The following is a 55,733-nucleotide window of genomic DNA, read 5'->3' as shown; positions in this document are numbered from 1 at the left end:
ATCATGATATCGGGGCTGCGCGCCGCCGGGCTTCCCGCGGCCTATGCCTCGGGCTATCTGCGCACGCTGCCGCCGCCGGGCGAGGAGCGGCTGGTCGGCGCGGACGCCACCCATGCCTGGGTCCTGTTGTGGTGCGGCCCGGACCATGGCTGGGTCGGGATCGATCCGACCAACGGCATCTGGATGGCCGAGGATCACGTCGTCGTCGCCATCGGACGCGATTATGGCGATGTCGCGCCGATCGACGGGGTGATGCTGGGATCGGGCGCGCAGCAGATGGAGGTTTCGGTCGATGTCGCGCCGCTCGACACCGGCGGATGACGCGGCCCTTGCGCACCGGCGCAGCGAAGACGATGTAGCAGCCAAAGACTTATTCGAACGTTCAGGACAATAATGGCCGATCCATATGCAACTTTGGGCGTCGCGCGCGGGGCGAGCGAGGCCGATATCAAAAAAGCGTATCGCAAGCTCGCCAAGGAGCTGCACCCCGACCGCAATCGCGATAATCCGAAGGCGGCGGAGCGGTTCAGCCAGGTGACTCAGGCCTATGACCTGCTCACCGACAAGGATAAGCGCGCGCGTTTCGACCGGGGCGAAATCGATGCCGACGGCAATCCCACCTCGCCCTTCGGCTTCGGCGGCGGTGCGGGCGGTCCCGGCGGCGGCGGGTTCCGCTCGGGCGGATCGCAGTTCGATTTCGGCGGTGGCGGCGACAGCGGCGATCTGGGCGATATTTTCGAAGGCCTGTTCGGCTTCGGCGGAGGACGCGGGCAAAGCAGCGGCGGCGGCTTTCGTAGCGGATACGGCAATTCGGGCTTCGGCAAGCGGCAACAGCCCAAGGGCGCAAACACTGCCTATCGCCTTTCCGTTCCGTTCGAGGATGCAGCGGCGCTCCGTCCGCAGCGGATCACGCTTTCCGACGGTAAGACGATCGACCTGAAACTCCCCGCCGGGGTCGAGGACGGCACCCAGATGCGCCTGACCGGCAAAGGACAGCCGGGGCCGGGCGGCAATGGCGATGGCATCGTCACGATCGAGATTCAGCCGCATAAATTCTACACCCGCGACGGCGACAATATCCGGCTCGACCTGCCGGTGACGCTGAAAGAGGCGGTGCTGGGCGGCAAGGTGCGGGTGCCGACGGTCGACGGCGCGGTGATGCTGACGATCCCCGCCGGGTCGAGCTCGGGCAAGATACTTCGCCTGAAAGAGCGCGGCTTTCACAAAAAGGGCGGCGGGCGCGGCGATCAGCTCGTCACGCTGATGCTGGAAATTCCGGCGAACGATGCGGGGCTGAAGCAGTTCGTTGAAAACTGGACGGGCGATATTCGCAACCCGCGGACGGGCCTCGGCGTTTAACGCGCTTGTGGCGGAAGACGGCTCTCCCGAATCTCCCGAGGCCCGGCGCAAGGGGCTGGGCGGAAAAATCCATCGGCGGCTCGACGATCTGGGGATCAGCGACCGCGCGATCGAGGTGACGAAGCGGGTTGCGATCGGCGTGTGGAACGACGGGTTCATGCATGCCGGCAACCTTGCCTATCTGTCGCTGCTGACGCTGTTTCCGTTCTTTATCGTCGCGGCGGCGGTCGCGCGGCTGGTCGGTCGGACGGGCGACGGGCTTAATGCGCTGAACGCATTTCTGCGCACCGTACCGCCCGATGTGTCGAGCGTATTGTATCAGCCGATCAGCGATGTGCTCGCCGCGCGCTCGGGCTCACTGCTCTGGCTGGGCGCGCTGGTCGGGCTGTGGACCACGGCGAGCTTCATCGAAACCGTCCGATCGATCCTCCACCGCGCGTACGGCACGGTGTCGAGCCGCCCTTTCTGGGAGAACCGGCTGGGTTCGGTGGGCCTGATCATCGCATCGGTGGTGCTGGTGATGCTGTCGTTCAGTTTTCAGGTGGTGCTGACGGGCGTCGAGCAATTTATCCTGCGCGTGCTGCCCTTCGCCACCGGCTGGGCGCAGGCCGTGTCGCTGACCCGCGTCGTGCCGGCAATCGCGCTGTTCGGCGCGCTCTATATCCTCTTCTACACGCTGACCCCCAGCCGCTATCGCAGCGGCGACTGCCCGAAATGGCCCGGTCCTGCCTTTGTCACGTTCTGGTGGCTCGCCGTCACGGCTTTGCTTCCCGTCATTATCGGTCAGCTGGGCGGCTACGATCTGACCTATGGCAGCCTTGCCGGGGTGATGATCGTGTTGATTTTCTTCTATATCGTCGGGCTTGGCGTAGTGATCGGCGCCGAATTGAACGCGGCACTGGCGGAAGTGCCCCTTGACGAGCTAGACGACCTTTCAAGGCCCGAGCGGCCGGAAGAATAAGGAGCAAGTCGGACGTGACGGGATTGATGCAGGGCAAGCGCGGGCTGATTATGGGCCTGGCCAACGACAAGTCGCTGGCCTGGGGCATCGCGAAGCAGCTTGCTGAACAGGGGGCGGAGCTGGCCTTCACCTATCAGGGCGAAGCGCTGGCCAAGCGCGTGCGCCCGCTCGCCGAACAGCTGGGCAGCGACACATTGATCGAATGCGACGTGTCCGACATGGACCGGCTCGACGCTGCGTTTGCGCAGCTTGCCGACAAATGGCCTACGATCGATTTCGTCGTGCACGCCATCGGCTTTTCGGACAAGAATCAGCTGCGCGGGCGCTATTACGATACTAGCCTCGACAATTTCCTGATGACGATGAACATCTCGGTCTACAGCTTTACCGCAGTGGCGAGGCGCGCACAGGCGATGATGCCCAATGGCGGAGCGCTGCTGACGCTGACCTATTACGGGTCGGAAAAGGTCGTTCCGCATTACAATGTCATGGGCGTCGCAAAGTCGGCGCTCGACACGTCGGTCCAGTATCTCGCGGTCGATCTGGGGCGCGACAATATCCGGGTGAACGCGATCTCGGCCGGGCCGATCAAGACGCTGGCCGCCAGCGGTATCGGCGATTTCCGCTACATTCTGAAATGGAATGAGCTCAACAGCCCGCTGAAGCGCAACGTCACCATCGACGATGTCGGCGGCGCCGGCCTGTATCTTCTGTCCGACCTGTCGAGCGGCGTTACCGGCGAAATCCATCATGTCGATGCGGGCTATAATGTCATCGGCATGAAGGCCGAGGACGCGCCCGATATCGCGCTGAGCTGACACCATGGCGGCGACGCTCGATCATGTGCAGGTCGCCATTCCGGCGGGCGGGGAGGATGCTGCGCGGCGCTTTTACGGCGGCGTGATCGGCCTTTCTGAAATCCCCAAACCTGCCGAGCAGGCGGGGCGCGGCGGTTGCTGGTTCGCGATCGGCGCGCTGCAACTGCACATCGGCGTCGATCCCGATTTCCGGCCCGCGACAAAAGCGCATGTGGCGATCGCCGTGGACGATCTGACCGCGTTGCGCAGCGCGGTCGAGGCGGCGGGCCATCCGGTCCGCGCCGATATCCCGCTCGGCAGCCGGGAGCGGTTCTTTACCGAGGACGAGCACGGCAACCGGGTGGAGATCGTCGCGGCATGAGCAGCGTCATCCACCCCGCGCGGCCCGTCGATGCCGCCGATATCGACCATGTCCTCGGCCGCTGCTTCGCCCGCCCGGCAGAAGCGAATCTGGTCAAGCAGCTTGCGATCGACGGCGAGCTGGTCCTTGTCCTGATCGCGCGCGATGAAGCGACCAGTGACGTGCAGGGACTGGTCGCGGTCAGCCGGATGACGCTTTCCATCGGCGGCGACCCCGCCCCCGCCGTCGCGCTGGCGCCGGTGGCGGTGCTCCCCGAACATCGCGGCAGCGGCACGGCCGAGGCGCTGATCCGCGCCGCCATCGACCGGATGCGCGAAGCGGGCGCGCTGCTGATGTTCGTGCTCGGCGAACCGGGATTTTACAATCGCTTCGGCTTTTCGGCGCAAGCCGCCGAAGGGTTCGATTCGCCCTATGCCGGTCCCTTCCTGCTGGCGCTGGACCTGCAGGGCGGGCTTCCCTGCGGCCCGCGCGGCGAGGCCCGCCACGCCGACGCCTTCGCCGCGTTGGCGGAGGGGTGACGACGACAAGGGAACAGTGATGCCGGTGGTGTTTTGGGAGGCCGGATTTCGGTTTCACTTCTATTCGGGCGAAGGCGATCCGCTGGAGCCAGCCCATATCCATGTCGCGCGGCCCGGCGGCGATGCCAAGCTTTGGCTGTATCCCGATGTGCGGATCGCCTATAATCGACGCCTCACCCCGCGTGAATTGCGGGTGGTACAAGCAATCGTGACACGACGCCGACAGGAAATCAAAGATGCATGGGACGCCTTTTTCACCGGAAGCAACTGACGTCACGTTCGACGAAGACTCGATGTGGGTGAAGCTTGAGGACGGGCGCACGATCGGCGTGCCGCTGGCATGGTTTCCGCGCCTGCTGAACGGCAGCGAGGCGGAGCGGAAGGACTTCTTCCTCTCGCCCAGCGGCATCCATTGGGAGGCGCTCGACGAGGACATCGCGATCGCCACGCTGCTTGCCGACCGGATGGAAACCGCTTCGCCAGCGAAGGCCGCATGAGCTACAACACATTCGGTCGCGTTTTCCGCTTCACCACCTGGGGCGAAAGCCACGGGCCTGCGCTGGGCGCGGTCGTCGACGGGTGCCCGCCGGGGCTGGTGCTGTCCGAAAGCGATATTCAGCCCTTTCTCGACAAGCGTCGTCCGGGCACGTCGCGTTTCACGACGCAGCGGCGCGAACCCGATGCGGTGCGCATCCTGTCGGGGGTGTTCGAAGGGCGCACCACCGGCACGCCGATTTCGCTGATGATCGAAAATACCGACCAGCGATCGAAAGATTATTCCGAGGTCGCCAAAGCCTATCGCCCCGGCCATGCCGATTATGCCTATGACGCCAAATACGGCTTTCGCGACTATCGCGGCGGCGGGCGCAGCAGCGCGCGCGAAACCGCAGCGCGCGTCGCGGCGGGCGCGGTGGCGCGGGCGGTCATTCCGGAAGTGACGATCACCGCATGGGTCGAATCGATCGGCGGCGACCGAATCGATCCGGCAAAGTTCGATGCGAACGAAATCGGCAACAACCCCTTTTTCTGCCCCGACCGGGAAGCGGCCAGGCGCTGGGAAAAGCTCGTTGATGCCGCTCGCAAGGCAGGCTCGTCGCTAGGCGCAGTGGTGACATGCGAAGCGACCGGCGTTCCGGCAGGATGGGGAGCGCCGCTCTACGCCAAGCTCGACAGCGAACTCGCGGCGGCCTGCATGAGCATCAACGCAGTCAAGGGCGTCGAGATCGGCGACGGCTTCGGCGCGGCTGCGCTTTCGGGTGAGGCGAATGCCGATCCGATGCGCCCCGGCACCGATGGCCCCGAATTTCTCGCCAACCATGCGGGCGGCATTGCGGGCGGCATCTCGACCGGCCAGCCGGTGCGCCTGCGCGTCGCGTTCAAACCGACCAGCTCGATCCTGATCCCCGTCGAAACGGTGACGCGCGAGGGCGAGGCAAGCGAAATCGCCACCAAAGGTCGCCACGATCCCTGTGTCGGCATTCGCGGCGTGCCCGTGGTCGAAGCAATGGTCGCGCTGGTTCTCGCCGACCAGAAACTGCTCCACCGCGCCCAATGCGGGTAAGCGGGTGAAAGTGGCCGGGCCAATGGCCGCGCTGATTCCGATCGCGCTGATCGCTGCCCCGTCGCAGGCAGCGCATCGCGCGCCGCAAAGCTTGCAGGCCTATGCCGCAACCCTGCTCGATGGAGGCAAGGCAATGCTCGCCGAAGCCGATCTTAACGGCGACGGCGTTCCTGAAGGGCTGATTTATGCACAGGGGCGAAGCTATTGCGGGTCGGGCGGCTGCAACCTGTTCGTCGTCGCTAGAATGCCGAAGGGCGGCTATCGCGTTGTCACCCGCATCACCGTTGCCCGGCTGCCGATCCGTGTGCTGGATAGCCGGACCAATGGCTGGCGCGATCTGGAGGTGACCGTAGCGGGCGGCGGTACGATTCCAGCCTATCGCGCGCGACTGCGCTTTAACGGCAGCAGCTACCCGACAAATCCCAGCATGGTGCCGCCGGGTACGGGTGAGCCAGCGCGGGGCGAAGTGCTGATCGCGTCATAGTGGGCGCGGGCTAGTCAGCATTCGCGGTGTTTGTCGGCTGAAGGGTTCGCCATCGCGCGAAATGCGGCTTACCCACCCATGCCGCTGGTCCTGAGCTTGTCGAAGGACCGTTCTTCTTACAGCGCAGGCAAGAAGGGCGGCGCTTCGACTTCGCTCAGCGTAAACGGCAGGGGAGCATGAAACTCAGTCCGCGAACGGATCGCGGACCAGAATCGTGTCTTCGCGTTCCGGGCTGGTCGACACCAGCGCGACCGGGCACTGGATCAGCTCTTCGACGCGGCGGATATATTTGATCGCCTGTGCCGGAAGGTCGGCCCAGCTGCGCGCGCCGGCGGTCGATTCGCTCCAGCCTTCGATTTCCTCGTACACCGGCTCGACGCCTGCCTGATCGGCGGCATGCGCGGGGAAATAGTCGTAATCCTGACCGTTCAGCCGGTATCCGGTGCAGATCTTCACCGCGTCGAACCCGTCGAGCACGTCGAGCTTGGTCAGCGCGATCCCGGTCACGCCCGATACCGCCACCGATTGACGCACCAGCACCGAATCGAACCAGCCGCAGCGGCGCTTGCGCCCGGTCACCGTGCCGAATTCATGCCCGCGCTCACCCAGCCGCTGCCCCGTATCGTCATTGAGTTCGGTGGGGAAGGGGCCGGAGCCGACGCGCGTCGTGTACGCTTTGGCAATGCCCAGCACGAAGCCGACCGCGCTCGGCCCCAGCCCCGATCCGCCCGCCGCGGTGCCCGCGATCGTGTTGGAGGAGGTGACGAACGGATAGGTGCCGTGATCGATATCGAGCAGCACGCCCTGCGCGCCCTCGAACAAAATGCGCCGCCCGCGCGAGCGCGCTTCGTTAAGGTTGCGCCATACCGGCTGCGCGAAGGGCAGCACGAAGCCCGCAATCTCACGCAGTTCGGCGATCAGCGCATCGCGATCGATCGGCGATTCGCCGAAACCGGCGCGCAGCGCGTCGTGATGCGCGGTCAGCCGGTCGAGCTGCGGTCCCAGATCGTCGAGATGGGCAAGGTCGCACACCCGGATCGCGCGGCGCCCGACCTTATCCTCATACGCGGGGCCGATGCCGCGCCGCGTCGTCCCGATCTTGCCCTGACCGCTGGCATCTTCGCGCAAGCCGTCGAGATCGCGGTGAAAGGGAAGGATCAGCGCGCAATTTTCGGCGATCATCAGCGTGTCGGGGGTGACATCGACCCCCTGTTCGCGCAGGCGTCCGATCTCCGCCTTCAGCGCCCAGGGATCGAGCACCACGCCATTGCCGATCACCGAGGGCGTGCCGCGCACAATGCCGGAGGGGAGCAGCGAAAGCTTATAGGTGGTGTCGCCGACGACCAGCGTATGGCCCGCATTATGCCCGCCCTGAAAGCGCACCACCATATCAGCGCGCTCGGCGAGCCAGTCGACGATCTTGCCCTTGCCTTCATCGCCCCATTGGGCACCGATCACCGCAACATTCGCCAATGCTCTCGTCCTTCCTGTGGAACCTGCGCGGGCGGGACTAGTCGCCCGGCGCGTCCACGTCCATGCCCTTGTGCATCACAGGGCCGTCGATCGCATCGCGTACCGCGCGCGCCAGCTCGCCGATCCCGAACGGTTTGGGCAGCACCAGCGTGGAGGGGGCAAGGCTGCTCGCCTGATCCATCGCATCGCGGGTATAACCGCTGGTGAAGAGCAGCCGCAATCCCGGCAATTGCTGCCGCACCCGTTCGGCGAGCGCGCGGCCGGTCATCCCCGGCATGATGACATCGGTGAAGAGCAGGTCCGGCACCGCGCCCGATGCAATGATCGACAGCGCTTCCTCGCCATTACGAGCCTCCAGCACCGAATAGCCGAGATCGCGCAGCGCTTCGGCCGAAAAGGCGCGCACCCGCGTTTCATCCTCGACCAGCAATATGGTTTCGCTGCCCCCCGCCGCGGCGCTGCGATTGCCGGTCCGCGCACTATCTTCGCGCGGCAGGTTGCGCTGATCGCGCGGCAATAGCAGGCGGACCTCGGTGCCGGTACCCGGCGTGCTTTCGATGCGGACATCGCCGCCCGACTGCCGCGCAAAGCCGAAAATCTGACTGAGGCCGAGCCCGGTGCCCTTGCCCACTTCCTTGGTCGTGAAAAACGGGTCGAATGCGCGCGCCGCCACGTCCGGCGCCATGCCGATGCCGGTATCGCTGACGCAAATCTCGATATAATCGCCCGGCGAAAGCGCGCTGCCTTCGCACTCAGCCGCGTCGACCGTACGGTTGACCGTGGCGATCCGCAACACTCCCCCATCGGGCATCGCATCGCGGGCATTGACCGCCAGATTGATGATGCTGTTTTCGAGCTGGCTGGGATCGGCGATCGCTGACCAGCTGGCTGCGCTGATGTCGGTTTTGACCCGGATCGCTTCGCCCAGCGTACGATTGAGCAGTTCGGACATGCCGGCGACCATCTCGCCCACATCGACCGATTGCGGCGACAGCGGCGAGCGGCGCGAAAAGGCGAGCAGCCGCTGGGTCAGCGACGCCGCGCGCGAAGCCCCGTCGCGCGCCGCGACGATATAGCGCGAAACATCCGCTTCGCCGCGTTCGATGCGCCGCTCCATCAGGTCGAGTGCGCCCAGCACGACTGCGAGCATATTGTTGAAATCGTGCGCGATACCGCCGGTCAGCTGGCCCACCGCCTCCATCTTCTGGGCATGACGCAGCTTCGCCTCCGCCTCCATCAGCTGGCGGGTACGCTGATCGACTTCGGCTTCCAGCTCTTCGCGCGAGCGGGCGAGCACTTCGCGCGCCTCGACCAGCGCCTGTATCTCGGTACAGGTGCCGAACCAGCGGGTGATGGCGCCGCTTTCGTCACGCACCGGCTGCGCACGCCCCAATGCCCAGCGATAGGTGCCGCTATGGTGCCGCATCCGATATTCGATATGATAGGGTTCGCCCGTGGCGAGCGAATGCTGCCATGTCCTGCCCGCGCGTTCGACATCTTCGGGATGCAGCACGTTCGCCCAGCTCGATCCGTCGGTCGATCCGGAGGGGACGCCCGTAAACTGGTACCAGCGGTCGTTATAGAAATCGACATGGCCGTCGGGCCGGGACGACCACACCATATCGTCGATCGAATTGGTGATCGCCCGGAACTGTGCCTCGCTTTCGCGCAGCGCAGACAGCGCCTCTACTCGTTCGACCGCGTCCCAGCTGGTTTCCGCCACCGCTTCGACCAGCGCGACATCCTCCTGCCGCCATTGGCGGGGCGTGGCCTGACTGACGAACAGGCTGGCGATCCATGCGCCGCCGCGCATCACCGGTACGCCGATCCCGGCGGGCGACAGGCCCGCGCGTCCGTCGCCGGGCCGGCTCTCGCGTTCGAGATCCTGCACCAGCAGCGTTTCGCCATTGCGAAATCGCTCCAGCCCGAACCGACTGACGGTCTCGGGCGCGACCCGGCCGGTGAGGGGGGGCAGGCGGCCATTATTCCATCCGGCGGAGAAATCGAGTTCATCCCCGGGGCCCACACGAACGAACCCCGCCCGATCGGCACCCAGCCGTTCGGCAAGGGCATGGGCGGCGAAATCCATGACCGCAGCGACCGTATCCAGATCGCGCAGATTTTCGGACAGCGCATGAACGAAGCGCTGCGCCTCGTTCACCTCGCGCAGTGCCTCCACCGCCTCGATCTTTTCGGTGACGTCATTGGCCTCGATAAAAATATCGGTGACCATGCCGTTTTTGTCGGTAAGCGGCTGATAGATGAAATCGATGACGCGCCGCTCGGGCGGCTGATCCGGACCGCGATCGAATTCGATCGGCACCGAATCGCCGCGATACGGCTCTCCGCTGCGAAACACGGTGTCGAGCAGCGCCACAAATCCCTGACGCACCGCCTCCGGAACGACATCGTGCACCGGGCGGCCGATGACATCCTGCCTGCCGATCAGATCGCAATAGGAACGATTGGCGATTTCGAACACATAATCGGGGCCGTGGAGCAGCGCGATTGCGCCCGGCGCCTGATCAACAATCTCCCGGAACCGGTCGATCTGCGCGATCCGCATCCGCGCCGCCATGACCGAGCGCGTGGTTTCGTTTCCCTGATTGAGGATGCCGACGACCTTGCCCGTTTCGTCGCGGATCGGGGTAAAGCTGTAATTCCAATAGGTTTCGCGCGGGATTCCGCCGCGCTCCATCATCAGCTGCTGGTCATAGGTCGCAAATCCCTGCGCCGTGTCCACGACCTCGGCGAGCTGCGGACCGACCACGTCCCAGATATCGGCCCACACCTCGGCACCCTTGCGCCCCAGCGCCCAGGGATGGCGGTCGGCGGGGATCGGCGCCCATGCATCGTTGTAGAGCAGAATCTGGTCCGCCCCCCAATAGATGGCACAGGGAAAGCGCGATCCGAGGCAGATATTCACCGCAAAACGAAGCGGCTGCGACCAGCTCTCGATCGGCCCCAGCGGGTGGGCGCTCCAGTCGGCGTTGCGGATACGCTCCGCCATTTCGCCGGGATGATCGAGAAAGCGGAGGCCGGAATGCATAAGGGCACGCGATGCGGAGGGAGGGGAGCAGTGTCAACACGCAACCGCTTGCCGCGTTCCGCTTTCTGTGGGAGCGATCGGACAAGGATATAAAGGAGAAGAGGATATGAAGCTCGCAAGCCTCAAAGGGGGACGCGACGGGCGGCTGGTCGTGGCGTCGGACGATCTCGCCTGGTATGCCGATGCGGGTCATATCGCGCCCACGCTGCAGGCAGCGCTCGACGACTGGGATGCCCATGAACCCGCGCTTCGCAACCTTTCCACCGACCTTGCGCATGAAGCGATCCCGCGTGAGCGCTTCCACGAACATGATGCAGCATCGCCGCTCCCGCGCGCCTATCAATGGGCGGACGGTTCGGCCTATGTGAACCATGTCGCGCTGGTGCGGCAGGCGCGGGGCGCGGAAATGCCCGAAAGCTTCTGGACCGATCCTTTGCTGTATCAGGGCGGGTCGGACGGCTTTCTTGCACCCCGCGATCCGATTCCGCTGGGCGACGAAAGCTGGGGCGCCGATTTTGAGGGCGAGGTTGTCGTTGTCACCGGCGATGTGCCGATGGGGGCGGGGCGCGATGAAGCGCTTGCCGCCGTCCGGTTGGTCGGCCTGACCAATGATGTCAGCCTGCGCGGCCTGATCCCCGGCGAACTGTCCAAGGGCTTCGGTTTCTTTAATTCCAAACCGGCCAGCGCCTTCTCCCCCGTTTTCGTAACGCCCGATTCGCTCGGCGAGTGGTGGCGCGAGGGCAAGCTGCATCGCCGGATGATGGTCGAATTCAACGGCGAGCCGTTCGGCCATCCGATGGCGAGCGAGGATATGACCTTCGATTTCGGCACGCTGATCGCGCATGCCGCAAAGACGCGAAAGCTGGGCGCGGGCACGATCATCGGATCGGGCACCGTTTCCAACCGCGATGCGGATGGCGGGCCGGGTCGTCCTGTCGCGGAGGGCGGTGTCGGCTATACGTGTCTTGCAGAGCAGCGCACCGTCGAAACGATCCGCCATGGCGAGGCTAAAACCGAATTTCTCAAACCCGGAGATACGGTGCGAATCTGGGCTGAGGATGACCGGCATCACCCGATTTTCGGCGTGATAGAACAGCAAGTTATCGCGATCGAACCCGCTTGATCGGCGCGGCTAGTCGAAGGGGGACTCGCCAAGCCCTTTATAATTTTATAACAACGTGCGGAACCGGACCCGAGCACGCCGCTTTGGGTTCATAAAGACGCAAATTCTGGAGAGACGATGACCGGCGACCATCAGCGCGCCAACCGACCGCAGCTATCGCTGCACGTTCCCGAGCCGAAATACCGGCCCGGCGATGAGGTCGATTTTTCCGATATCGAGGTGCCCGCTGCGGGATCAGCGCGGCGGCCCGAACCGGGCGACAACCCGTCGGAGTTTCACGAACTGGCCTATGGGCTGGTTCGCGTGCTCGATGAAGACGGCAAGGCGGTGGGGCCATGGGATCCGCGCCTCGACCCCGATTCGCTGCGCACCATGCTGCGCAACATGGCGCTGACCCGCGCCTTTGACGAGCGCATGTTCCGTGCGCAGCGTCAGGGCAAGACCAGCTTCTACATGAAATGCACCGGCGAAGAGGCTGTATCGGTGTCCGCCGCCATGGCGCTGGCCGGCGATGACATGTGTTTCCCCAGCTATCGCCAGCAGGGCATTTTGATCACGCGCGGCTATGCGCTGATCGAAATGATGAACCAGATCTATTCGAACAAGGGCGACAAGCTGCAGGGCAAGCAGCTGCCGATCATGTATTCGTCACGCGAAGACGGGTTCTTCTCGATCTCCGGCAACCTCACCACCCAATATCCGCAGGCCGTCGGCTGGGCGATGGCGTCGGCGGCAAAGGGCGACAGCCGGATTGCCGCGACATGGTGCGGCGAAGGATCGACGGCGGAAGGCGACTTCCATTCGGCGCTGACCTTCGCGACTGTCTATCGCGCGCCGGTCATCATGAACGTCGTCAACAACCAATGGGCGATTTCCAGCTTTTCGGGGTTCGCAGGTGCCGAAGCCACCACCTTTGCCGCGCGTGCTGTCGGCTATGGCATTGCCGGGCTTCGCGTCGACGGCAACGATCCGCTCGCCGTCTATGCCGCGACGCATTGGGCAGCCGAGCGCGCGCGCACCAATCAGGGGCCGACGCTCATCGAACATTTCACCTATCGTGCCGAGGGGCATTCGACCTCCGACGACCCCAGCGGGTATCGCAGCGCGCAGGAATGGACCAAATGGCCGCTGGGCGATCCCATCAAGCGGCTGAAGGATCATCTCATCGCGCTTGGCGAATGGGATGAGGATCGTCAGGCGGCGATGGATCAGGAATGCGCCGATCTGGTTCGCAAGACGCAGAAGGAAGCCGAAAAGAACGGCATTCTCGGCCACGGCCTGCACCAGCAGTTCGAGACGATGTTCGAAGGGGTGTATGAGGAAATGCCCTGGCACCTCAAAGAACAACAGGCGCAGATGATCGCCGAGGAACAGGCCTCTGGCCGTCCCTGGGACCGGAAGTGAGGGCCGGGCAATGAACGATATTACCAGCGAAGAAGCACGCATCGCACCCACGCCCGAACGCGAAGGCGACACGGCGCGGATGAACATGATTCAGGCGGTGAACTCCGCCATGGACGTGATGATGGCGCGCGACGACAATGTCGTCGTGATGGGCGAAGATGTCGGCTATTTTGGCGGCGTCTTCCGCGCCACCGCGGGGCTGCAGAAGAAATATGGCAAGACCCGCGTGTTCGACACGCCGATCACCGAATGCGGTATTATCGGCGTGGCGATCGGCATGGGTGCCTATGGCCTTCGCCCCGTTCCCGAAATCCAGTTTGCCGATTATATCTATCCCGCGCTCGACCAGCTGGTGAGCGAGGCGGCGCGGCTGCGCTATCGCTCGGCGGGCGAATTCATCGCGCCGCTGACCGTGCGCTCGCCGTTCGGCGGCGGGATTTTCGGCGGCCAGACGCATTCGCAATCGCCCGAAAGCATCTTCACCCATGTATCGGGGCTGAAAACCGTCATTCCGGCGACGCCCTATGATGCCAAGGGGCTGCTGATTTCGTGCATCGAGGATAATGACCCGGTCATCTTCTTCGAACCCAAGCGCATCTATAACGGTCCGTTCGACGGCCATTGGGATCGCCCGGCGAAGAACTGGTCGAACCATCCGGGCGGCGAAGTGCCCACCGGCTATTACCGCATCCCGCTGGGCAAGGCGTCGGTGGTGCGTGAAGGCGATGCCGTCACGATCCTGTGCTATGGCACCATGGTCCATGTCGTTGCCGACAGCGTGGCGGAAAGCGGCGTGAATGCGGAGATTATCGACCTTCGCACGCTGGTCCCGCTCGACATCGACACGATTGTCGAGAGCGTCAAAAAGACCGGTCGGTGCATGATTGTGCATGAAGCGACGCGCACCCAAGGCTTCGGGTCGGAACTGTCCGCGACGGTGCAGGAACGCTGCTTCTATCACCTCGAAGCTCCGATCCTGCGCGTTACCGGCTTCGACACGCCGTATCCGCACAGCCTCGAATGGGCCTATTTCCCCGGCCCGGTTCGCATCGGGCAGGCGCTCAAGGAAATCATGAAGGACGCATGACGTCCTCACCGAAAATATTCAGGATGATAGTCTGATGGCACGGTTCACGTTCAAACTGCCCGATATCGGCGAAGGCATTTCGGAAGCCGAAATCGTCGCATGGCACGTCAAGGTCGGCGACACGGTCGAGGAAGACCAGCAGCTCGCCGATATGATGACCGACAAGGCAACGGTCGAAATGGAAAGCCCCGTCGCGGGCAAGATCGTCGAGGTTGCGGGCGAAGAGGGCGATCAGGTTGCGATCGGATCGATGCTCGTCGTCATCGAAACCGATGACGAATCTGCGGCGGAGGCCGAAGAGGAGCAGGTCGCGGTCGAAACCCCCGGCGTAGAGGCCGAGGGCGAGGTAGAGGCCAGCGCCACCACCGACGCGCAGGATAAGGAAATCCGCGAAAAGGCGAAGGCGAATTCCAAACCCGCTCGCGCTGAGCCTGTCGAAGCGCCGTCCTCTTCTTCTCGGGCGCAGGAGAAAGAAGAACAGGGCTTCGACAAGCTCAGCCCGAACGGTGGTGAGGGACGGGACCACGACAAGCCCGTGCTCGCCAGCCCGGCGGTGCGCAAACGTGCGCGTGACCTCAATATCGACCTTGCCGATGTGGCGAGCGATGGTGATCGCGTCCGCCACGGCGATCTCGATGCGTATCTGCGCTATAACGGTTCGCAGGGCTATCACGCCCCGCACGCCGAGCGCGGATGGGCCGACGAAACGGTCAAGGTGATCGGGATGCGCCGCCGCATCGCCGAAAATATGGCCGCGTCGAAGCGCAACATCCCGCACTTCACCTATGTCGACGAAATCGACGTGACCGAGCTGGAGGCGATGCGTGCCAGCCTGAACGCCAATCGCGGTTCGCGGCCCAAGCTTACCGTGCTTCCCTTCATCATCGTCGCGATTTGCGGCACGCTTCGCGATTTCCCGATGCTCAACGCGCGCTATGACGATGAAGCGGGCGTGGTGACGCGCTCGGGCAGCGTTAATATGGGCATGGCGACGCAAACCGATGCCGGGCTGATGGTGCCGGTGCTTCGCGATGCGCAGGACATGAATGTCTGGCAGCTCGCCAGCGAGATCGGCCGCCTGTCCGAAGCCGCGCGCAGCGGCAAGGCGAAGTCGGAGGAGATGCAGGGCGGCACGATTACGCTGACCTCGCTTGGGCCTTTGGGTGGCATCGCGACCACGCCGGTCATCAACCGGCCCGAGGTCGCGATCATTGGCCCGAACAAGATCGTCGAACGCCCGGTATTTCAGGGCGACGATATCGTTCGCGCCAAGCTGATGAACCTGTCGATTTCGTGCGATCACCGCGTCGTCGATGGCTATGACGCGGCAAGCTATGTGCAGGCGCTGAAAAAGCTGCTCGAAACGCCCGTCCTGCTGTTCGCTGACTGATGGGCGAGGTCGTCAACCTTCGCACCGCGCGCAAACAACGCGCGCGGGCCGCGAAGGCGGCGGCCGCGCAAACCAACCGCGCCACGTTCGGCCGTACCAAGGCCGAACGCGCGCGAGACGCAGCCAACAAGGCAAAGCGCGATGCATTGTTAGACGGGGCGAAGCGCGAAGAGGACTAGGCGGCGCGGACAACCGCGTCGGAAGCGACCGCTCGCAGGAAGCTCCAGACAGGGCTTGTAAGACAGTAATTGGGGTGGGAAGCGGACTGACAGCTTATCGCTTAGCTCAGGAACAAGCCGCCTGCTGCGAGGAGCATCAGACCAACAACCGGTATGGCCAGTATCAAAACCAGCCCCCAGCCCATCGCCAAGCTTGCAACACCCGCGACTGTTTGTCTGCTACCTGCTTGGCGGAACCAAATGAAGCCGCACAGTAGTGGCGGCAGAACAAGCAGACCGTAGAATATGGCGTCGACTGCCCCCCTGATCGGTGGAAAGCGGAACTGCTCCTCATCCTGAGCGGTCATCGCGGCGAGCAATAGCACTGGCACGGCGTAAAAGATCCAGAGTGTGGCCAGAGCAGCGAAGAGACGGTTAGGCATTTCGAGGTTTGCTTCGACATGGGCAATAGCGTGTACATGCGCTGCTGGCGGAGCGTCCGCAATAAGGATCGAGCGAAGAGAGGCCGAATGTCTGAAAGTGGGCGTATCCGGTAAGGTAGCTTTTAGGCGAAAAATACCGAAAGCTGCCCATTCGGAATTTGTCGACGCGGCCTCGGGCAGCCGCGATTCCAGAAATCAGGCGTGCCGCGCTGCTCTGGATTGCGTCACCCGCTGCGCGAGTTCGCAATGACGGTTTTTCGAGACGGTTCGCACCCCACCCGTCATTGGGAGCGGCGAAGCCGCGCGGCAATCCAGTCATGTTTTGCGCCGCGCCGTAATCAGGTCCCCGGAAACGAAGCGCGGTATTCTGGTTTTACCAGTTCGGCCATTGCCTTGGGAATCACCAGATCATATTCATACGATCCTTCGGCATGCGATCCCGCGACATCTGCCGGAATCCAAACGCCGATCCGGGCGAATTTGCCGCCGACGGTCTTTGCCGGGGCGAGCGTTATGGCATCGCCGAAATCGGGGCAGCGATTGAAATAATCGCCCGGCTCGCCCATCGGTCCGCCGCGCCGTTTGAGCCGCATCTTGTCGAGCGTGTCACAGAACGGTTTGCGGATCGTCGCCAGCGCCTCGTCCTTGTCGGTGAACAGATCGCCGAACGCCACCCGGCCCGATGTCTGCCGGTCCCAGATCAGCGGCTCGTAAAAATCGCTGCCATGCGCGCCGCCGGTATAGCGATAGCCTTCCGCCACCAGCACCAGCAGCCGGTCGGTATTCGCCGCCACCTTCCATTTGGTGGAGAGGCCATAAGGATGCACGGGAAAGCCGTTCTGCTTCATCTCGCGCGCATATTCGGCCTGATCCTTCAGCATGACCGATTTGTCCGCCTGCGCGCGCTGGAGCAGCTGATCGCGAAGCGCGGGAATCGCCGCCGCCTGCGCCGCGATCGCATAATCGAAATCGATGCTCTCATCCTCCTGCGACAGGAGAATCGGCTTCGCGGATGCCGCTGGCGTGGGTGTCGGTGCAGGCGCGGCGCTGTTGAACGGCGGTGTCGCCTGCGCATTGGCGAGATCGTCGGCATGGTCGACCTTCGCCCCGCCCCCGTTACAGGCAGCAAGCGCAAGCGGCAGAGCGAGCAGGGACAGGCGGGGGTGCATGGCGTAAAACTCCTTCAGGCGGGTTGGAAGCACAATGTCCGGAGGCGCATTTTGGATCATTTCCCATCCACCAAATGGATCGGGGCGGCTGAACAAAGGCTTGCGACCACCGCGAACCGGACGGTCTTCAGGCCGATATTGCTTCTCGGGCCGACAGTTGACATGCACGTTTCCATGCGAACCCGCGTAAAGATCTGTTGCATTGCCTCGCCTGCGGAAGCGGCCATGGCAATCGAGGCGGGGGCCGACGCGCTCGGATAGAATCTGCTGCCTCTATTCCCCCTCAAACGATCTCAAACAATCCCGCCGCACCCATTCCGCCCGCAGTGCACATCGACACGACCGCCCAGCGCACCCCGCGCTTCTTCGCTGCGATCAGGGCATGGCCGACCAGCCGCGCGCCGGTCATGCCGAAGGGATGGCCCACTGCGATCGCGCCGCCGTCGACGTTCAGCTTTTCGGGATCGATGCCCAGCTGATCGCGGCAATAGAGGCACTGGCTGGCAAAGGCTTCGTTGATTTCCCACAGGCCGATATCCTCGACGCGCAGCCCCGCCCGGTCGAGCAGCTTCGGGATCGCGAAGACCGGGCCGATGCCCATCTCCTCCGGCGCGCATCCCGCGACCTGAAAGCCGCGATAGATGCCCAGTATCTCGCGCCCCTCGGCTTGCGCGGTTTTGCGGTCCATGACGATCTGCGCCGCCGCGCCGTCGGACAGCTGGCTCGCATTGCCCGCAGTGACATTGCGCCCCTGTTTCACCACCTCGCCGTTCTTCCACACCGGTTTCAGGCCCGACAGGACTTCGGCGGTGGTGCCGGGGCGAATCCCCTCATCGGCCGACAGCGTCACCGTCTCGGTCCCGATCCGCTTGCCTTCCTTGTCGAACAGTGCCTTTTCGACGGTGATCGGCGCGATCTCTTCTTCGAACGCGCCCTGCGCCAGCCCGGCGGTCGCGCGCTGTTGGCTGACGGCAGCGAAGGCATCCTGCGCCTCGCGGGCAATGCCATAGCGTTCGGCGACGATCTCCGCCGTTTCGATCATCGGCATATAGGCATGCGGCTGGTTCGCGAGCACCGATGCGTTGCGATAGCGCGGCGCGTCCGCCGTGACGGTATGGCTGATCGACTCCATCCCGCCGGTCAGCGCGACATCGATTTCGTTGCACATGATCGAGCGTGCTGCGAGCGCCAGCGCGGTCAGCCCCGACCCGCATTTACGATCGAGCGTAAATCCCGGCACGCTTTGCGGCAGGCCAGCCGCGAACGCCGCCATGCGTGCAGCATTCGCGCCGCTTGTCCCCCATTGATTGCCCACGCCCCAGAAGATGTCGTCGATCCGAGCCGGGTCGATCCCCGCCCGGCGGATCGCCGCATTCATGACATGCGCACCCAGCACCGGCGCCTCGGTATCGTTGAACGCCCCGCGATAGGCTTTCCCGATGCCGGTGCGGGCAGTGGAGACAATGGCGGCTTCCCGCATGGCGATCCTCTCTCTCGGTTGTTTCGAACCTTCGGTATGGGCGCTTACTCTAACCGGGCGGCGCGACGGGGCAAGAGAGGTTCAGTCGGTAAAATCGGGCGCGCGCTTCGCCATATTCGCGGCGACCGCCTCGATCTGGTTGGGGCTGCGTAGCAATTTTACCTGCTCGTCGCTTTCGGCGATCAGGATATCGGCGGATGATGCATCGGAGGCGAGATTGGCAAGCCGCTTCGCCGCACGGATCGCATGCGGGTTGCGCCCCGCAATGTCGCGGGCAAGCGCCAGCGCCGCCGCGCGCGGATCATCGGCGATATGCGTGACGAAACCGGCTTCGACTGCCTCGTCCGTTTCGAACTCGCGCGCGGTATAGATCAGCTCGCGCAGAACATCGTCGCGCACCAGTCCGCGCCACAGCGCGTACCCGCCCATATCGGGGACGATTCCCCATTTCATTTCCATCACCGAAAAGCGCGTTTCGGCTGCGGCAAAGCGGATATCGGCGCCCGACAGGATCTGCAGCCCGCCGCCGAAGGCCAGCCCATGCACTGCGCCGATCACCGGTACGGCGAGCTTGCGCCAGCCCCAGGCGACCTGCTGCGCCAGATTGGCATCGCCATGGTCGCGCGCCAGCAGATCGGTGTCGTTATCGCCCGACGCCATGCTCGCCATATCCAGCCCGGCGCAAAAGGCGCGGCCTTCGCCTGACAGCACCACGGCGCGTAAGGCCGGCGTCGCGTCCAGCGTTGCGATGGTATCGGCGATGCCCGCAAACATCGCCGGGTCGAGCGCGTTCAGCTTGTCGGGCCGGTTCAGCCGGACATCGGCCACGCCGCGATCGATGGTCAGGGTAATGCGCGCTTGCGTCATGCTTCGCCTCCTTGGTTGCTCGCTTCGGCTTATGCCGGGCGCGGGGCGGTGAGGCGATACCCTTTACGATATTCGGTATGGAGCATCAGCGGGGCCGCACTGCGGCGCAGTCGGGCGCGCAGCCGCGATACATGGACCTGAACGACATTGGTGCCCGGATCGAAATCCAGCTTCCACACCGCGCGCAGCAATTCGGCACGGCTGACCGCGCGGTCGCGCCGTTCGGCAAGATAGCTCAGCAGCAGAAATTCGCGCGGCAACAGGCCGAGCGGGTTGCCGCCGCGAAACGCATCGCGCCGCTGCGGATCGATCATGACATCGCCGATGCGCAGCGCAGCCACAGGCGTGCGCCGGACGATCCGCGCCAGCCGCGCGGCAATCTCGCCCGCCGCCATATCGGTCGTCGCGGCATCCTCGACGCCCGCATCCAGCGCCTCGGCAAGCGGCGCGCCGCGACCGGCGAGCAGCATCAGCGGCCCGTGCCACCCCGATTCGCGCAGCGCAGCGACTCGCGCCGCCGCGCATTGCCGCCCCGCGTCCCAGCGGGTGAGCAGCGGCGATCGCCGCGCGGCGGCATCAGCGGGCACGGCGTCGAGGTCGCGCGCCAGCATCGCGCCGAACAGGCCGGGCAAATCGACATCAATGGCCACGGCGCGGTTCATGCGCGAACGCCCTTATCGCGCGGCGCGGTCCTGCACAGGGGTAGACTGATCCGTTTCGGAGCGACCGAGCAGCGCGCGGGCATGGCGGGCGAGCGCCGTCGCGCCGTCCGACGCCGCGCCCTCGGCGATTCGCACCGCATCGGGCAGCCGCGCCGCGCAACAGGCGGAGAGCGCGGCTTTCCGCATGCGCGGGCAGCGATGGTCTTGCGCAAAGCTCGCGGCAAGATCGCGCCCGGCGGGCGAACAATGCGCCGCCAGCGCGATCAGCGCGTGCGAGGGCAGCGTCGCGATCTCGCCGGTGATGATGTCGCGCGCCGGATCGAACCGATATTGCGGCTGCCACGGCGTGCCGCCGGGCCGCGCAAGGATGTTGAGCGAGACCGAAAAGCGCTCGGGCGGCATTTGCCGGTGCACGTCGCGATGCGCGTGAACCAGCATCGTAGTGCCGGAGCTGAGGCGATAACGACCGGCAAAGCGAAGCTGTGCAGCATCGCCGGGCCGCGATGCACCGCTATCGGGATCGAACGCCCAATAGTCGCTGTCATAGCCGGGGCCGATATAGCCATGCGTCAGAAACGCGAAATTATGATTGTGGGTCAGGCCATACACAAAGGCGTCGCCGCCGCTCGCGCGCATCGCTGCGTCGCCCGCGGCGGGCCAGAAAGCGGCGCGCAGCACGAAGCGCGGATCGGGCGAATCGAGCAGCAGCACCTGCGGCGCGTAGCCGTGTCCCGCCTTCGCCGCCGGGCTGCGTTCAAGCGCCGCAATCGCCGCTTCGGCCAGAAAGTCGCGATTGGCCCCCAGCCGGGCGAGCAGCGGCGCCAGCGACGCAAAGCCATCTTCATCGCGAATATCGATCGGGCTCACCGCCAGCGCCTCGGCAAAAGCGTCATAGGAGACGGGCGACACCGGCCCGGTATCGATCAGGCGGGGCATCGCACCTCAGTCGCGATTTTCGCCTCGACTCGCCGCGCCATTTCGGTCGCCGCACAGCGCACGTCTCGGGCGGGGTCGCTCGCTGCCATCTCGCGCAGCCGGGGCAGCGCTGCGCATGCGTCATGGCCCAGCCATTCGCGCATCGCCTCCCAGCGCAGAAAATATTGCGGGTGACGGCTTGCAGCATCGAATGCAGCATCGGCGCGCGGATGCCCGGTTTCGCGCAACAGCCGCAACAGCATCCGGCGCCGCGATGCGTCGAGATCGCGCGTGCCGGTGCGCAGCAGCGCGCCGTCGTCCAGCGCATATTCTCGGATAGGGTCCGTCGCCCGCCCGTGAAGCGTGGCCGTCAGCGCGGCCAGCGCAGCGCCGCTGCCGGGGGCCGCATGCTGCGCCTCCACCCTGCCGTCGCAGCGCACGATCATCCCGCTGTGCAAGCCAAGCGTCCCGGCCGGATGCAGCCGATCACCCGCCAGCCGCCAGCGATGGAGCGTCGCCCCCTCGGCGGCGAGATAGCGCGTGACACTTCGCTGTCCTGACAGGGCAAGCCGGTCGGGTAGCGCCTCGACCGCCGAACCGCCGTCGGGATCGACGATCCGCGCCGACAGGCTGAAGGCGACATCATCGTGCAACAGAATCGCGATCCGGTCGCCGTCGCGCTTCACCGGCAAAGATGGCTGAGCCAGCGGATCGTCGCGCAGCTGCGCCAGCATCGGCGCGATCAGCGCGGCAACCTATGCCGGATCGCCGAGCGCCCTTTCGAGGATCGCCAACGCGCCATCCGCATCCGCAGCATCGGCGACCGCGCGCGCGACACCGCCCGGATCGCCGCCGCCGCTCCCTCGCTCCGCTGCCGTCATCGCTCAGCCATTGGCGACCGCGACGATGATTTCCAATATGCCGTCCCCGGCTGGCTCGCCGCCGATCGCTCCGGCAAGCGCAAGCGATACGGGCAGGTCGACAATCTCGGCGTCGCTGAAAATAATGCGCGGCATGGCATGGACTCCCTGTGGGTTCGATAAACCGCGCAAATGCTATCCCCCGCGACGCGCGGCACGGTAGTTACATCGCTGTAACGTTCGGCGGCGAAAGGCAGCGGCGGGCATGCCATATTGCGGGTAAGCGCCGCCCGCGGTACGCCGCTATCATGTCGTCCGCACAACCGGCCTCTTTCGATCCGCAGGCGCTGTTCGCCCGGCGCTTCGACCTGCACGGCAATGCGCTCGGCATGGACTATCATGCGCATGGCGATGACTGGTGCGAACTGGCGCTTGGCTATGATGCGAAGCTGATCGGCGACGAAGCCCGCGGCATCCTTGCTTCGGGGCCGATCCTTGCGCTGATGGACATGGCGTGCAGCGGCGCGGTCTGGCTGAAGCGCGGCGCCTTTCTGCCGCACGCCACGCTTGACCTGCGCATCGATTATCTCCGCCCCGCCAGCCCGCACCGGACGGTGATCGGCCGTGGCGAATGCTATCGCGTCACGCGCTCGATCGCCTTTGTGCGCGGCCATGCGCATGACGGCGATCCGGACGATCCGCTCGCCCATGTCGCCGGCACCTTCATGCTGCTGGACCGCAAATGAAGCTGCCGCCTTATGCCGATCTGCTGGGCCTGTCGGTCGAGACGGGAGAAGGCGCGCCGGTGCTCGTCATGCCGTTCGCCCGCGATGTGACCGGGCGGCCCGGCTTCGTCCATGGCGGCGCGATCGGTGGCCTGCTCGAAATGGCGGCGATCGCAGCGCTCTATAATGCGCTGGGTGAGGCGGAGGCGCGGATCAAGCCGGTCAATGTGACGGTCGATTATATGCGCGGGGGGCGCGAAAAACCGACCCGTGCGGTCGGAACGATCATCCGCCTCGGCACCCGGATCGCGAATGTCGAGGCGCATGCATGGCAGGACGATCCTGCCCGCCCGATTGCGGCTGCCCGGCTGACGTGCCTGCTCGATCGGGCCTGAGCGCGAACCGCGCGTGCTCGTAAGAGCACTTTGGTTCTGAGCACCCCGGCCGACGTGTCTCGACACCGCTCGACGCGAACGGGCAGAGTTGCAAGGCTTGCCGGGCCGTAATACCCGGCTGCATGGATGGCGTCCCATCCCTCCGCCGTCATGCCGGCACAAGCCGGCATCTGCTGGAGGTGCGCGGCTCCGTTCTTCCCCAAGCCCCCCGGAGACCCCAGCTTTCGCTACGGTGTCGACCGGTGGCAGGGATCGCAATACGCGGATCGGTCCATATCAACGCAGCCTGGTATCAGGCCCGGCACATCACCCCTTGGGCACCAGCCGCATCAGCTTGCCGTCATCGCCGTCCTGTATCACCCATAGCGACCCGTCGGGCGCTTGCGCCACGTCGCGAATGCGCATGCCCATATCCCATTGGTTCGCCTTTTGCGCAGCGGTACCGTTCAGCGAAGCGCGGATCAGCGCCTGCCCCGACATCGCGCCCAGCAACGCCGATCCCTTCCATTGCGGGAAGACATTCCCTGAATAGATCACCAGCCCGGCGGGAGAAATCGACGGATTCCACCATAGTTTCGGCGCGGCGAATTCGGGGCGGGTGTCGTGGTCGGGGATGGGCGAGCCGTCATAATTGTCGCCGTTCGACACTTCGGGCCAGCCGTAATTCGCACCCTTTTCGATCAGGTTCAGTTCGTCGCCGCCCTTCGGCCCCATCTCGTTTTCCCACAGATTGCCTGCCGCGTCGAAGGCAAGGCCATAGGGATTGCGGTGCCCGCTCGACCAGATATAGGCGCGCTCGCCGCCCGCCGAGCGATACGGATTATCGGACGCGGGCTTGCCGTCCGGCGTCATGTGCAGGATTTTGCCGAGCGCGCTGTTCGGGTCCTGCGCGGGCGTTTTGCGCATCCGCTCGCCCGAGGAGAGGAACAGCGAATTGCCGTCGGGGGCAAAGGCGATGATCCCGCCGAACTGCCCGCCATCGCCTGCCGGTTGCTGATGGAAAATGACCTTCAGATTGCCGAGCGTCGGTGCCGATCCGCTCTCGTTCAGCGTGGCGCGTGCGATCGCCAGCGCGCTGCCGCCCTGACCGGGCTGTGAATAGCTGAGATACACCGTCTTGCTGGTCGCGAAATCGGGCGCGGGCGCGATGTCGAGCAGGCCGCCCTGACCGCCATATTCGACCGCCGGAACGCCGCCGACATTTTTGGTGGTGCCGCCGATCGTCACCAGCTTGATCGTGCCCGGCTTCTCCGTGACGAGGGCGCGCCCGTCGGGCAGGAACGCGACCGAGAAGGGATTGTCGAAGCTGCCATAGCTTTGCACCGTGAAGGGCGCATCGCTCGCCGGGATGGAAACCGGCGTGCCCGCAGGCGTAGCGCCGGGCGCGGGGGTGGCGCCCGGCGTGGGCGTCGGACTGGGGGCGGGCGTTACCGTACTGCCCGAACCGGACGATCCGCCCGAACAGGCGGCAAGCGCGACTAGCGAAGTGCAAAGCAGATGGATCGGGCGCATCGCGTCCCCCTTCAGATGCTGAGTGATTGTGACCGAACGCTTTTCCTCCCAAAGCGTATCCCTGCGCAAGCGCAACCATGGCATCGCAACGGCACTTGCCGCAGGGCTTGCGATCGCCTATATGGCCAATGCGCTTTCTCTACATCGTTACTGTTGCAGAGGTCGGGTCCCAACGGGCTCCGGCGGCGCCGAAGCTATATGTACAGGATCTGCATGACCGATATTGCCCGACTGACCGCGCTGATCGAACCGGAGGCGACTGCCCTTGGGTTCGAACTTGTGCGCGTGAAGATGTTCGGCGGCGAATCGGACCCGACGTTGCAGATCATGGCCGAGCGCCCCGAAACCGGGCAGCTCACGATCGACGACTGCGCCAATCTGTCGCGCCGCGTGTCGGAAAAGTTCGACGCGCTAGAGGAGGCGGGCAAGGACCCGATTCCCTATGCCTATCGGCTGGAAGTGTCGTCGCCCGGCATCGACCGCCCGCTCACCCGGCTGAAGGATTTCGCCGCATGGGAAGGGCATGAGGCGAAGATCACGCTTGCCGAAAAGCGCGACGGGCGAAAGGCGTTCAAGGGCATTTTGACGGGCGTCGAAGGCGAATCGGTGAAGATCGTCGATGCGCAGGAGCAGGAACACCTGCTGCCGATCGACGCGATCGACGATGCCAAGCTGGTAATGACCGACCGGCTGATCGCTGCAACGCAGGCGCTCTCCGCAGAGGGTGCTGACGAATTTATCGAAGAAGGACAGGACTGACCCCATGGCCACTGCGATTTCCGCCAATAAGGCAGAGCTGCTCGCCATTGCCGACGCCGTCGCGCGTGAGAAGCTGATCGACAAGGCGATCGTCATCGAGGCGATGGAAGACGCGATCCAGCGCGCGGCGCGTGCCCGCTACGGCGCGGAAAACGACATTCGTGCAAAGCTCGATCCCAATAGCGGCGATCTGCGTCTGTGGCGCGTCGTCGAAGTGGTCGAACAGGTCGACGACTTCTTCAAACAGGTTTCGGTCAAGGACGCGCAGAAGCTCCAGAAGGGCGCCGCTGTCGGCGACTATATCGTCGATCCGCTGCCCCCGATCGAATTCGGCCGTATCGCCGCACAGGCATCGAAGCAGGTCATCTTCCAGAAGGTCCGCGATGCCGAGCGCGAGCGTCAATATGACGAGTTCAAGGATCGCGCGGGCGAAATCATCACCGGCGTCGTCAAGCGCGTCGAATTCGGCCATGTCGTTGTCGATCTGGGCCGCGCCGAGGGCGTTATCCGCCGCGACCAGCAGATTCCCCGCGAAGTCGTTCGCGTTGGCGACCGCATCCGTTCGCTGATCCTGAACGTTCGCCGCGAAAATCGCGGTCCGCAGATTTTCCTTTCCCGCGCGCATCCCGACTTCATGAAGAAGCTGTTCGCGCAGGAAGTGCCCGAAATCTATGACGGCATTATCGAGATCAAGGCAGCGGCCCGCGATCCGGGCAGCCGCGCGAAGATCGGCGTGATCAGCCATGACGGTTCGATCGATCCGGTCGGCGCATGCGTAGGCATGAAGGGTAGCCGCGTTCAGGCGGTCGTTCAGGAAATGCAGGGCGAAAAGATCGACATCATTCCCTGGTCGGAAGATATCGCGACCTTCGTCGTCAACGCGCTTCAGCCCGCGAATGTGGCGCGCGTGGTGCTCGATGAGGAAGAGGAGCGGATCGAGGTCGTCGTGCCCGACGATCAGCTGAGCCTCGCCATCGGCCGTCGCGGCCAGAATGTCCGCCTCGCCAGCCAGCTGACCGGCAAGGCGATCGATATCCTGACCGAAGCGGATGCGAGCGAGAAGCGGCAGAAGGAATTTGTCGAACGTTCGGCGATGTTCGAGAAGGAACTCGATGTCGACGAAACGCTGGCACAGCTTCTGGTTGCCGAAGGGTTCGGCGAGCTTGAAGAAGTCGCATATGTCGAACTCGACGAACTCGCCGCGATCGAAGGTTTCGACGACGATCTGGCGCAGGAGCTGCAAAGTCGTGCGCAGGAAGCGCTCGACCGCCGCGAGGAAGCGAATCGTGAGCAGCGCCGCGCGCTCGGCGTCGAGGACGATCTCGCCACCATGCCCTATATGACCGAAGCGATGCTGGTCACGCTGGGCAAGGCGGGGATCAAGACGCTCGACGATCTCGCCGACCTCGCCACCGACGAACTGGTCGCGAAGAAGCGCGCCGAACCGCGCCGTCGCAACGACGCCGCGCCGAAGCGCACCGAGGACAAGGGCGGCGTGCTCGCCGAATATGGCCTGTCCGAAGAACAGGGTAACGAAATCATCATGGCCGCGCGCGCGCATTGGTTCGACGATGAGGAAGCGGCTCCGGCCGAAACCGATCAGCAGACGCCGGATTCGGCGCAGGAGGACGCAATTGCGGACTCCGAACAATGATACGGCGCTAAGCACCGATACACTCCGTCATGCCGGGCTGGTCCCGGCATCCACGGACGCATGCGCCCCCATCCGCACCTGCATCCTGTCGCGCGAGGAATCGCCGCGTGAGGGGCTGATCCGGCTCGCCATTTCGCCGGACGGTGATGTGCTCCCCGATGTGCGGGCAAAGGCCCCCGGGCGCGGCGCATGGATCGGCGTTACCCGCGCCGAACTGGAAGAAGCGCAGGCGAAGGGAAAGCTTCGCGGCGCGCTTGCCCGCGCCTTCAAGGGCGCGAAATTATCGGTGCCCGACGACCTTGGCGAGCGCATCGCCGCCGCGCTCGAACGCAATGCGCTCGACCGGCTGGGGTTGGAGTCGCGCGCCGGAAGGCTTATTATAGGATCGGAGCGCATCGAAAAGGCGGCGCGCTCGGGTAAGCTGTGCATGTTGCTGCACGCAAATGATGCGCGCGCCGACGGCGCTGCGAAACTCGCCCAGGCGTGGCGGGTCGGATCGGAATCGGAAGGTTCCGGTCTGAAGGGATTGGCATTGCCGGTAGGACGCACCATATTGTCCTTGGCCCTTGGCCGCGAAAATGTGGTACATGCCGGGCTGACCGACGCCCAGGCGGCGAAGCGGGTGCGCGAAGCACTCGACCGCTGGCTGCACTTTATCGGACCCGAATGCTTCACGCTGTCTTGCGAAAGTGAATCGCAGGGCGCATCGGCATTCGAGCCTGCTGGCGTAGAAAAAACGAAGGATTTTGAGTAACCGGATGAGCGATACGGACAAGGAAAAGCCGAAACTGGGCGCACGCACGCTTGGCCTCAAGCGCACGGTGGAAACGGGCAAGGTGAAGCAGAGCTTCAGCCATGGCCGTTCCAATACCGTGGTGGTTGAGGTGAAGCGGCGCCGCGTGCTCGGCCGTCCGGGCGAGGAGCAGCAGCGCGAAGATACCGCGCCGACGCCCGCTCCCGCTCCCGAGGCGAAGAAGAAGCCGGCGCCCGCGCCTGCACCCACGCCCGCGCCGCGCCCGGCAGCGGACGCCAATTCGCGCCGCGAATTGCAGGAGCGCCTGCTTCGCGAGGCCGAAGAGGCGCGCATGAACTCGCTTGAAGAAGCGCGTCGCCGCGAGGAGCAGGAAAAGCAGCAGGCGTCGGAAGACGAACGCCGCCGCGCCGAGGAAAAGCGCAAGGCAGAAGAAGACGCCGAGCGTAAGGCAGCCGAAGAAGCCGAAGCCAAAAAGGCCGCCGAAGCTCAGGCAGCGAAGGACGCTGCCGAAGCTGCAAACGCGCCCAAGGCTGAGCCGAAGCAGGAAGCTGCGGAAGAGCCGAAAGCGGCAGAGCCTGTAAAGGCCCAGCAGGAAGCGCCTGCAAAGGCCGAAGCACCGGCAAAGGCGGAAACGCCTGCGCCTGCAGCGCCCGAGGTCGGACTTGGCCTCGATCCGAGCCGCCCCGCGCCGCGCCGCTTCACGCCGGTGCAGCGTCCCGAAATTCCGAAGCCCAAGCCGAAGCCCAAGGCAGAGCCTGCGTCGCGCGACGCAGCGCCCAAGCGGGGTGCCGGCGATGCGCCGGGCGGCAAGGACAATCGCGGTGGCCGCAAGGAACGCGACGACCGGCGTTCGGGCAAGCTCAGCGTCAATCGCGCGCTTGGCGGCGAAGAGGGCGCACGCGCCCGCAGCCTTGCCGCGCTGAAACGCGCCCGGGAAAAGGAAAAGCGTTCGAATGTCGGCGGTTCGCGCGGCGACCAGCACAAGCAGGTCCGCGACGTTCAGGTGCCCGAAGCGATCACCGTGCAGGAACTCGCCAATCGTATGGCGGAAAAGGGCGCGGATCTGGTCAAGGCAATGTTCAAGATGGGCATGGCGGTCACCGTCAATCAGACCATCGATCAGGACACGGCCGAACTGCTCGTCACCGATTTCGGGCATAATGTCCGCCGCGTTTCCGACGCCGATGTGGAACTGGAACTCGACACGACCGAAGATAACGAAGCGGATCTGAAGCCGCGCGCTCCGGTCGTCACGATCATGGGCCATGTCGATCACGGCAAGACTTCGCTCCTCGACGCGCTGCGCGGGACCGATGTGACTGCGGGCGAAGCCGGTGGCATTACCCAGCATATCGGCGCCTATCAGGTAACGCTGAAGGACAAGTCGCAGATCACCTTCCTCGACACGCCGGGCCATGAAGCCTTTTCGGACATGCGCGCACGCGGTGCGAATGTGACCGATATCGTGGTGCTGGTGGTTGCCGCAGACGACGGGCTGATGCCGCAGACGATCGAGGCGATCCATCATACCAAGGCGGCGGGCGTGCCGATGATCGTTGCGATCAACAAGTGCGACAAGCCCGAGGCGAATCCGCAAAAGATCCGCGAACGTCTGCTGGAACATGAAGTCATCGTCGAGGAAATGTCGGGCGACGTTCAGGACGTGGAAGTTTCCGCGCTGAAAAAGACCGGTCTCGATGACCTGACCGACAAGATCCAGCTTCAGGCCGAACTGCTCGAACTGAAGGCCAATCCCGGTCGCGCCGCCGAAGGTGCGGTGGTCGAGGCAAAGCTCGACAAGGGCCGTGGTCCGGTTGCGACGATCCTCGTTCGTCGCGGCACGCTGAAGGTCGGTGACATCTTCGTCGTTGGCGCGGAAAGCGGCAAGGTTCGTGCGATGATCGACGACAAGGGCAAGCAGGTGAAGAAGGCTGGTCCTTCCACGCCGGTCGAAGTCCTTGGCCTGTCGGGCGTGCCGATGGCGGGCGACCAGCTTCAGGTGGTCGATACCGAGACCAAGGCACGCGAAATCGCCGAATATCGCCAGAGCGTGATGCAGCAGAAGCGCACGACTCAGGCACCGGCCAGCCTTGAAAGCATGTTCAGTGCTTTGAAGGACAAGCAGGCGATCGAATATCCGCTGGTCATCAAGGGCGATACCCAGGGGACCGTGGAAGCGATCATCGGTTCGCTCAACAAGATTTCGACTGAGGATATCCGCGTGCGCATCCTGCATTCGGGCGTCGGCGGGATCACCGAAAGCGACGTGTCGCTTGCGGGCGCGAGCGGTGCGCCGATCATCGGCTTCAATGTCCGCGCCAATGCAAAGGCGCGCGAGATTGCGGAACGTCAGGCGGTGGCGCTCAAATATTATGACGTCATCTATGACCTGACCGACGATATCCGTGCCGGTATGGCAGGCGAGCTTGGCCCCGAAGCCTTCGAAACGGTCGTCGGCCGTGCGGAGATCAAGGAGGTCTTCTCGGCTGGCAAGCATGGCAAGGCCGCCGGTCTGCTGGTCACCGAAGGGTCGATCCGCAAGGCGCTCAAGGCTCGCATCACGCGCGACGATGTCATCATCTATCAGGGCGAAATCGCATCGCTGCGTCGCTTCAAGGACGATGTCCCCGAAGTGCGCGCCGGGCTGGAATGCGGTGTGACGTTCACGCAGAACTTCACCGACATCAAACCGGGCGACTATCTCGAAACCTTCGAAGTCGAGATGCGCGAACGCACGCTGTAAAAGGTTCGGGCGCGAGGGAGACCTTGCGCCCGGCTTTTACGCGCAGTCGTCATTGCGACCCCGGCCGTGCGCCGGGACAAGACGAGCTGTGCATCTCCGTCATTGCGACCCCGGCCTTGAGCCGGGGGAAGCAATCCAGAGCGTCACGCGAACCGCTGGATTGCTTCGTCGCTTCGCTCCTCGCAATGACGTCGGGTTTCGCGATGAAAAGGCCGGCTTGCTGTGAAAGCAGGCGGGACCAGCTACCCGGCAGTCGCCGTTCTGCTACACCTCTTTTCGACCGCACCACGCGGTCGAAAGGAGGTGAAAGCCGATGGACATAACTGCCGTAGTATTGGCGCTGAGTTTCGCGACATTCCTTGTCGCGTTGCTCGGGCTTGTGGTGAAGCTCATTGAGCTGAAGCACAAATAATGCCTGACGGGTTCCCGGCGCTGCAACGCCGGGAGCCTAATCAAAAAGGGCCCGGATGCTGCAACATCCGAGCCCTGGAGATGGAAGCGTTGAACACTTCCGCCGTAGTGATGGTTGAATAAGCGAAAACGACGAAAATTTCAAGTATGCGCCACAGCGAAACTCCCGAATCCCAGTCCGTCCGTACGCTTCGCGTCGGTGAACAGGTGCGCCATGTCCTCTCCGACATATTGAGCCGGGGCGATGTGCATGACGATACGCTCAGCCAGCATATGGTGAGCGTCACCGAAGTGCGGATGTCGCCCGATCTGCGCCATGCGACGGTGTTCGTGAAGCCACTGCTGGGCAAGGATGAGGAAGCGGTGCTCAAAGCGCTGCGCACCAACACCGCCTATCTTCAGCGCGAAGTCGCCCAGCGTATTCGCACGAAATACGCCGCGAAGCTTAAATTCCTCGCCGACGAGAGCTTTGACGAGGCAAGTCATATCGAAAAACTGCTGCGCGACCCCAAGGTGGCGCAGGACCTGGACGACGCTGACGACAGCGAGGGCTGAGGCGTACCCCGGACCTGTTCCGGGGACCGGAGCCCCGCGCGCACCGCTGCGTTGGCCGCGCGATGGAATCCCGCCTCCGCTAAGGACGACGTTCGGTTTGGCAAGAGCGCCGGCCCCATTCGGGTACCCCGGACCTGTTCCGGGGTCCAGAGCCCCGCGCGCACCGATGCGTTGGTCGCGCAATGGAATCCCGCCTCCGCTAAGAACGACGTTCGGTCTGGCGAGAGCGCCAGCCCTATTCGGGTACCCCGGACCTGATCCGGGGTCCAGAGCCTCACGCGCACCGCTGCCTTGGCCGCGCCGTCCGATCGGGGCTTGACGAATATCGTGCCGAGGGAGATGCGGGCACATACTTGCCGCTGGATTCCCGCCTTCGCGGGAATACGGAGAAAGAGCCCGAACCGAACCCAATCCTCGTCTCCGCGAACCCGCAAAAGCGGGTGAGGCAATCCGGACCGGCGCGCACTAACGGTAATGTTTCTCTATGCGCCCTCACCGCACATCCCCCACACCGCCAGCCCCCGCGCCGCCCGCATAAACCCCTGTCCTACACGCCCCCGATCTGCCATGCCGGTCGGATGACGTCCTTCTCCCTCTCGCCCGACCGCACCTTTCGGTGCGCCACGGGGGGAAGGGGGCAGGGGGACGTAGTGTGAACTTCCACAACTTCCGACACGCGAGGGACGGGTCAGACAGGCCGAATCATGGCTAAGCTCTATTTCTACTACGCCTCAATGAACGCGGGGAAATCGACCACGCTGCTTCAGGCCGATTTCAACTATCGCGAACGCGGCATGACGACGATGCTGTGGACCAGCGCGATCGACGATCGGGCGGGGGAGGGGCGGATCGCCTCGCGCATCGGCCTTGCCGCCGCCGCGCACGTCTTCACCCCCGACACCGATATGTTCGCCGCCATCGCCGCCGACCGGGCGGAGCGCGCCACGGGCTGCGTTCTGGTCGATGAGGCGCAGTTCCTCACCCCCGATCAGGTGGGGCAGCTCGCCCGGGTGTGCGACGATCTCAACGTCCCCGTCCTCGCTTATGGCCTGCGCACCGATTTTCGCGGCGATCTTTTCCCCGGCTCGGCGCGACTGCTGGCGATTGCCGATGCGCTGATCGAGCTGAAATCTGTGTGCCGGTGCGGACGAAAGGCGACGATGAACCTGCGGGTCGATGGCGAGGGCAATCCGGTGGCCGAGGGGCAGCAGACCGAAATCGGCGGCAATGAACGCTATGTCGCCATGTGCCGCCGCCATTTCGCTGAGGCGCTGTCGGGCGGAACCGCCCCGCTCAGCACCGGTTCAGTCGGGACAGGATAGAAAGGCCGTCATGATGATCGCTGCGCTTTTGCTCGCCCTCGCCCCCGCTCAGGATGCCCCGCCGCCTCCGATCGAGGACCGGCCGCAGGTGACGATCGCCAACGCGGCCAATGGCGGGCTGCAAAACTGGACGCGCGGCCCTGATGATTCCTCGCTTTATGTCCAGGATCGCACGCTGCGCTGGTATTATATCACGCTGTCCGGCCCGTGTATCCGGACAGCAGGCCAGCCCTCGCTTGGCTATACGACCGACACCAATGCGCGCTTCGACCGCTTTTCGTTCGTCTATGAATTGCAGAATAGCGAGCGCAAATGCGGCGTGCGCAGTATCGTGCGCAGCGCAAAGCCGCCGCAATATGGCGGGCCGGGCGTCGCGGGGCCGCTTCCCGATAAATGATCCGGGCTGGCGAAACCGATGACACGCGGTTAGGGCCGCGCGCCATGAACGGTTGGATCATTATCGACAAGCCGGTGGGGCTCGGCTCGACTCAGGCGGTCAGCGCGGTGAAGCGCGCGCTGCGCACCGGCGACTATCCGAAGCGCAAGGTCGGCCATGGCGGCACGCTCGACCCGCTGGCGAGCGGGGTGCTGCCGATCGCGCTGGGCGAAGCGACTAAGCTGGCCGGGCGGATGCTCGACAGCGACAAGATTTACGATTTCACGCTGAGCTTCGGCAGCGAAACCGATACCCTGGATGGTGAGGGGCAGGTCGTGGCGACCAGCGAAAATCGCCCGACCCTCGCCGATGTCGAAGCGGTGCTGCCGCGCTTCACCGGCGAAATCGATCAGATGCCGCCAGCCTATTCGGCGCTGAAGGTCGATGGCCAGCGCGCCTATGACATCGCCCGGCAGGGCGGCGAGGTAAAACTCGCGACGCGGCGGGTGACGATCCACGCACTGACGGTCAGTCATCCCGCTGCTACTCGTCATCCCGGCGAAGGCCGGGATCGCCATGAGGCGCGCGAACCGGAAAATCCGGACGACCCCGGCCTGCGCCGGGGCGACGTCGAGCAAACCGGCGGCCCCTTACCCGACGCGCCACTCGACGCCATCACCCTGACCGCCCATGTCTCAAAGGGCACCTATATCCGCAGCCTCGCCCGCGATATCGCTTATGCCCTTGATTCGGTGGGACATGTCACCATGTTGCACCGGATAAAGGCAGGTCCGTTCGACCTGAATTCAGCGATTTCGCTGGACAAATTGCACGAAGCCGCTATGGCCCGCGCCCTTGAAGATGTTTGCCTGCCATTAAGGGCGGGGCTGGACGACATCCCGGCTCTCTCCCTATCGCCCGACCAGGCAGGGTTGCTCCGTCAGGGGCGGCAACTGGACGGGATCGCCGCCAACGATGGCCCTGCTTTTGCGATGCTGGACGATGTCCCGGTCGCGCTGGTGGAGGTCGAGGACCAGTCGGTCCGTGTCGTTCGCGGGTTCAATCTGTAACGCGATGTCGAAGGAAACAGAATGTCGATTACGCAAGAGCGCAAGGATGCGCTGGTCAAGGAACATGGTCGCGGCGAAGGCGACACCGGCTCGACCGAAGTACAGGTCGCGATCCTGACCGAACGCATCGCCAACCTTACCGAGCATTTCAAGACGCATGCGAAGGATAACCATTCGCGCCGCGGCCTGCTGATGCTGGTGAACAAGCGCCGCAGCCTGCTGGACTATCTGAAGAAGAAAGACCACGGCCGCTATTCGGACCTTATCGCGAAGCTCGGCATTCGCAAATAAATCGAACGAAGGGCGCCCCATCGGGCGCCCTTTTGTCATGACGCGGCAGCATTTTACGATCATGCTGCCCCAACCCGGCGCCCCCCGATGGGATAAGCGCCGCATTGTCGAGGGGCGGGCAATCCGGCCCATCCCCGAAAAAAGAGCCGAACCTGGCTCGCATCCGTATGCCCCGGTGCGCATAGGGCGCCCGGTACGAAGGAAATCGAATGTTTGATATGAAGAAAGTCGAAATCGAGCTGGGCGGACAGACCCTCAGCCTCGAAACTGGCCGCGTTGCGCGGCAGGCCGACGGCGCGGTGCTCGCGACGCTCGGCGAAACGGTGGTTCTGTGCGCAGTGACCGCCGCAAAGTCGGTAAAGGAAGGACAGGATTTCTTCCCGCTGACCGTCCATTATCAGGAAAAATTCTCGGCCGCCGGTCGTATTCCGGGTGGCTTTTTCAAGCGTGAGCGCGGCGCGACCGAAAAGGAGACGCTGACCAGCCGCCTGATCGACCGTCCGATCCGCCCGCTGTTCCCGGAAGGGTTCTACAACGAAATCAACGTGATCTGTCAGGTCCTCTCCTATGATGGCGAGAATGAGCCGGACATCGTCGCGATGTATGCCGCTTCGGCAGCGCTGACGATTTCGGGCGTTCCGTTCATGGGCCCGATCGGCGCAGCGCGCGTGGGGTACAAGGACGGCGAATATCAGCTCAACCCCTCGCTCGAAGCGTGCAAGGAAGGCGATCTCGACCTCGTCGTCGCGGCAACCCACGATGCAGTGATGATGGTCGAATCGGAAGCGAAGGAGCTTTCAGAAGACGAGATGCTGGGCGCGGTCATGTTCGCGCATGACGCATCGAAGAAAGTCATCGGCGCGATCATCGATCTGGCTGAACAGGCAGCGAAAGAGCCTTGGGAACTGGCGCCGCAGGGCGATACCAGCGCGCTCAAGAAGAAGATCAAGGATCTGGTCGGCAAGGATATTGCGGCAGCGTACAAGCTGACCGACAAGTCCGAGCGTTCGGCTACCCTCAACGAAGCGCGGGCGAAGGTGAAGGAAGCCTTTGCTGATGCAGAGGGCCAGGAACAGATGGCCGCCGGCAAGATGATGAAGAAGCTGGAAGCGGAGATCGTCCGCACCGCCATCCTCAAGGACGGCAAGCGGATCGACGGCCGCAATACCAAGCAGGTTCGTCCGATCGAAGCGATGGTCCACTTCCTGCCGCGTACCCATGGTTCGGCGCTGTTCACGCGTGGTGAGACGCAGGCGATCTGCACCACCACGCTTGGCACCAAGGATGCCGAGCAGATGATCGACGGCCTGCCCGGCCTGTCGTATCAGCGCTTCATGCTGCACTATAACTTCCCGCCCTATTCGGTCGGTGAAGTCGGCCGCTTCGGCGCGCCGGGTCGTCGTGAGATCGGCCATGGCAAGCTGGCATGGCGTGCGCTCAATCCGGTGCTGCCGGATGCGGAAGAATTTCCGTACACGATCCGCGTTCTGTCTGACATCACCGAATCGAACGGTTCGTCGTCGATGGCGACGGTCTGCGGCGGTTCGCTGGCCATGATGGATGCGGGCGTTCCGCTGAAGCGCCCGGTTTCGGGCATCGCGATGGGCCTGATCCTCGAAGGCAAGGATTTCGCGGTACTGAGCGACATCCTTGGCGATGAAGATCATCTCGGCGACATGGACTTCAAGGTTGCCGGTACGAGCAAGGGCATCACCTCGCTCCAGATGGACATCAAGATCGCCGGCATCACCGAGGAGATCATGAAGGTCGCGCTCGCTCAGGCGAACGAAGGCCGCGCGCACATCCTCGGCGAAATGTCGAAGGCGCTCGATCACACGCGTGAAAGCGTCTCCGAACATGCGCCGCGCATCGAAACGATGCAGATCGACAAGACCAAGATCCGCGAAGTCATCGGCACCGGCGGCAAGGTGATCCGCGAGATCGTCGCAACCACCGGCGCGAAGGTCGATATCGACGACGAAGGTCAGATCAAGATTTCCTCGTCCGATCCGAGCCAGATCGAAGCGGCGATGAACTGGATCAAGGGCATTGTGGAAGAGGCCGAAGTCGGCAAGGTCTACAACGGCAAGGTCGTCAACATCGTCGATTTCGGTGCATTCGTGAACTTCATGGGTGGCAAGGACGGCCTCGTCCACGTCTCCGAAATGAAGAATGAGCGCGTCGAAAAGCCCTCGGACGTCGTGTCCGAAGGTCAGGAAGTGAAGGTCAAGGTTCTCGAGATCGATCCGCGCGGTAAGGTTCGCCTGTCGATGCGCGTCGTTGATCAGGAAACCGGCGAAGAGCTGGAGGACACCCGTCCGCCGCGCGAAGCACGCGAACCGCGTGGCGATCGTGGCGATCGCGGTCCGCGTCGGGATCGTGGCGACAGGGGCGGCGATCGCGGTGACCGTGGCGGCGATCGTGGTGGCCGGGGACCTCGCGGTCCGCGCCGCGACCGGGGCGACAAACCGCGCAGCGAGGAAGACGGCAGCGATATCGGCCTGCCGTCCTTCATCACCGAAGACTGATCACAACCGATCGCTTCACGAAACAGGAAGAGGGGCCGGGTCATTCCGGCCCCTTTTCTTATGGAGAACGCCCATCCTTGGCGCGGGCAGGCGGGTAATCTATATGGGACCGGCGGCAGTTCCGCGGGTTTCGTACTGGCAAAGGGTTTCACCATCACCGACACATCTTCGCGCAGCAGCGTGGATCAGGTTCGCTTTCTCGAACGCCTGCCGATCGCCCGGTCGCGCCCGCTTCTGGCAGCGGCATGTGTGGCGGGTCTGGTTCTGTTTGCCCTGTTCCTGCGGCTGGCGGCGGACCCTGCGTTGCCGAACGGCTTTCCGTATGTCACCTTTTTCCCCGCGGTCATCCTGTCTTCGTTTTTCTTCGGCTCGCGCTGGGGAAGCATTGCGGCTTTGGTTTGCGGCTTCTTCTCCTGGTATTTCTTCATCGCGCCATTCTACAGCTTCGCGCTGATCGGCGGCGGATGGATCGCGCTCGGCTTTTACGTGCTGGTCGTGACCGTCGACATCGTCATCATCCATTGGATGCAGCGCGCCAATGCGAAGCTTGCCGATGAGCGGGAGAATAATCGCAAGCTCGCCGAAACGCGCGAATTGCTGTTCCGCGAGCTGCAGCACCGGGTGTCGAACAATCTTCAGGTCGCGGCAGGGCTATTGTCGCTGCAAAAGCGGCAGGTCAGCGATGAAGCAGGGCGCGCGGCGCTGGACGAGGCCTCACGACGGCTCGGGCTGATCGGCAAGATCAGTCGCCAGCTTTATTCGGCCAGCGGCGCAACCCGGACAATCCGCGAATTTCTGGAGCCGCTTTGCGCCGATGTGGTGGAGGCGAGCGGACGCACCGGTATTGCCTGCACGATCAATGTAACCGACGATGCCGCGCTCAATCCCGACGCTGCGGTGCCGCTCGCGCTGATCGTTGCCGAGGCAATGGCGAACGCGATCGAGCACGGCTTTCGCGACCGCGATGCCGGCCATATCGAGGTGCACCTCGCGCGCGATGGCGAGGATCTGGTGAAGGTTGAGGTGCGCGATGACGGCCATGGCCTGCCGGAAGGATTTTCGATCGAGGCAAGCAACAGCCTTGGCCTGCGCATCGCCGCGATGCTCGCCGGGCAGCTCAACGGCACATTCGAGCTGTTTCGCACCGATCGTACGACAGCGCGGCTAATCCTGCCGGTCTGAATCGAAACCTGTGGGAAAGAAGGTCCGGGGGGTTCTGTTGCTCGGCCCCCCCGGCGGCCGCCGGAATCCGCTTCTGTTGCCCGGTGCGGTCCAACCGCGCATTTTAGAGTAATCTTTGGCCGTTAGGCCGTCAGATTACGCCGCAATAGCGAGTGCTTCGTTATCGTTGGCACTTGTGAATATGGGCCGTTTCGGTGGTCCCATTCCGAGCGAAAACAGCGTTTTTCAACACACGTCGATCCTGGTTCGGCCCCGTCAGAAACGGTGTCCAGATACACCACCGGTTATGGTGGAGCCGCCGGGTACTGCCCCCGGGTCCGCTGTGCCTATTGCACGCCACAATTTATCGCCATAGCCGGTCGAAACCGGCAATTCCCCATATAGGCATTTTGTCGCGAAAGAAAAGCGTTGCCCGGCCATCCGTTGGCCACATTGATCGGGCATGGCGACACTCGTCATGCTGACTCAGCGATCCCGTTACGCCCTGCGCGCCATGCTGTATCTCGCGCATTATCCCGCCGGAAGCCGGCCCGTGCCGATGAAGCGGATCGCGGGGGAGGCGAATGTCCCGCGCAAATTCCTTGAGCTTATCCTGGCCGATCTGCGCATGGCGGGGCTGATTCATTCGTATCGGGGTAAGGCGGGCGGCTATTGCCTGTCGCGGCCCATACATCTGATTTCGCTCGGCGAAGTGATTCGCGTGATCGAGGGACCACTGGCGCTCGTCCCGTGCGTCAGCCGCACCGCCTATAAGCCGTGCAACGATTGCCGGGATGAGGCGAGCTGCGCGATTCGCATCGCGATGGCGCGGGTCCGCGATGAAACCGCTCGCATCCTCGACGGCACCAGCCTTGCCGATGCCAATGCCGAGGATCTCGCCGCCGCCTGACGCCTTATTCCGCGGGGCGTTTGCGTAATTCGTCGCGAATTTCGCGCAGCAGCACGACATCGGTCGGTTCGGCGGCGGGCACTTCGGGTTTTTGATGCTCGAACCGTGCCAGCATCCGGTTTACGCTGCGAACGATCAGAAAGATGATGAAGGCGAGGATAAGGAAATTGATCACCGTCGTCACGAACGCGCCATAGCCCAATAGCGGCACGCCCGCTTCCTTCAGCGCGGCATAATTATTGACCGACCCGGTATAGCCTTCGGGGATCGGCCCCAGTCGGATGAAATAGCTCGAAAAATCGAACCCGCCGAAAATCCATCCGACCACCGGCATGATGACATCGTCGGTCAGCGATTTGGTGATCGTGGCGAACGCAGCACCGATAATGACTGCGACGGCAAGGTCGAGGACATTGCCGCGCATCACGAATTTACGGAATTCGGCGAACAAAGGCGGGCTCCTTATCCTTTTGGGCATTCGGCACGACGAAACCGGATTTTCATCGCATTGATGATCCTGCCCCGCTAATACGGGCAAAGGCAAGTTTGTTTCCGGGAGAACACACTCCATGCGTTTCAAGGCAGTGATGGCACTGGCAATGGCGGCGATGCTTTCGGCCTGCGGGCTGAACAGTGTTCCCACGGCAGAGGAAAATGCCAAGGCGCGCTGGGCCGATGTGCAGGCTGATTATCAGCGTCGGGCGAACCTCATCCCCAATCTCGTATCCACGGTAAAGGCATCGGCCCAGTCGGAGGGCAAGATCCTATCGGACGTCATCAATGCGCGCGCTCGTGCGACGCAGGTGAATGTTTCGGCCGACGACCTGACCGATGCGGGCAAGATGCAGCAATATTCGCGCGTGCAGGGCAATCTGAACGGTTCGCTCAGTCGTCTGCTCGCCACGGTGGAGCGCTATCCCGAGCTCAAGAGTCAGGACAATTTCCAGACGCTGATGAGCCAGCTGGAAGGCAGCGAAAACCGCATCGCCATTGCGATCCGCGATTATAACGAAGCGGTGGAGAAATATAACGTCACCATCCGCACCTTCCCCGATGCGATCGGCGCCAAGGTATTTTACGGTGCCAAGCCGATGGTGCCCTATCAGGCGACGACCCCGAACGCCGATGTCGCGCCGACGGTCGATTTCGGGAATATGAACTGAAGCGGTGAGCGCGATAGTGCACCATCCACCGGTTCGGGCGAGCAGGCCTGGCGCGGTTCCGTCGCGAACGCTGCTTGCGCTGATCACCGCCCTGCTTGCGCTGCTGATCGTCGCGCTGCCGGCGTCGGCGCAGACCTTTCCGAAGCTCACCGGCCGGGTCGTCGATGACGCGCATCTGCTCGACCCGCAGCAGGTGGCGCAGCTCACCCAGTTGTCGCAAGAAATCGAGCAGGCATCGGGGCGGCAGTTCGTGGTCGCGACGATCCCCGATCTTCAGGGCTATCCGATCGAGGATTACGGCTATCGCCTCGGCCGCGCGTGGAAGATCGGGCAGGACAAGGCGAATAACGGCATCATCCTGATCGTCGCACCCAACGAGCGCAAGGTACGGATTGAGGTCGGCTATGGTCTCGAACCGGTGATGACCGATGCGATGTCGAGCATGATCATCCATGACGATATCCTGCCGCGCTTTAAAAAGGGCGATATGGCGGGGGGTATCATGGCGGGCGCCGCCGCGATCGGCGAGCAGATGAAATTGCCGCTGGAGGCCGCGGAGCAGCGCGCCAAACAGAAGCTCGACGCGGCAAAGACGCGCGGACGCAAGGGCGATGACGGATCGGGGCTGATCGTCGGGCTGTTCTGGCTGGCGGTGCTGTTCTTCGTGGTCGTGCCGATGCTGTTCGGCCGGGCGCGCGGGCGGCGCTATCGCCGGGGCGCGGGACCGGTCATCATCTGGGGCCCCGGTTTCGGCGGAGGCGGCGGCTCGGGCTGGGGCGGGGGCTCAGGCGGCGGTTTCGGTGGCGGCGGCGGCTTTTCGGGCGGCGGCGGCTCGTTCGGCGGCGGCGGCGCTTCGGGGGGCTGGTAATGACCTACAAGGCTTTAAGCGCGCAGGATCATGCGCGGATCGCAGGTGCAGTCGCCGAAGCGGAGGCCGATACCGATGGTGAGATCGTCACGATCATCGCGCATCGCTCGGACGAATATCGGGATGTCGCGCTGCATTATGCGCTGCTCGGCGTGCTGCTGGTCCCGGCGATCTTCGCATTGTTCCCGAAATTGCTGGAAATGAAGCTCGGCCTGTTCACCAGCGGGTGGGAGGCGCCGGGCCTTTCCGAAATGCTCGTCGTGCTGCTGGTGGTGCAGGCGCTGGTTTTCCTCCTCATCCGCTACGGGCTGGAATGGGGACGGCTTCGCGTCGCACTCACCCCCCGCGCCACCCGGTCGCGCCGGGTGCGGCGACGGGCGGTGGCGCTGTTCCGCGCTTCGGCTGAGAAACGCACCGAAACCCGCGTAGGCATCCTGCTCTATCTCTCGCTCGACGAGCATATGGCGGAGATCGTCGCTGACGAGGCGATCCACACCAGCGTACCCGCCGAGCGCTGGGGCGACGCCATGGCGGCACTGATCGACCATGTCCGCAAGGGCGATCGCGCAGGCGGTATGATCGCCGCCATTGCTGCCATGGGCACCGTCCTGTCCGAGACCTTCCCCAAAAGCGAAGGCAATCCCAACGAACTCCCCAATCGGTTGATCGAGCTTTGAACCATCACGACAGCGACAAGCCCGTCGAAATCAAATGGCAGGGCGACTGGATCGTCGCCAAGAAGCAGGGGCGGTGGGAATTTGTCAGCCGGGCGCGCGGTATGCGCGCCGCCGTCATCCTTGCGCTGATCGACGGCGATGTCCTGCTGGTCGATCAATATCGCGCGCCTTTGGGCCGTCGCTGCCTCGAACTGCCCGCCGGGCTGGTCGGCGATGACGGCGGTGATGAGGCGCCGGAAGCGGCGGCGGGGCGCGAGCTGGAAGAGGAAACCGGCTATCGCGCCGGCCGGTTAGACAATCTCGGCGAGTTTTTCTCCTCGCCCGGCATGGCCTCGGAAGGCTTTACGCTGGTGCGCGCGAGCAAGCTTGAAAAAGTGAGCGAGGGCGGCGGCGTCGATGGCGAGGATATTAATGTGCATCGCGTACCGCTCAGCCAGCTTGCCGATTATGTCGCCGCGCGCCGCGAAGAGGGTATGGCGATGGACGTCAAATTGCTGCTCCTGCTCGGCTCGGGCATGATAAACCAAGTAAATTGAGGAACTTGCCCGGCGGTTTCGGGTTGGGGCGGCCATGAAGACGCATTATTGGGCATGGGTGGGCGCCGTTGCGACACTGGCGCTTGCGGGCAGCGCATTTTACGCGGTGGGTCAGGTCTATTCGGACGCCAAGGCGATCGATCTGATCAACCAGCTGTCGCAGGCGGGACTGTATTTCGGGTCGGCCATTGCCACTGCCTCGGCAACGACGCTTGCCCTGATGCTGACGCTGATCGGCATGGCGCGCCGTGCCGAAGCCGAGTTCGGCGCGCATTTCTATCGCAACATCTATCGTGTGTCGCGCATGGCGACGGCAACGCTGCTGGGATCGGTCGTGCTGCTCCTCCTCCTCACCCTGCCGGTGGGCGAGTTTGAGGGGCTGAGCGATATCTGGTTTATCTGGCTCTATCGCGCGCTGTTCGCGCTGATCGGCCTTTTATCGGCGCTGCTGGTCGCGACGGTGCTGCTGGTCTTCACCACGGTGCGTGACGTGATCGTCAACATCACCCCGACCGAGATGGTGTAGCGAACCGTCCCCCTGTGAACGGTACGCTTGCGCAAGCGCGCCATCCCCGGGTCCTCCCCTGAAGGGGAGGGAGGATTAATGTGATGTCACCCGGCTTTAGCGGAAATTGTCAGCATAGGCCTGAAGCTTCAGCTTGCGCTCGGGCGTGGGAATGACGTGATAGTCATGCCCCTCCCGCTGGGCATAGTCCTTCGCCGCTTCCAGCGTGGGAAAGCGCATCCGCACCTGACTGGTCGTGTTGGCATGGCCCGCCCATCCGGTCAGCGGATCGGGTTCCTGCGGTTCGGTCTGCGCGAATTCCACCACCCATTCCTGAGTGCGGGCGCGGCCCGACTGCATCGCATTTTTTGGGCGCTGATAGATACGCGCGACAGCCACGATACTTCCCTTCCTCGTTCCGTCCTGAATGAACCAACGTCCGGTTAGCGCGATTCGCTTCGCCTTGCATCCGTCTTTTTGGTGCGCAGCGTCGCCGCGGCGCTTGCCGGATCGTCGGGCCAGGGATGTCGGGGATAGCGACCGCGCATTTCCTTCGCCACATCGCGCCAGCTTCCGGCCCAGAAACCCGGCAGATCGCGCGTCGTCTGAATCGGCCGCCCGGCGGGTGAGGTGAGACTGAGCACCAGCGGCACGCGGTCGCGGCCGATCACCGGATGCTCGGCAAGGCCGAACAGCGCCTGTACGCGAAGCTCCACGCGCGGCCCGCCCTCAGCGGCATAATCGATGCTGTGCGTCGATCCGGCGGGCGAAGTAAAGGCGCGCGGCGCGATGCGGTTGACCGCCTGCAGCGCGTCCCAGCCGAGCAGCGCCTCCATCGCATGCGTCAGCGCCTGTGGCTCCACCCGGTCGAGCCGCTTCCTGCCCGCCACCAGCGGCGGCAGCCATTCGTCGAGCCGCGCGAGCAGCGATTCGTCGCTGAGCGGGCTCTCTCCGGCAAAGGCGGCGCGGTCTCGCAATGCAGTCGCGCCCTCGCCCCAAGGGAGCAGCGCCAGGCCATGTTCGCGCACGCCCTCGACCAGAGCGGCGGCGATCTCCTCCGCATCGGCCTGTTTGTCCGGCCCGGCGGAAAGGCGGATCGCGCCGAGCATTTTGGCCCGTTCGGCGACCACCGCGCCGCTCGCCGGATCGAACCGGACCGCGCGCCGGATCTCGATTCGTGCGGCAAACAGCGTTTCGATGTCGGCCGGGTCGAGCGGCGCTGCCGAGAGGATGCGCGCGCCCGATGCCGATCCTTGCGTTTCCGCCACCGCCAGCCATTCGTTGCGCGCCAGCGAGGAGGCCGGATCGAGTCGAAAGCCGCGCCCGCCGCTCGAAATCCAGCGCTCGCCCGATGCATCGCGGCGTTTCGCGATCCGGTCGGGAAAGCCCAGCGCGACCGACAGCGCGACCGGATCGCCCTGCGGCACCGCGCCTTTCGCCGCAAAGGGTTCGACCAGCCGCGCCCAGCGCTGTGCCAGCTTGCGCGCGCCGTCGGCTCGCCGCCCGCGCTCTGTCCGCCAACGGCGCAGGCGCTGTTCCAGATCGGCGTCATTGCCGCCCAGCCCGCGCTCACCCAGCAGGACCGCGACTTCGGCAGCACTCTTCGCGAATCCGCCCTCCGCCGCGCGAACCAGCATATGGCCGAGCCGGGGCGGCAGCGGCAGCCGCGCAATCGCTGCCCCATGCCCAGTGGGCCGACCATCGCCGTCGAGCGCCTCCAGCGCGGTGAGCCGCATCCGCGCCTCGGCAATTGCGGCGGGCGGCGGCGGGTCGAGCCAGCGCAGGCTGGCCGGATCGGCAACGCCCCACAGCGCGCAATCGAGCGTCAGCGCCGAAAGGTCGGCTTCCAATATCTCGGGCGGGTCGAAGGGCGGCAGGCCCGCCGTTGCTGCCTCTTCCCATAACCGCCATGCAACCCCCGGCCCCTGCCGCGCGGCACGCCCCGCGCGCTGTGTCACTGCCGCCTGACTGGCGCGCTCGGTTACCAGCCGCGTCATCCCGCCCGCCCGGTCATAGCGCGGGCGACGAGCCAGCCCTGAATCGACCACCACCCTGATGCCGTCGAGCGTCAGCGAGGTTTCGGCAATCGACGTGGCCAGCACGAGCTTGCGCCGCCCCTCGGGATCGGGTGCGATCGCCGCGCGCTGCGCAGCGGGGTCGAGGCTGCCGTGCAAGCGGTGCAGTACGATTTCCTCGCCCAGCGAATCGAGCCGCTCCGCCGTCCGCTCAATCTCCGCAACGCCGGGCAGGAATGCAAGCACGCCGCCCTCGCTCTCGCGCAGCGCACGGCGAATGGCAGCGGCCATCGAATCCTCGATTCGCGCCTCGGCATTGCGCCCGATATGGCGCAGGTCGAGCGGATAGCTGCGTCCTTCGCTCTCGATCACCGCCGCGCCGTCCATCAATTGCGAGAAACGCGCCCCATCCAGCGTCGCGGACATGGCAAGAATGCGCAGGTCAGGCCGCAACCCGCCTTGTGCATCCAGCGCGAGGGCCAGCCCGAAATCGCTGTCGAGGCTGCGCTCATGCACCTCGTCGAACAGCACCGCCGAAACGCCCGACAATTCAGGGTCGGACTGGATGCGATTGACGAAAATTCCCTCGGTCACGACCGTCACCCGCGTTGCAGCCGATCTTTTGCTGTCCATCCGCGTCGCATAGCCGAAGGTTTCGCCGGGCCGCTCCCCGGCCAGCGCCGCCATCCGCTCCGCAGCCGCGCGCGCCGCGATCCGGCGGGGGGAGAGGAGCAGAATTTCGCCGCTGCACCAGGGTTCGCCGAGCAGAGCGGGCGCGACCGCCGTAGTCTTGCCCGCGCCGGGCGGGGCGACCAGCACTGCGCAGGACGAGGTGCACAGCGCAGCGATCAGGTCGGGCAGCACCGCATCGATCGGAAGCGATTCGGACATTATCGCCCTCGCTGGTGCTGAGCGTGTCGAAGCACCGTTTTTCTTCTCTTCAAACGCGCGAATAAGGACCGCACTTCGACAAGCTCAGTGCCAACGGAAATGCCCAGCAGGCCCTCAGAAAGCGCGGGCGACCGCGAATTCGACCGCCTCGATCATCGCGTCCTTTGCGGCGCTCGCCGGAAACCCGCTGATCGAATCCATCGCGCGCTGGCCATAATGGCGGGCACGGGCAAGCGTATCGTCGACCGCGCGGGTTTCGCGCATCCGGGTGATTGCTTCGGCAAGGTCATCGTCGCTGTCGCGCCGTCCCTCGACCGCATCCTTCCAGAATTTGCGCGCTTCCTCGTCCCCGCGGGCATAAGCGAGGATCACGGGAAGCGTCATCTTGCCTTCGCGGAAATCGTCGCCCGCATCCTTGCCCATCGTGCCCGCATCGGACGTATAGTCGATCGCGTCATCGACGAGCTGGAACGCGATGCCCAGATTGCGGCCATAAGCGTCGAGCGCTGCCTCATCGGCTTCGCTGCGTTCGGCGACGACTGCGCCGATCCGGCAGGCAGCGGCGAACAAAGCCGCCGTTTTCGCGCCGATGATTTCCAGATAGCGTTCCTCGGACGTTTCGATCCGGCGAACCGCGGTCAGCTGATTGACCTCGCCCTCGGCGATCACGGCGGAGGCATTGGACAGGATTCGCAGCGCTTTCAGGCTGCCATCCTCGACCATCAGTTCGAAGCTGCGCGAAAACAGGAAATCGCCGACCAGCACGCTCGCCGAATTGCCCCAGATCAGGTTCGCGGTGCGCTTTCCCCGGCGCAGATCGGAACCGTCAACGACATCGTCATGGAGCAGCGTGGCGGTGTGGATGAACTCGACCGCTGCAGCCAGCTTGTGATGGCGCGTCCCCGAATAATCGAGCAATCGGGCGCTGGCGAGCGTCAGCATCGGACGAAGCCGCTTCCCCCCGCCCGCGATCAGATGCCCGGCAAGCTCCGGGATCAGCGGGATTTCCGACTGCATCCGGTCCAGAATGACATTGTTGACCAGATTCATATCGGTCGCGACGAGGCTGATCATCGGATCGAGCGTCGGTTTGTCGCTTGGGTCGAGGCGGAGAACGGTTGCGGTCATCGATTTGGCGATGTGGCGCGACCGCGCGATAAACGCAAGTGTTGCCGGGCGGTTTCGCTACGGATATGCGGCTTTTCGTAAATGCGTGGGAGCGACAGATGACCGAAGACGTGCTTGCACGCTATCGCCAGAGCATCGACAATATCGATGCGGCGCTGATCTATATGCTCGCCGAGCGGTTCAAGATCACGCAGGCGGTTGGCCGGTACAAGGCGGAAAACGGCCTTCCCCCCGCCGACCCGGGGCGTGAGGAGCGGCAGATCGAACGGCTGCGCAATCTTGCCGGCGATGCCGATCTCGATCCCGAATTCTCGGAAAAATTCCTGCGCTTCGTGATCGACGAAGTGATTCGCCACCATCAAAAGGCGCGCGAGGAATAATAGCGGTTCAGCGCCCAACGCGCGGCACGCCGGCCTCCGTCAGAAAGGTCGTGATTTCCTCTGCCCCATGTTCAGGCAAGGCGGTGATCGGCACCAGAACGAACATGATATCGGTTTGATAGAGCAGCAGAAGCTCGCTCGTTTCGCCCCATTTTATGAACCCGGTCCAATCATGATTGCCCACCGAGCGTGGCTGGCGAAGCTCGATCGAATCGGCATCCCATGACAGGCTGATCGCCTCCTGAAGGGCCTTGTGCTGTGCAAAATGGCGCTTCGCCAGACGCGGTATCTGCCATTTCCGGATCATCACGACCAAAAAGACGAACCCCCCGATTATCGCTGCGGCGATTACGAACGAGCGGAACGCTGCGATTCCCGAAACTCCGCCGATAAGCAGAAAGATCATGGTGTAAAGCACAATGGCCATGCCCACCGCGAACAGCGTGCGCGGTTTGCGCCAGGCGAGGCGATCGTTGAACCGGTACCCGGCTGCGAGATGTTCTGCCGTAAGATGATAGGTGGCCGTGCCGCTCATGATGTGGACACTAGCTCCTCTGCCATGCCCAGGTCTACCGAGACCAGCCGGCTCACCCCCTGTTCAACCATGGTGACACCGAACAGGCGGTGCATGCGGCTCATCGTCGCGGCATTGTGCGTCACGATCAGGTAGCGCGTGCGCGTTTCGCGGGTCATGCGGTCGAGCAGGTCGCAGAACCGGTCGATATTCGCATCGTCGAGCGGCGCATCGACCTCATCGAGCACGCAGATCGGGGCAGGGTTGGTGAGGAACAGGCCGAAGATCAGTGCGACGGCGGTCAGCGCCTGTTCGCCGCCCGATAAAAGCGTGAGCGACTGCAATTTCTTGCCCGGCGGCTGCGCCATGATCTCCAGCCCCGCCTCCAGCGGATCGTCCGAATCGACCAGTTGCAGGTGCGCTGATCCGCCGTTGAACAGCGTGGTGAACAGCCGCTGGAAATGCCCGTCCACTGCCTCGAATGCGGCGAGCAGGCGCTGGCGCCCTTCGCGGTTCAGCGTGCCGATCGACCCGCGCAGGCGGTTCACTGCCTGACCCAGTTCCTCGCGCTCGGCCAGATTGGTGGCGGAGGCGCTTTCCAGCGCCTGCAATTCGCTTTCGGCGACCAGATTGACCGGGCCGATTCGTTCGCGCTCCAGTGTCAGCTTCTCGTGCCGCGTCGATTCCTCTTTCGGACTGGCGACGCTCGCCGAATCGAACCCGGCTTTTTGCGGGAGCAGCGGCGGCGGGCATTCGAAGCGCTCGCCCGCGACCCGACCCATTTCCACCCGGCGCAGTTCCTGACTCTCTGCGCGCGCCGATGCGCCGGCGCGTCGTTCGCGCGCCTCGGCAAGCGCTTCGGCGGCGGTGCGGGCCTTTTCCTCGACGCTCCGTAGCGCTTCCTCTGCCTCGGCTTCGGCATGTGCTGACGCCTGTGCTTCGCTGGTGCCGCGTTCGACCGCCGCCCTGGCTGCGTCGATCCTGCCCCCGATCGCTTCGGGCTTGTCGGCCAGCGCTTCGCGTTCGCGCGCCAGTTCGGCCTCGCGCTTGTCGATCTCCGCTATCCGCCGGGTCGCTTCGCCCGCGCGCGACTTCCATCCCCGAATCTCGGCGGCGACCGCGCTTGCCCGTTCGCGCGCCTGCGCAAGATCGCGGTCGATCGACCGTCGGTCGGTGCGCGCCGATGCGACATCCGCGCGCTTGCTTTCGGCAAGCGCCGACAGCGTCCGCACCCGCTCCGCCATGGCGCTGCCATCGGGAAGCGCGGCGAGCGCCGCTTGCGCCGCGGCGAGCGCTTCGTCCGCCTCGTCCAGATCACGGCGGGTGCGCGCGCGCCGCTCGTCGAGATCGCTGCGCTGTGCCGCCAGCCGTTCGAGCGCCGCACTCGCGCGATCCTCTTCGCGCAGTGCTTCGCGTGCTGCCTTGTCCGCCGCATCGATCGCGGTGCGTGCGGCGCTCGCCTGCGCCCGCGCTTCGGCAAGGGTTTGCGCTGCCGCTTCGCGCGCCCGGTCGGCTGCCTCGACCGCAGCGATGGCTTGCGGAAGCGCCGCCTCGATCGCGCGCAGGCGGTTCAGCCGCTCCAGCCGCTCCGCCGCCGCCGCGCCGCCCGATTTCGCGACGAACCCGTCCCAGCGGCGCAGGTTTCCCGCGAGCGTCACCAGCCTTTGTCCCGGCGCGAGCATCTGCCCGGCATCGGTCTCAGCGACCAGCGACAAAGCGAGCCGCCGCGCCAGCGCTTCCGGTGCGGTGACATGGTCCGACAGCCTTTGCGTGCCCGCCGGCGGAGCAGGGTCGCTCGCGTGCAGCTCAGCCCCGCCCCAATGGCGCTCCGCCGCCGGGTCGAGGCCCGCTTCCAGATCGTCGCCCAGCGCCGCAGCCAGCGCGCGCTCATAACCCGGCGCGACGGTCAGCCGGTCGAGCACGCGATCCCGCTTGTCCTGCCGGGTCGCCTTAGTCAGCGCCGCCGCTTCGCTTTCCAGCGCGGCGCGTTCGGCATGCGCTGCGGCGCGCCCGGTCTGCGCTGCTTCCTGCCGGGCAAGCGCTTCGCCTTGCGCTGCATCGGCTGCGCCAAGCGCATCGCGTGCTGCCTCGCCCTTTGTCAGCGCATCGGCCCGACACCGGGCGGCAGTATCGCGCGCAGCTTCGAGCGGTGCGGCATCGCCCAGCGCGGCGATCTCCGCCGCCACCCGATCAGCATCGCGCTGCGCCCGGTCGCGCCGGTCGCGCGCGGCGGCAAGCGCAGCCTGCGCCACCCGCGCGTCGGCGCTTTCGCGCGCCTGCTCGGCCAGCGCCTGAGCGAGCGCCACTTCGGCATCGCGCGATTCGCGTTCGGCGCGGGCAAGCGCTGCATCCGCCTCCGGTATCCGGGTCGCGGCATCGGCGATCGCCTGATCGAGCTGCTTCGCCTCGGCCGTCAGGCGCGCAATGGCGGCGCTCGCATCCCTGGCGAGCTCGCCCTCACGTTCGCGGTCCGCCGCGATCCGCGCCTGTCCGGCATCGAGTTCGGCGAGCCGCCGCCTCACCGTATCGCGCTCGGTCTCCAGCACTTCCAGCCGGTGGCGCGCGGCATTGGCGGCATCACGCGCGGCAAATGCGGCGGAGCGCGCCTCGGCCAGCGCCTCGGCCGCCTGACGCTGATGCGCTGCGGCCGCTTCCTGCGCTTCGGCACGTTCGGCGACCAGCGAATCGGCGGCTTTCGCCTCGGCCTTCGCCACCTTTTCCGCTTCCGCAGCATCGCGCCAGCGCGCAAAGATCATCCGCCCTTCGGCAATCCGGATGTCGTCGGTCAGGCGGCGATATTTTTCCGCCTGCCGCGCCTGACGTTTCAGCGCGGCGGCGCGAGAGTCCTGATCAGCGATGATTTCGTCGAGCCGGGCGAGATTGGTCTCGGTCGCGCGCAGCCGCTGCTCGGCATCCCTGCGCCGGACATGCAGCCCGGCGATCCCGGCAGCCTCTTCGAGCATCTGCCGCCGTTGTTCGGGCTTGGCGGAGATCACCGCGCTGATCCGCCCCTGACTGACAAGGGCGGGCGAATGCGCGCCGGTCGCTGCATCGGCGAAGAGCAGCGCGACATCCTTTGCCCGGACATCGCGGCCGTTGATCCGATACGCGGAGCCCGCACCGCGTTCGATCCGGCGGACGATCTCGACTTCATCACCGTCGGTGCCGCCGACTTCCTCGGCAAGGATCGACACTTCGGCGAAATCGCGTTGCGGTCGGCGGCTGGTCCCGGCGAAGATCACATCCTCCATGCCCGAACCGCGCATGGATTTGGCGCTGTTCTCGCCCATCGCCCAGCGCAGCGCCTCCAGCAGGTTGGATTTGCCGCAGCCATTGGGACCGACCACGCCGGTCAGCCCCGGTTCGATGCGCAGGTCGGCGGGTTCGACAAAGCTTTTGAAGCCCGAAAGCCGCAGCCTCTTTATCTGCACCCGCGCATATCCTTATCGCGCGATCAGGCGCCTGCCGCCTTCAGCTTCGGCTCAAGCTGGTCCCAGGTGACGGCGTCCTCGACCTGCTTGCCGTTCAGGAAGAAGCTGGGCGTACCGCTGACGCCCATCTTCGCGGCTTCGCCCATCCGGTCGGCGAGCTTCTGGATCGTGCCCTTGTCGGCAAGGCAGGCGCGCGCCTTTTCGGCGGTCATGCCGCGCTTCTGCATGAAGTCGATCACGTCCATCTTCTGCGCCAGCATCAGGGCGATGGCGTTCGAATCCATTGACTGGATCGAATTTTTCTCCGCCTCCGACATATTGGTGAATTTGTCGGCAAATTCGGGCTGTGCCTGGAACATCTGCTCCAGAATCGGGAAAAAGGCGTCGCCGGACACGCATTCGCCGAGGATCGTGGTCGGCAGGTCGAGCGCGCCATGGACGAGATAATCGCGGAATTCGAAGCTCACTTTGCCGCTGTTCACATAATTGCTGATCAGGGGGTCAAAGCCGTCCTGTTCGAATTTGCGGCAGGTCGGGCACATGCGCGATCCATATTCGATCAGCTTGATCGGCGCATCGGGATTGCCCATCCGCATGCCGAGATCGGTCGCGCTGACCACGTCGCGCCACTGTTTGCCCTCGGGCGGCTTCACTGCAGCGACCGGCGCTGCGGCAGTGTCGGACGCGGCATTGCCGTTCGCCTCGCCGCTACCCGAACATGCCGCCAACAGCATCAGCGGCGCGGCCAGAATCCAGAAACGCATCGAACCTAATCTCCTGAACAAGTCGGAATGTGGATGTTAGCGGGAAAGCGCCGCCTCAAGCCGCTTTTGCACCGTCGGCCAGTCATTGGCGTCAAGCAGGGTGCCGTTGATCGCGAAGCTGGGCGTGCCTTCGATTTTCTTCCAGCTGTCCATCGCCGAGGATTGCAGCGTCGACAGCGCCTGCTGATCGCCAAGGCAGGCGGTATAAGCGGCAGCGTCGATCCCGCCGGTCTTCGCAATGTCGGCAAGCCCCGCCGCTGCTGCCACCGCTGCGATATCGCCGCTCTTCGCGGTGGCCATATCGGTATAGAAAGCGGGAACGCGCCGCGCGGCGTTATACAGATCCTCATGGCCGGCAAAAAACGCATGGTGCAGCGTCAGTGCGTGGGCGGGCGCGGCGCAGCGCACCAGCATCGCCTCGGCAATGTCGAGCGGGTCGCGCACCGCAGGGATCAGGCGGACGCGAAGCACGCCCTTTGCCGCCATATCCTCGATCGCGGGGCCTGCTTCTGCATTGAAATGCGCGCAATGCGGGCAGGTATAGCTCAGATATTCATCGAACGTCACCGAAGCGGCGGGATTGCCGAGGACGAGGTCGACCCCCTCCTGCGACACTGCCGGGGCCTTTGCCGCCTCCTGCGCAAGGGCAGGGGCACCGAACGTAAGCAGGAGGGCAAACAGCGCGAGCAACAGGCGCATCAACTGATCTTTCCTAAATGGGGGATGTTCACCACCGGCCGCTCGACGCTGAGCGCCAGTGCGCCCAGCACTTCGCGAAGCTCAGGATCGGCGATCGTCCGCAATCCCTCGCCGAGTTCGGAATGGGCCTGCGGCACCGGAGCGGCGCGCGGGCGATGCTTTGCCCGCGCGACCACGCCCTGCCGGAACTGGACCCGGGCGACGGCGGGATAGCCGAAAAAGCGGTTCACCCGCTCGATAATTTCGGGCGCGATATGCTGCATCATCGTCACATGCGCGCTGGCGACGGTCAGGCTCAGCACCCCTTCGGTGCGTTCGCCGCGCGGAAAGCGGATCGATTCGGGTGCAGAAACACGGGCATAGCGCTCCCCGACGATTTCGGGCCAGCGGCTGACGATCGCGCTCTGGACAAAGCCATAGCGGCGAAATGCCGCGCGGCCGACGCCGGGCAGCAGGTCCGACAGTGCGCGCGCATGGCCGTATCGCCGGTCACCGGCGACAGTTTTTCCCGAATTTGTCTTTGCGCTCTTCGTCATCGCGATTCTCCATGCCATAGGCAGCGCGTGCCCGCCAAGCTTCCTTCGACGATCGCCGCGCTTCTTCTCAAATGGTATGACCGCCATGCGCGCGTCCTGCCCTGGCGCAGCCCGCCCGGCGCGCCGCGCGGCGACCCCTATCGCATCTGGCTGTCCGAGGTGATGCTGCAACAAACGCAGGTCGCGACGGTGAAGCCTTATTTCGAAACTTTCACCCGCCGCTGGCCCGATTTCGCTGCGCTCGCGGCGGCGGAGGATGCGGATGTGATGGCGGCATGGGCGGGGCTTGGCTATTATGCCCGTGCGCGCAACATGCTCGCCTGCGCGCGCGCAGTCGCGAACGACCATGGCGGGCGGCTGCCCGATAGCGAGGCGGCGCTGCGCGCGCTTCCCGGCGTGGGGGACTATACTGCCGCTGCCGTCGCCGCGATCGCGTTCGGCAGGCGCGCGGTGGTGGTCGATGCCAATGTCGAACGGGTGGTAGCTCGCCTTGCCGCGCTCGAAACGCCCTTGCCGCGCGCAAAGCCGGAGATACGCGCGCTAACCGACACGATCACGCCCGATGACCGGGCGGGCGATTTCGCGCAGGCGATGATGGATCTCGGCGCGACGATCTGCACTGCGCGCTCGCCGCGCTGCCTGTTATGTCCGCTCAGCGGCGCTTGTGCCGCTGAGCGGAGCGGCGAGCCCGAAAGCTGGCCCCGGCGCGAGCGCAAGCGCGCCCGCCCGCATCGCCGGGCGACATTCTTCTGGCTGCGGCGCGGCGATTCGGTGCTGCTCGTGCGCCGTCCGGAAAAGGGCATGCTGGGCGGCATGCGCGCGCTGCCCACCGGCCCCTGGCAGGATGATGCGCCCGGACTTGCCGGTGCGCCGGTCGATGCCGAATGGGTGATGACCGAAAGGATCGTTCAGCATGGCTTCACCCATTTTACCCTTGAGGCTGTGCTTGCGGCATCCGATGTCACGGGGCACATCGGGGACAATGTCGGGGAATGGTGGCCGATAGCCGATCTGGAGTCGGCCGGGCTGCCCACCGTGTTCGCAAAGGCGGCCAGGATCATGAAGGAAACAAGATGGTGAACATTCGGCTCGGACTTGCACTGGCGGCGATGGTCGCGATCGCGCCCGGCGCAGCGCTTGCCGAACAGGGAAAGACACCGGCGCCCCAGACGCATGAGGGCGTTTCGGCAAAGGCGATCGAGCTGCCGCGTACCGCTGCCTTTGCCAAGCAATTCGTCAATGACGACCGGGCTCCGGGGATCGTCATCGCGGTCGGCGCGGACGGCGATGCGCCGACGTTCGTGACCGAAGGCCGGATCGCCGATGACAGCGACACGGCGGCGACTCCCGATACCTTGTGGCGCGTCTATTCGATGACCAAGCCGATCACCGCGATGGCGGCGATGACGCTGATCGAGGACGGCAAAATGTCGCTCGACCAGCCGGTGAGCGATTTCATTCCGGCCTTTAAGGATATGAAGGTGCTCGTCGCGCCCGATACCGACAGTCTGGAAACGCGCCCGGCAAAGCGGCAGATGACGATCCGCAACCTGCTCACGCACACGGCGGGGCTCGGCTATTCGATCGTGACCAAGGGCGCGCTGCTGAAGGAATATGAAAAGAACGGCATTCTCCCCGCAACGCTCAGCCGGGGATATGAACAGGGGGTGCGCGCGACTCGTCCGGCCTCGCTGGAGGAATTCGCCGACCGCCTCGCCAAATTGCCGCTGATCGCAGATCCGGGGACGAAATGGAGCTATTCGATCGGGCTCGACCTGATGGGCCGGGTGATCGAAGTAGCGAGCGGCATGCCGTTCGACCGCTATGTCCAGACGCGGATTCTCACCCCGCTCAAAATGGAATCGACCTATTGGACGGTCCCCGCCGATCAGAAGGCGCGGCTCGCCACCAATTATATCTGGATGGGCGACAGCCGTGTGGCGGTCGATCCCGGTGCCAATTCGGTCTTTCTCGATCCGCCCAGCTTTCCTTATGGCGGGGCGGGGTTGGTCATGTCGGCGCGCGATTACGACCGGTTCCTCCACATGCTGCAAAATGGCGGCACGCTCGACGGGGCGCAGGTGATGAAGCCCGAAACGGTGAAGCTCGCAATGTCGAACCTGCTTCCGCAAGGCGTCACCTATTCCAGCGTCGATGGCGCGACCGGCGGATCGGCGGGTCCGAAAACCGGCTATGGCGCGGGCGGTTCGGTCTATCTGGAGGATGTGCCCGGCGGGCCGGGCAAGGGCACCTATGGCTGGGGCGGCGCTGCCGGTACGATCGCCTGGGTTGACCCTGAAAAGCAGGTGCGTGGCACG

59 protein-coding genes and 1 other RNA gene (2 of these 60 only partly in view) are annotated in these 55,733 nt (G+C 64.5%); 38 read left to right on the top strand and 22 right to left on the bottom strand.

What is annotated here, in order from left to right; genetic code table 11:
* The 10 genes from EV664_RS05300 to EV664_RS05255 all read left to right on the top strand — a co-directional run.
* Window positions 1–321, top strand: the final stretch of a protein-coding gene (locus tag EV664_RS05300; protein ID WP_133494766.1) for a transglutaminase family protein. 567 nt of this gene lie to the left of the window's left edge; the window shows 321 of its 888 coding nt (coding positions 568–888); its start codon lies beyond the left edge, outside the window; its stop codon occupies window positions 319–321.
* Window positions 322–393: 72 nt separating this feature from the next.
* A complete protein-coding gene (locus EV664_RS05295; protein ID WP_133494619.1) occupies window positions 394–1,359 on the top strand; it encodes a DnaJ C-terminal domain-containing protein in 966 nt (321 codons plus the stop codon).
* Between the two features lie 7 nt (window positions 1,360–1,366).
* Window positions 1,367–2,320 carry a YihY/virulence factor BrkB family protein gene (locus EV664_RS05290; RefSeq protein WP_133494618.1) on the top strand — a complete coding sequence of 318 codons (954 nt, stop codon included), beginning with the start codon at window positions 1,367–1,369 and terminating at the stop codon, window positions 2,318–2,320.
* Window positions 2,321–2,334: 14 nt separating this feature from the next.
* A complete protein-coding gene (gene fabI, locus EV664_RS05285; RefSeq protein WP_133494617.1) occupies window positions 2,335–3,138 on the top strand; it encodes an enoyl-ACP reductase FabI in 804 nt (267 codons plus the stop codon).
* A gap of 4 nt (window positions 3,139–3,142) precedes the next feature.
* Window positions 3,143–3,499 (top strand): VOC family protein, encoded by a 357-nt coding sequence (locus tag EV664_RS05280; protein ID WP_133494616.1) that lies wholly within the window; start codon window positions 3,143–3,145, stop codon window positions 3,497–3,499.
* A complete protein-coding gene (locus EV664_RS05275; RefSeq protein ID WP_133494615.1) occupies window positions 3,496–4,017 on the top strand; it encodes a GNAT family N-acetyltransferase in 522 nt (173 codons plus the stop codon). Before EV664_RS05280 ends, EV664_RS05275 begins: the two co-directional genes overlap by 4 nt.
* 19 nt (window positions 4,018–4,036) lie before the next feature.
* A complete protein-coding gene (locus EV664_RS05270; RefSeq protein WP_133494614.1) occupies window positions 4,037–4,288 on the top strand; it encodes a DUF4160 domain-containing protein in 252 nt (83 codons plus the stop codon).
* Window positions 4,254–4,514, top strand: a complete 261-nt coding sequence (locus EV664_RS05265) for a DUF2442 domain-containing protein (protein WP_133494613.1) — start codon at window positions 4,254–4,256, stop codon at window positions 4,512–4,514. Before EV664_RS05270 ends, EV664_RS05265 begins: the two co-directional genes overlap by 35 nt.
* A complete protein-coding gene (aroC, locus tag EV664_RS05260; RefSeq protein WP_133494612.1) occupies window positions 4,511–5,578 on the top strand; it encodes a chorismate synthase in 1,068 nt (355 codons plus the stop codon). The genes EV664_RS05265 and aroC overlap by 4 nt, the downstream gene beginning before the upstream one ends.
* A 22-nt stretch (window positions 5,579–5,600) precedes the next feature.
* On the top strand, window positions 5,601–6,062 hold the full coding sequence (locus tag EV664_RS05255) for a hypothetical protein (protein WP_133494611.1): 462 nt from the start codon (window positions 5,601–5,603) through the stop codon (window positions 6,060–6,062).
* 183 nt (window positions 6,063–6,245) lie between these two features.
* On the opposite strand, the gene EV664_RS05250 is transcribed toward EV664_RS05255, so the two are convergent.
* Window positions 6,246–7,535 (bottom strand): adenylosuccinate synthase, encoded by a 1,290-nt coding sequence (locus EV664_RS05250; protein WP_133494610.1) that lies wholly within the window; start codon window positions 7,533–7,535, stop codon window positions 6,246–6,248.
* 37 nt (window positions 7,536–7,572) lie between these two features.
* Complete coding sequence (locus EV664_RS05245; RefSeq protein ID WP_229668087.1) at window positions 7,573–10,584, bottom strand: PAS domain-containing protein; 3,012 nt, start codon at window positions 10,582–10,584, stop codon at window positions 7,573–7,575.
* Between the two features lie 106 nt (window positions 10,585–10,690).
* Between EV664_RS05245 and EV664_RS05240 the strand changes: the two genes are divergently transcribed.
* From EV664_RS05240 to EV664_RS05220, 5 genes are all read left to right on the top strand, one after another.
* Window positions 10,691–11,707 (top strand): fumarylacetoacetate hydrolase family protein, encoded by a 1,017-nt coding sequence (locus tag EV664_RS05240; RefSeq protein WP_133494609.1) that lies wholly within the window; start codon window positions 10,691–10,693, stop codon window positions 11,705–11,707.
* Between the two features lie 117 nt (window positions 11,708–11,824).
* Window positions 11,825–13,111 (top strand): 3-methyl-2-oxobutanoate dehydrogenase (2-methylpropanoyl-transferring) subunit alpha, encoded by a 1,287-nt coding sequence (locus tag EV664_RS05235; protein ID WP_133494608.1) that lies wholly within the window; start codon window positions 11,825–11,827, stop codon window positions 13,109–13,111.
* A 79-nt stretch (window positions 13,112–13,190) separates the two neighbouring features.
* Window positions 13,191–14,198, top strand: coding sequence for an alpha-ketoacid dehydrogenase subunit beta (locus EV664_RS05230; RefSeq protein ID WP_133494764.1), 1,008 nt, complete (start codon window positions 13,191–13,193; stop codon window positions 14,196–14,198).
* Window positions 14,199–14,232: 34 nt separating this feature from the next.
* Complete coding sequence (locus EV664_RS05225) at window positions 14,233–15,588, top strand: dihydrolipoamide acetyltransferase family protein (protein WP_133494607.1); 1,356 nt, start codon at window positions 14,233–14,235, stop codon at window positions 15,586–15,588.
* Window positions 15,588–15,767, top strand: a complete 180-nt coding sequence (locus EV664_RS05220) for a DUF4169 family protein (RefSeq protein ID WP_133494606.1) — start codon at window positions 15,588–15,590, stop codon at window positions 15,765–15,767. Before EV664_RS05225 ends, EV664_RS05220 begins: the two co-directional genes overlap by 1 nt.
* A gap of 101 nt (window positions 15,768–15,868) precedes the next feature.
* Here the strand turns inward: EV664_RS05220 and EV664_RS05215 are convergent, their stop codons facing one another.
* From EV664_RS05215 to EV664_RS19625, 9 genes are all read right to left on the bottom strand, one after another.
* Window positions 15,869–16,189 (bottom strand): hypothetical protein, encoded by a 321-nt coding sequence (locus EV664_RS05215; RefSeq protein WP_133494605.1) that lies wholly within the window; start codon window positions 16,187–16,189, stop codon window positions 15,869–15,871.
* A gap of 338 nt (window positions 16,190–16,527) precedes the next feature.
* Window positions 16,528–17,358: a DUF4163 domain-containing protein gene (locus EV664_RS05210; RefSeq protein ID WP_162848771.1), complete on the bottom strand. Its 831-nt coding sequence runs from the start codon at window positions 17,356–17,358 to the stop codon at window positions 16,528–16,530.
* 283 nt (window positions 17,359–17,641) lie between these two features.
* Window positions 17,642–18,838, bottom strand: coding sequence for an acetyl-CoA C-acyltransferase (locus EV664_RS05200; RefSeq protein WP_133494603.1), 1,197 nt, complete (start codon window positions 18,836–18,838; stop codon window positions 17,642–17,644).
* Between the two features lie 81 nt (window positions 18,839–18,919).
* Entirely contained in the window at window positions 18,920–19,705 is a 786-nt protein-coding gene (locus EV664_RS05195; RefSeq protein WP_133494602.1) for a crotonase/enoyl-CoA hydratase family protein, read from the bottom strand.
* A 29-nt stretch (window positions 19,706–19,734) separates the two neighbouring features.
* Window positions 19,735–20,367, bottom strand: a complete 633-nt coding sequence (locus EV664_RS05190) for a response regulator transcription factor (RefSeq protein ID WP_133494601.1) — start codon at window positions 20,365–20,367, stop codon at window positions 19,735–19,737.
* A gap of 12 nt (window positions 20,368–20,379) precedes the next feature.
* The gene (locus tag EV664_RS05185; protein ID WP_133494600.1) at window positions 20,380–21,303 is read right to left on the bottom strand and encodes a transposase; all 924 of its coding nucleotides are present in this window, start codon (window positions 21,301–21,303) and stop codon (window positions 20,380–20,382) included.
* Complete coding sequence (locus EV664_RS05180) at window positions 21,291–22,016, bottom strand: hypothetical protein (RefSeq protein WP_133494599.1); 726 nt, start codon at window positions 22,014–22,016, stop codon at window positions 21,291–21,293. Before EV664_RS05180 ends, EV664_RS05185 begins: the two co-directional genes overlap by 13 nt.
* Before the next feature lie 21 nt (window positions 22,017–22,037).
* Complete coding sequence (locus EV664_RS19630) at window positions 22,038–22,163, bottom strand: hypothetical protein (RefSeq protein ID WP_268237618.1); 126 nt, start codon at window positions 22,161–22,163, stop codon at window positions 22,038–22,040.
* A gap of 3 nt (window positions 22,164–22,166) precedes the next feature.
* Entirely contained in the window at window positions 22,167–22,298 is a 132-nt protein-coding gene (locus EV664_RS19625; protein WP_268237619.1) for a hypothetical protein, read from the bottom strand.
* Window positions 22,299–22,450: 152 nt separating this feature from the next.
* Between EV664_RS19625 and EV664_RS05175 the strand changes: the two genes are divergently transcribed.
* Together EV664_RS05175 and EV664_RS05170 are read left to right on the top strand one after the other, a co-directional pair.
* On the top strand, window positions 22,451–22,888 hold the full coding sequence (locus EV664_RS05175; RefSeq protein WP_133494598.1) for a PaaI family thioesterase: 438 nt from the start codon (window positions 22,451–22,453) through the stop codon (window positions 22,886–22,888).
* Window positions 22,885–23,262: a PaaI family thioesterase gene (locus EV664_RS05170; protein ID WP_133494597.1), complete on the top strand. Its 378-nt coding sequence runs from the start codon at window positions 22,885–22,887 to the stop codon at window positions 23,260–23,262. Before EV664_RS05175 ends, EV664_RS05170 begins: the two co-directional genes overlap by 4 nt.
* 306 nt (window positions 23,263–23,568) lie before the next feature.
* Here EV664_RS05170 and EV664_RS05165 read toward each other — a convergent pair whose 3' ends face one another.
* Window positions 23,569–24,774: a PQQ-dependent sugar dehydrogenase gene (locus EV664_RS05165; protein WP_133494596.1), complete on the bottom strand. Its 1,206-nt coding sequence runs from the start codon at window positions 24,772–24,774 to the stop codon at window positions 23,569–23,571.
* 213 nt (window positions 24,775–24,987) lie between these two features.
* Between EV664_RS05165 and rimP the strand changes: the two genes are divergently transcribed.
* From rimP to EV664_RS05110, 12 genes are all read left to right on the top strand, one after another.
* A complete protein-coding gene (rimP, locus tag EV664_RS05160) occupies window positions 24,988–25,533 on the top strand; it encodes a ribosome maturation protein RimP (protein WP_133494595.1) in 546 nt (181 codons plus the stop codon).
* Between the two features lie 4 nt (window positions 25,534–25,537).
* Complete coding sequence (nusA, locus tag EV664_RS05155) at window positions 25,538–27,187, top strand: transcription termination factor NusA (RefSeq protein WP_133494594.1); 1,650 nt, start codon at window positions 25,538–25,540, stop codon at window positions 27,185–27,187.
* Between the two features lie 37 nt (window positions 27,188–27,224).
* A complete protein-coding gene (locus EV664_RS05150; RefSeq protein WP_373287490.1) occupies window positions 27,225–27,941 on the top strand; it encodes a DUF448 domain-containing protein in 717 nt (238 codons plus the stop codon).
* Between the two features lie 4 nt (window positions 27,942–27,945).
* The gene (infB, locus tag EV664_RS05145) at window positions 27,946–30,684 is read left to right on the top strand and encodes a translation initiation factor IF-2 (protein WP_133494592.1); all 2,739 of its coding nucleotides are present in this window, start codon (window positions 27,946–27,948) and stop codon (window positions 30,682–30,684) included.
* Window positions 30,685–30,997: 313 nt separating this feature from the next.
* On the top strand, window positions 30,998–31,096 hold the full coding sequence (locus tag EV664_RS19760) for a putative holin-like toxin (RefSeq protein ID WP_373287485.1): 99 nt from the start codon (window positions 30,998–31,000) through the stop codon (window positions 31,094–31,096).
* 146 nt (window positions 31,097–31,242) lie between these two features.
* The gene (rbfA, locus tag EV664_RS05140; protein WP_133494591.1) at window positions 31,243–31,650 is read left to right on the top strand and encodes a 30S ribosome-binding factor RbfA; all 408 of its coding nucleotides are present in this window, start codon (window positions 31,243–31,245) and stop codon (window positions 31,648–31,650) included.
* Window positions 31,651–32,354: 704 nt separating this feature from the next.
* The gene (locus tag EV664_RS05135) at window positions 32,355–32,972 is read left to right on the top strand and encodes a thymidine kinase (protein ID WP_133494590.1); all 618 of its coding nucleotides are present in this window, start codon (window positions 32,355–32,357) and stop codon (window positions 32,970–32,972) included.
* Between the two features lie 10 nt (window positions 32,973–32,982).
* Window positions 32,983–33,369 (top strand): DUF6491 family protein, encoded by a 387-nt coding sequence (locus EV664_RS05130; RefSeq protein ID WP_133494589.1) that lies wholly within the window; start codon window positions 32,983–32,985, stop codon window positions 33,367–33,369.
* Between the two features lie 44 nt (window positions 33,370–33,413).
* Window positions 33,414–34,418: a tRNA pseudouridine(55) synthase TruB gene (gene truB, locus EV664_RS05125; RefSeq protein ID WP_133494588.1), complete on the top strand. Its 1,005-nt coding sequence runs from the start codon at window positions 33,414–33,416 to the stop codon at window positions 34,416–34,418.
* Between the two features lie 21 nt (window positions 34,419–34,439).
* Window positions 34,440–34,709, top strand: a complete 270-nt coding sequence (gene rpsO, locus EV664_RS05120) for a 30S ribosomal protein S15 (protein ID WP_133494587.1) — start codon at window positions 34,440–34,442, stop codon at window positions 34,707–34,709.
* Window positions 34,710–34,918: 209 nt separating this feature from the next.
* Window positions 34,919–37,237 carry a polyribonucleotide nucleotidyltransferase gene (pnp, locus tag EV664_RS05115; protein ID WP_133494586.1) on the top strand — a complete coding sequence of 773 codons (2,319 nt, stop codon included), beginning with the start codon at window positions 34,919–34,921 and terminating at the stop codon, window positions 37,235–37,237.
* A gap of 60 nt (window positions 37,238–37,297) precedes the next feature.
* Entirely contained in the window at window positions 37,298–38,419 is a 1,122-nt protein-coding gene (locus EV664_RS05110; protein ID WP_133494585.1) for a sensor histidine kinase, read from the top strand.
* Window positions 38,420–38,481: 62 nt separating this feature from the next.
* Here the strand turns inward: EV664_RS05110 and ssrA are convergent.
* Window positions 38,482–38,828: a transfer-messenger RNA gene (gene ssrA, locus EV664_RS05105) on the bottom strand.
* A 48-nt stretch (window positions 38,829–38,876) separates the two neighbouring features.
* On the opposite strand from ssrA, the gene EV664_RS05100 reads away from it, so the two are divergent.
* Complete coding sequence (locus tag EV664_RS05100) at window positions 38,877–39,308, top strand: RrF2 family transcriptional regulator (RefSeq protein ID WP_133494763.1); 432 nt, start codon at window positions 38,877–38,879, stop codon at window positions 39,306–39,308.
* Between the two features lie 4 nt (window positions 39,309–39,312).
* Here EV664_RS05100 and mscL read toward each other — a convergent pair whose 3' ends face one another.
* Entirely contained in the window at window positions 39,313–39,759 is a 447-nt protein-coding gene (gene mscL / locus EV664_RS05095; RefSeq protein WP_133494584.1) for a large conductance mechanosensitive channel protein MscL, read from the bottom strand.
* A 118-nt stretch (window positions 39,760–39,877) separates the two neighbouring features.
* Between mscL and EV664_RS05090 the strand changes: the two genes are divergently transcribed.
* The 5 genes from EV664_RS05090 to EV664_RS05070 all read left to right on the top strand — a co-directional run bounded on the left by EV664_RS05090 (window position 39,878) and on the right by EV664_RS05070 (window position 43,078).
* Entirely contained in the window at window positions 39,878–40,471 is a 594-nt protein-coding gene (locus tag EV664_RS05090; RefSeq protein WP_133494583.1) for a LemA family protein, read from the top strand.
* A gap of 70 nt (window positions 40,472–40,541) precedes the next feature.
* A complete protein-coding gene (locus EV664_RS05085; protein ID WP_133494762.1) occupies window positions 40,542–41,339 on the top strand; it encodes a TPM domain-containing protein in 798 nt (265 codons plus the stop codon).
* Window positions 41,339–42,016 carry a TPM domain-containing protein gene (locus EV664_RS05080; RefSeq protein ID WP_133494582.1) on the top strand — a complete coding sequence of 226 codons (678 nt, stop codon included), beginning with the start codon at window positions 41,339–41,341 and terminating at the stop codon, window positions 42,014–42,016. Before EV664_RS05085 ends, EV664_RS05080 begins: the two co-directional genes overlap by 1 nt.
* A complete protein-coding gene (locus tag EV664_RS05075; RefSeq protein WP_229668088.1) occupies window positions 42,013–42,552 on the top strand; it encodes an NUDIX hydrolase in 540 nt (179 codons plus the stop codon). Before EV664_RS05080 ends, EV664_RS05075 begins: the two co-directional genes overlap by 4 nt.
* Before the next feature lie 34 nt (window positions 42,553–42,586).
* Window positions 42,587–43,078, top strand: a complete 492-nt coding sequence (locus tag EV664_RS05070) for a hypothetical protein (protein ID WP_133494581.1) — start codon at window positions 42,587–42,589, stop codon at window positions 43,076–43,078.
* A gap of 96 nt (window positions 43,079–43,174) precedes the next feature.
* Here the strand turns inward: EV664_RS05070 and EV664_RS05065 are convergent, their stop codons facing one another.
* The 3 genes from EV664_RS05065 to EV664_RS05055 form a co-directional block, all read right to left on the bottom strand.
* Window positions 43,175–43,456 (bottom strand): ETC complex I subunit, encoded by a 282-nt coding sequence (locus tag EV664_RS05065; RefSeq protein ID WP_133494580.1) that lies wholly within the window; start codon window positions 43,454–43,456, stop codon window positions 43,175–43,177.
* Window positions 43,457–43,500: 44 nt separating this feature from the next.
* Window positions 43,501–45,963: an ATP-dependent helicase HrpB gene (gene hrpB, locus EV664_RS05060; RefSeq protein WP_133494579.1), complete on the bottom strand. Its 2,463-nt coding sequence runs from the start codon at window positions 45,961–45,963 to the stop codon at window positions 43,501–43,503.
* A gap of 114 nt (window positions 45,964–46,077) precedes the next feature.
* A complete protein-coding gene (locus tag EV664_RS05055; protein ID WP_133494578.1) occupies window positions 46,078–47,091 on the bottom strand; it encodes a polyprenyl synthetase family protein in 1,014 nt (337 codons plus the stop codon).
* Between the two features lie 98 nt (window positions 47,092–47,189).
* On the opposite strand from EV664_RS05055, the gene EV664_RS05050 reads away from it, so the two are divergent.
* Window positions 47,190–47,471: a chorismate mutase gene (locus EV664_RS05050; protein ID WP_133494577.1), complete on the top strand. Its 282-nt coding sequence runs from the start codon at window positions 47,190–47,192 to the stop codon at window positions 47,469–47,471.
* A gap of 7 nt (window positions 47,472–47,478) precedes the next feature.
* Here the strand turns inward: EV664_RS05050 and EV664_RS05045 are convergent, their stop codons facing one another.
* The 5 genes from EV664_RS05045 to EV664_RS05025 are packed head-to-tail and all read right to left on the bottom strand — an operon-like array spanning window position 47,479 to window position 53,415.
* Window positions 47,479–48,006: a YcxB family protein gene (locus EV664_RS05045; RefSeq protein ID WP_133494576.1), complete on the bottom strand. Its 528-nt coding sequence runs from the start codon at window positions 48,004–48,006 to the stop codon at window positions 47,479–47,481.
* Window positions 48,003–51,416 carry a chromosome segregation protein SMC gene (gene smc / locus EV664_RS05040; protein ID WP_133494575.1) on the bottom strand — a complete coding sequence of 1,138 codons (3,414 nt, stop codon included), beginning with the start codon at window positions 51,414–51,416 and terminating at the stop codon, window positions 48,003–48,005. The genes EV664_RS05045 and smc overlap by 4 nt, the downstream gene beginning before the upstream one ends.
* Window positions 51,417–51,439: 23 nt before the next feature.
* Entirely contained in the window at window positions 51,440–52,180 is a 741-nt protein-coding gene (locus EV664_RS05035; RefSeq protein ID WP_133494574.1) for a DsbA family protein, read from the bottom strand.
* Window positions 52,181–52,216: 36 nt separating this feature from the next.
* A complete protein-coding gene (locus EV664_RS05030; RefSeq protein WP_133494573.1) occupies window positions 52,217–52,879 on the bottom strand; it encodes a DsbA family protein in 663 nt (220 codons plus the stop codon).
* On the bottom strand, window positions 52,879–53,415 hold the full coding sequence (locus tag EV664_RS05025; protein ID WP_133494572.1) for a DUF721 domain-containing protein: 537 nt from the start codon (window positions 53,413–53,415) through the stop codon (window positions 52,879–52,881). The genes EV664_RS05030 and EV664_RS05025 overlap by 1 nt, the downstream gene beginning before the upstream one ends.
* 27 nt (window positions 53,416–53,442) lie before the next feature.
* Between EV664_RS05025 and EV664_RS05020 the strand changes: the two genes are divergently transcribed.
* Complete coding sequence (locus EV664_RS05020; protein ID WP_133494571.1) at window positions 53,443–54,495, top strand: A/G-specific adenine glycosylase; 1,053 nt, start codon at window positions 53,443–53,445, stop codon at window positions 54,493–54,495.
* On the top strand, window positions 54,489–55,733 hold the 5' portion of the coding sequence (locus tag EV664_RS05015; RefSeq protein ID WP_133494570.1) for a serine hydrolase domain-containing protein. The gene runs 84 nt beyond the window's last position; 1,245 of the gene's 1,329 nt are visible here — the first part of the coding sequence; it begins with the start codon at window positions 54,489–54,491; its stop codon lies beyond the right edge, outside the window. The genes EV664_RS05020 and EV664_RS05015 overlap by 7 nt, the downstream gene beginning before the upstream one ends.

This window comes from Stakelama pacifica, from assembly GCF_004361835.1.
GTDB lineage: Bacteria > Pseudomonadota > Alphaproteobacteria > Sphingomonadales > Sphingomonadaceae > Sphingomonas > Sphingomonas pacifica.
The sequence above is the reverse complement of the archived record's forward strand: the minus strand, read 5'-3'. Positions and strand labels throughout refer to the sequence as shown.

Excerpts from the sequence above, each read along its gene's own strand:
- EV664_RS05055 (WP_133494578.1), bottom strand. The coding sequence starts at position 47,091 with ATGACCGCAACCGTTCTCCGCCTCGACCCAAGCGACAAACCGACGCTC.
- EV664_RS05025 (WP_133494572.1), bottom strand. The coding sequence starts at position 53,415 with ATGACGAAGAGCGCAAAGACAAATTCGGGAAAAACTGTCGCCGGTGAC.
- EV664_RS05220 (WP_133494606.1), top strand. The coding sequence starts at position 15,588 with ATGGGCGAGGTCGTCAACCTTCGCACCGCGCGCAAACAACGCGCGCGG.
- truB (WP_133494588.1), top strand. The coding sequence starts at position 33,414 with ATGAACGGTTGGATCATTATCGACAAGCCGGTGGGGCTCGGCTCGACT.
- EV664_RS05190 (WP_133494601.1), bottom strand. The coding sequence starts at position 20,367 with ATGAACCGCGCCGTGGCCATTGATGTCGATTTGCCCGGCCTGTTCGGC.
- infB (WP_133494592.1), top strand. The coding sequence starts at position 27,946 with ATGAGCGATACGGACAAGGAAAAGCCGAAACTGGGCGCACGCACGCTT.
- EV664_RS05265 (WP_133494613.1), top strand. The coding sequence starts at position 4,254 with ATGCATGGGACGCCTTTTTCACCGGAAGCAACTGACGTCACGTTCGAC.
- EV664_RS05210 (WP_162848771.1), bottom strand. The coding sequence starts at position 17,358 with ATGCACCCCCGCCTGTCCCTGCTCGCTCTGCCGCTTGCGCTTGCTGCC.
- EV664_RS05275 (WP_133494615.1), top strand. The coding sequence starts at position 3,496 with ATGAGCAGCGTCATCCACCCCGCGCGGCCCGTCGATGCCGCCGATATC.
- EV664_RS19760 (WP_373287485.1), top strand. The coding sequence starts at position 30,998 with ATGGACATAACTGCCGTAGTATTGGCGCTGAGTTTCGCGACATTCCTT.
- rimP (WP_133494595.1), top strand. The coding sequence starts at position 24,988 with ATGACCGATATTGCCCGACTGACCGCGCTGATCGAACCGGAGGCGACT.
- EV664_RS19630 (WP_268237618.1), bottom strand. The coding sequence starts at position 22,163 with ATGACGGCAGCGGAGCGAGGGAGCGGCGGCGGCGATCCGGGCGGTGTC.
- EV664_RS05165 (WP_133494596.1), bottom strand. The coding sequence starts at position 24,774 with ATGCGCCCGATCCATCTGCTTTGCACTTCGCTAGTCGCGCTTGCCGCC.
- EV664_RS05200 (WP_133494603.1), bottom strand. The coding sequence starts at position 18,838 with ATGCGGGAAGCCGCCATTGTCTCCACTGCCCGCACCGGCATCGGGAAA.
- EV664_RS05255 (WP_133494611.1), top strand. The coding sequence starts at position 5,601 with ATGGCCGCGCTGATTCCGATCGCGCTGATCGCTGCCCCGTCGCAGGCA.
- EV664_RS05230 (WP_133494764.1), top strand. The coding sequence starts at position 13,191 with ATGAACATGATTCAGGCGGTGAACTCCGCCATGGACGTGATGATGGCG.
- EV664_RS05070 (WP_133494581.1), top strand. The coding sequence starts at position 42,587 with ATGAAGACGCATTATTGGGCATGGGTGGGCGCCGTTGCGACACTGGCG.
- nusA (WP_133494594.1), top strand. The coding sequence starts at position 25,538 with ATGGCCACTGCGATTTCCGCCAATAAGGCAGAGCTGCTCGCCATTGCC.
- EV664_RS05295 (WP_133494619.1), top strand. The coding sequence starts at position 394 with ATGGCCGATCCATATGCAACTTTGGGCGTCGCGCGCGGGGCGAGCGAG.
- EV664_RS05080 (WP_133494582.1), top strand. The coding sequence starts at position 41,339 with ATGACCTACAAGGCTTTAAGCGCGCAGGATCATGCGCGGATCGCAGGT.
- EV664_RS05170 (WP_133494597.1), top strand. The coding sequence starts at position 22,885 with ATGAAGCTGCCGCCTTATGCCGATCTGCTGGGCCTGTCGGTCGAGACG.
- rbfA (WP_133494591.1), top strand. The coding sequence starts at position 31,243 with ATGCGCCACAGCGAAACTCCCGAATCCCAGTCCGTCCGTACGCTTCGC.
- EV664_RS05225 (WP_133494607.1), top strand. The coding sequence starts at position 14,233 with ATGGCACGGTTCACGTTCAAACTGCCCGATATCGGCGAAGGCATTTCG.
- hrpB (WP_133494579.1), bottom strand. The coding sequence starts at position 45,963 with ATGTCCGAATCGCTTCCGATCGATGCGGTGCTGCCCGACCTGATCGCT.
- EV664_RS05030 (WP_133494573.1), bottom strand. The coding sequence starts at position 52,879 with ATGCGCCTGTTGCTCGCGCTGTTTGCCCTCCTGCTTACGTTCGGTGCC.
- EV664_RS05090 (WP_133494583.1), top strand. The coding sequence starts at position 39,878 with ATGCGTTTCAAGGCAGTGATGGCACTGGCAATGGCGGCGATGCTTTCG.
- EV664_RS05245 (WP_229668087.1), bottom strand. The coding sequence starts at position 10,584 with ATGCATTCCGGCCTCCGCTTTCTCGATCATCCCGGCGAAATGGCGGAG.
- EV664_RS05185 (WP_133494600.1), bottom strand. The coding sequence starts at position 21,303 with ATGCCCCGCCTGATCGATACCGGGCCGGTGTCGCCCGTCTCCTATGAC.
- EV664_RS05130 (WP_133494589.1), top strand. The coding sequence starts at position 32,983 with ATGATGATCGCTGCGCTTTTGCTCGCCCTCGCCCCCGCTCAGGATGCC.
- EV664_RS19625 (WP_268237619.1), bottom strand. The coding sequence starts at position 22,298 with ATGCCGCGCATTATTTTCAGCGACGCCGAGATTGTCGACCTGCCCGTA.
- aroC (WP_133494612.1), top strand. The coding sequence starts at position 4,511 with ATGAGCTACAACACATTCGGTCGCGTTTTCCGCTTCACCACCTGGGGC.
- EV664_RS05100 (WP_133494763.1), top strand. The coding sequence starts at position 38,877 with ATGCTGACTCAGCGATCCCGTTACGCCCTGCGCGCCATGCTGTATCTC.
- EV664_RS05180 (WP_133494599.1), bottom strand. The coding sequence starts at position 22,016 with ATGCTGGCGCAGCTGCGCGACGATCCGCTGGCTCAGCCATCTTTGCCG.
- EV664_RS05135 (WP_133494590.1), top strand. The coding sequence starts at position 32,355 with ATGGCTAAGCTCTATTTCTACTACGCCTCAATGAACGCGGGGAAATCG.
- EV664_RS05175 (WP_133494598.1), top strand. The coding sequence starts at position 22,451 with ATGTCGTCCGCACAACCGGCCTCTTTCGATCCGCAGGCGCTGTTCGCC.
- EV664_RS05110 (WP_133494585.1), top strand. The coding sequence starts at position 37,298 with ATGGAGAACGCCCATCCTTGGCGCGGGCAGGCGGGTAATCTATATGGG.
- EV664_RS05195 (WP_133494602.1), bottom strand. The coding sequence starts at position 19,705 with ATGACGCAAGCGCGCATTACCCTGACCATCGATCGCGGCGTGGCCGAT.
- EV664_RS05235 (WP_133494608.1), top strand. The coding sequence starts at position 11,825 with ATGACCGGCGACCATCAGCGCGCCAACCGACCGCAGCTATCGCTGCAC.
- EV664_RS05035 (WP_133494574.1), bottom strand. The coding sequence starts at position 52,180 with ATGCGTTTCTGGATTCTGGCCGCGCCGCTGATGCTGTTGGCGGCATGT.
- pnp (WP_133494586.1), top strand. The coding sequence starts at position 34,919 with ATGTTTGATATGAAGAAAGTCGAAATCGAGCTGGGCGGACAGACCCTC.
- EV664_RS05215 (WP_133494605.1), bottom strand. The coding sequence starts at position 16,189 with ATGCCTAACCGTCTCTTCGCTGCTCTGGCCACACTCTGGATCTTTTAC.
- rpsO (WP_133494587.1), top strand. The coding sequence starts at position 34,440 with ATGTCGATTACGCAAGAGCGCAAGGATGCGCTGGTCAAGGAACATGGT.
- EV664_RS05050 (WP_133494577.1), top strand. The coding sequence starts at position 47,190 with ATGACCGAAGACGTGCTTGCACGCTATCGCCAGAGCATCGACAATATC.
- EV664_RS05240 (WP_133494609.1), top strand. The coding sequence starts at position 10,691 with ATGAAGCTCGCAAGCCTCAAAGGGGGACGCGACGGGCGGCTGGTCGTG.
- EV664_RS05045 (WP_133494576.1), bottom strand. The coding sequence starts at position 48,006 with ATGAGCGGCACGGCCACCTATCATCTTACGGCAGAACATCTCGCAGCC.
- EV664_RS05270 (WP_133494614.1), top strand. The coding sequence starts at position 4,037 with ATGCCGGTGGTGTTTTGGGAGGCCGGATTTCGGTTTCACTTCTATTCG.
- EV664_RS05280 (WP_133494616.1), top strand. The coding sequence starts at position 3,143 with ATGGCGGCGACGCTCGATCATGTGCAGGTCGCCATTCCGGCGGGCGGG.